Annotated in this window: 46 protein-coding genes and 3 pseudogenes (2 of these 49 only partly in view); 30 read left to right on the top strand and 19 right to left on the bottom strand. The window is 66.1% G+C overall.

Annotated elements, in window-relative coordinates; translation table 11 throughout:
- From ACFQE9_RS04130 to ACFQE9_RS04120, 3 genes and pseudogenes are all read left to right on the top strand, one after another.
- A pseudogene (locus ACFQE9_RS04130) lies at positions 1-87 on the top strand (ISH3 family transposase); it begins 1,025 nt to the left of the window's first position.
- Positions 88-323: 236 nt separating this feature from the next.
- Complete coding sequence (locus ACFQE9_RS04125; protein ID WP_379740751.1) at positions 324-1,940, top strand: ArnT family glycosyltransferase; 1,617 nt, start codon at positions 324-326, stop codon at positions 1,938-1,940.
- A gap of 22 nt (positions 1,941-1,962) precedes the next feature.
- The gene (locus ACFQE9_RS04120) at positions 1,963-2,847 is read left to right on the top strand and encodes a glycosyltransferase family 2 protein (RefSeq protein WP_379740748.1); all 885 of its coding nucleotides are present in this window, start codon (positions 1,963-1,965) and stop codon (positions 2,845-2,847) included.
- Here the strand turns inward: ACFQE9_RS04120 and aglG are convergent.
- The gene (gene aglG, locus ACFQE9_RS04115) at positions 2,837-3,775 is read right to left on the bottom strand and encodes a glucosyl-dolichyl phosphate glucuronosyltransferase (protein WP_379740745.1); all 939 of its coding nucleotides are present in this window, start codon (positions 3,773-3,775) and stop codon (positions 2,837-2,839) included. The two genes, ACFQE9_RS04120 and aglG, sit on opposite strands and share 11 nt — an antisense overlap.
- A 110-nt stretch (positions 3,776-3,885) precedes the next feature.
- Between aglG and ACFQE9_RS04110 the strand changes: the two genes are divergently transcribed.
- The 3 genes from ACFQE9_RS04110 to ACFQE9_RS04100 all read left to right on the top strand — a co-directional run bounded on the left by ACFQE9_RS04110 (position 3,886) and on the right by ACFQE9_RS04100 (position 8,266).
- On the top strand, positions 3,886-7,026 hold the full coding sequence (locus ACFQE9_RS04110) for an oligosaccharyl transferase, archaeosortase A system-associated (protein WP_379740741.1): 3,141 nt from the start codon (positions 3,886-3,888) through the stop codon (positions 7,024-7,026).
- 6 nt (positions 7,027-7,032) lie between these two features.
- On the top strand, positions 7,033-7,977 hold the full coding sequence (locus ACFQE9_RS04105; RefSeq protein ID WP_379740738.1) for a DUF368 domain-containing protein: 945 nt from the start codon (positions 7,033-7,035) through the stop codon (positions 7,975-7,977).
- A 115-nt stretch (positions 7,978-8,092) separates the two neighbouring features.
- Entirely contained in the window at positions 8,093-8,266 is a 174-nt protein-coding gene (locus ACFQE9_RS04100) for an HEWD family protein (RefSeq protein WP_379740735.1), read from the top strand.
- A 21-nt stretch (positions 8,267-8,287) separates the two neighbouring features.
- Here the strand turns inward: ACFQE9_RS04100 and ACFQE9_RS04095 are convergent, their stop codons facing one another.
- Positions 8,288-9,037, bottom strand: coding sequence for a phosphoglycolate phosphatase (locus tag ACFQE9_RS04095; RefSeq protein WP_379740732.1), 750 nt, complete (start codon positions 9,035-9,037; stop codon positions 8,288-8,290).
- A gap of 184 nt (positions 9,038-9,221) precedes the next feature.
- Between ACFQE9_RS04095 and ACFQE9_RS04090 the strand changes: the two are divergent.
- The 3 genes and pseudogenes from ACFQE9_RS04090 to ACFQE9_RS04080 form a co-directional block, all read left to right on the top strand.
- A pseudogene (locus tag ACFQE9_RS04090) lies at positions 9,222-10,055 on the top strand (polymer-forming cytoskeletal protein); the annotation flags it as partial.
- 76 nt (positions 10,056-10,131) lie between these two features.
- Positions 10,132-10,560: a universal stress protein gene (locus ACFQE9_RS04085; protein WP_379740729.1), complete on the top strand. Its 429-nt coding sequence runs from the start codon at positions 10,132-10,134 to the stop codon at positions 10,558-10,560.
- 63 nt (positions 10,561-10,623) lie between these two features.
- Positions 10,624-12,612: a class I adenylate-forming enzyme family protein gene (locus ACFQE9_RS04080; protein WP_379740726.1), complete on the top strand. Its 1,989-nt coding sequence runs from the start codon at positions 10,624-10,626 to the stop codon at positions 12,610-12,612.
- 61 nt (positions 12,613-12,673) lie between these two features.
- Here the strand turns inward: ACFQE9_RS04080 and aroC are convergent, their stop codons facing one another.
- A complete protein-coding gene (gene aroC / locus ACFQE9_RS04075; protein ID WP_379740723.1) occupies positions 12,674-13,858 on the bottom strand; it encodes a chorismate synthase in 1,185 nt (394 codons plus the stop codon).
- Positions 13,859-14,001: 143 nt separating this feature from the next.
- Here aroC and aglF point away from each other — a divergent pair, with 143 nt between their 5' ends.
- From aglF to ACFQE9_RS04050, 5 genes are all read left to right on the top strand, one after another.
- Entirely contained in the window at positions 14,002-14,832 is an 831-nt protein-coding gene (gene aglF, locus ACFQE9_RS04070; protein WP_379740720.1) for a UTP--glucose-1-phosphate uridylyltransferase AglF, read from the top strand.
- Between the two features lie 87 nt (positions 14,833-14,919).
- A complete protein-coding gene (locus ACFQE9_RS04065; protein ID WP_379740717.1) occupies positions 14,920-17,100 on the top strand; it encodes a PAS domain S-box protein in 2,181 nt (726 codons plus the stop codon).
- A gap of 25 nt (positions 17,101-17,125) precedes the next feature.
- The gene (locus tag ACFQE9_RS04060) at positions 17,126-17,605 is read left to right on the top strand and encodes a desampylase (RefSeq protein ID WP_379740714.1); all 480 of its coding nucleotides are present in this window, start codon (positions 17,126-17,128) and stop codon (positions 17,603-17,605) included.
- A gap of 23 nt (positions 17,606-17,628) precedes the next feature.
- Complete coding sequence (locus ACFQE9_RS04055) at positions 17,629-17,952, top strand: rhodanese-like domain-containing protein (protein ID WP_379740711.1); 324 nt, start codon at positions 17,629-17,631, stop codon at positions 17,950-17,952.
- 8 nt (positions 17,953-17,960) lie between these two features.
- On the top strand, positions 17,961-18,710 hold the full coding sequence (locus ACFQE9_RS04050; RefSeq protein WP_379740707.1) for an FkbM family methyltransferase: 750 nt from the start codon (positions 17,961-17,963) through the stop codon (positions 18,708-18,710).
- 72 nt (positions 18,711-18,782) lie between these two features.
- On the opposite strand, the gene ACFQE9_RS04045 is transcribed toward ACFQE9_RS04050, so the two are convergent.
- Genes ACFQE9_RS04045 through fba form a run of 3 tightly spaced genes read right to left on the bottom strand, consistent with a single transcriptional unit; the run spans position 18,783 to position 22,439 of the window.
- Positions 18,783-19,823, bottom strand: coding sequence for a 2-hydroxyacid dehydrogenase (locus ACFQE9_RS04045; RefSeq protein WP_379740704.1), 1,041 nt, complete (start codon positions 19,821-19,823; stop codon positions 18,783-18,785).
- Between the two features lie 6 nt (positions 19,824-19,829).
- On the bottom strand, positions 19,830-21,401 hold the full coding sequence (locus ACFQE9_RS04040; protein ID WP_379740701.1) for an FGGY-family carbohydrate kinase: 1,572 nt from the start codon (positions 21,399-21,401) through the stop codon (positions 19,830-19,832).
- A 39-nt stretch (positions 21,402-21,440) separates the two neighbouring features.
- Complete coding sequence (fba, locus tag ACFQE9_RS04035) at positions 21,441-22,439, bottom strand: class II fructose-bisphosphate aldolase (RefSeq protein WP_379740697.1); 999 nt, start codon at positions 22,437-22,439, stop codon at positions 21,441-21,443.
- Positions 22,440-22,643: 204 nt separating this feature from the next.
- Here fba and ACFQE9_RS04030 point away from each other — a divergent pair, with 204 nt between their 5' ends.
- Positions 22,644-24,008 (top strand): GntP family permease, encoded by a 1,365-nt coding sequence (locus tag ACFQE9_RS04030; protein ID WP_379740685.1) that lies wholly within the window; start codon positions 22,644-22,646, stop codon positions 24,006-24,008.
- Positions 24,009-24,203: 195 nt separating this feature from the next.
- Here ACFQE9_RS04030 and ACFQE9_RS04025 read toward each other — a convergent pair whose 3' ends face one another.
- The 3 genes from ACFQE9_RS04025 to ACFQE9_RS04015 are packed head-to-tail and all read right to left on the bottom strand — an operon-like array spanning position 24,204 to position 27,920.
- Positions 24,204-25,517 (bottom strand): nickel pincer cofactor-dependent isomerase, group 22, encoded by a 1,314-nt coding sequence (locus tag ACFQE9_RS04025; protein WP_379741335.1) that lies wholly within the window; start codon positions 25,515-25,517, stop codon positions 24,204-24,206.
- A gap of 5 nt (positions 25,518-25,522) precedes the next feature.
- A complete protein-coding gene (pdxA, locus tag ACFQE9_RS04020) occupies positions 25,523-26,536 on the bottom strand; it encodes a 4-hydroxythreonine-4-phosphate dehydrogenase PdxA (protein WP_379740682.1) in 1,014 nt (337 codons plus the stop codon).
- On the bottom strand, positions 26,529-27,920 hold the full coding sequence (locus ACFQE9_RS04015; protein WP_379740679.1) for a four-carbon acid sugar kinase family protein: 1,392 nt from the start codon (positions 27,918-27,920) through the stop codon (positions 26,529-26,531). The genes pdxA and ACFQE9_RS04015 overlap by 8 nt, the downstream gene beginning before the upstream one ends.
- A gap of 106 nt (positions 27,921-28,026) precedes the next feature.
- Here ACFQE9_RS04015 and tenA point away from each other — a divergent pair, with 106 nt between their 5' ends.
- Genes tenA through ACFQE9_RS04000 form a run of 3 tightly spaced genes read left to right on the top strand, consistent with a single transcriptional unit; the run spans position 28,027 to position 31,012 of the window.
- Positions 28,027-28,692: a thiaminase II gene (tenA, locus tag ACFQE9_RS04010; protein WP_379740676.1), complete on the top strand. Its 666-nt coding sequence runs from the start codon at positions 28,027-28,029 to the stop codon at positions 28,690-28,692.
- Entirely contained in the window at positions 28,689-29,456 is a 768-nt protein-coding gene (locus ACFQE9_RS04005; protein ID WP_379740673.1) for a TenA family protein, read from the top strand. The genes tenA and ACFQE9_RS04005 overlap by 4 nt, the downstream gene beginning before the upstream one ends.
- Positions 29,456-31,012 (top strand): sodium:solute symporter family transporter, encoded by a 1,557-nt coding sequence (locus ACFQE9_RS04000; protein ID WP_379740670.1) that lies wholly within the window; start codon positions 29,456-29,458, stop codon positions 31,010-31,012. Before ACFQE9_RS04005 ends, ACFQE9_RS04000 begins: the two co-directional genes overlap by 1 nt.
- Positions 31,013-31,109: 97 nt before the next feature.
- On the opposite strand, the gene ACFQE9_RS03995 is transcribed toward ACFQE9_RS04000, so the two are convergent.
- The 4 genes from ACFQE9_RS03995 to ACFQE9_RS03980 form a co-directional block, all read right to left on the bottom strand.
- The gene (locus ACFQE9_RS03995) at positions 31,110-33,338 is read right to left on the bottom strand and encodes an LUD domain-containing protein (protein ID WP_379740667.1); all 2,229 of its coding nucleotides are present in this window, start codon (positions 33,336-33,338) and stop codon (positions 31,110-31,112) included.
- A complete protein-coding gene (locus tag ACFQE9_RS03990) occupies positions 33,331-33,840 on the bottom strand; it encodes an LUD domain-containing protein (RefSeq protein WP_379740664.1) in 510 nt (169 codons plus the stop codon). The genes ACFQE9_RS03995 and ACFQE9_RS03990 overlap by 8 nt, the downstream gene beginning before the upstream one ends.
- Positions 33,841-33,922: 82 nt before the next feature.
- The gene (locus ACFQE9_RS03985; RefSeq protein WP_379740661.1) at positions 33,923-34,351 is read right to left on the bottom strand and encodes a universal stress protein; all 429 of its coding nucleotides are present in this window, start codon (positions 34,349-34,351) and stop codon (positions 33,923-33,925) included.
- A gap of 49 nt (positions 34,352-34,400) precedes the next feature.
- The gene (locus ACFQE9_RS03980; RefSeq protein WP_379740658.1) at positions 34,401-35,432 is read right to left on the bottom strand and encodes an NAD(P)-dependent alcohol dehydrogenase; all 1,032 of its coding nucleotides are present in this window, start codon (positions 35,430-35,432) and stop codon (positions 34,401-34,403) included.
- Between the two features lie 298 nt (positions 35,433-35,730).
- Here ACFQE9_RS03980 and ACFQE9_RS03975 point away from each other — a divergent pair, with 298 nt between their 5' ends.
- The 6 genes from ACFQE9_RS03975 to ACFQE9_RS03950 all read left to right on the top strand — a co-directional run bounded on the left by ACFQE9_RS03975 (position 35,731) and on the right by ACFQE9_RS03950 (position 42,350).
- On the top strand, positions 35,731-37,302 hold the full coding sequence (locus ACFQE9_RS03975; protein ID WP_379740655.1) for an ABC transporter substrate-binding protein: 1,572 nt from the start codon (positions 35,731-35,733) through the stop codon (positions 37,300-37,302).
- A 261-nt stretch (positions 37,303-37,563) separates the two neighbouring features.
- Positions 37,564-38,283 (top strand): carbohydrate ABC transporter permease, encoded by a 720-nt coding sequence (locus ACFQE9_RS03970; protein WP_379740652.1) that lies wholly within the window; start codon positions 37,564-37,566, stop codon positions 38,281-38,283.
- Positions 38,280-39,158, top strand: a complete 879-nt coding sequence (locus ACFQE9_RS03965) for a carbohydrate ABC transporter permease (protein ID WP_379740649.1) — start codon at positions 38,280-38,282, stop codon at positions 39,156-39,158. Before ACFQE9_RS03970 ends, ACFQE9_RS03965 begins: the two co-directional genes overlap by 4 nt.
- A gap of 62 nt (positions 39,159-39,220) precedes the next feature.
- Entirely contained in the window at positions 39,221-40,390 is a 1,170-nt protein-coding gene (locus ACFQE9_RS03960; RefSeq protein ID WP_379741332.1) for an ABC transporter ATP-binding protein, read from the top strand.
- Positions 40,391-40,509: 119 nt separating this feature from the next.
- Complete coding sequence (locus ACFQE9_RS03955) at positions 40,510-41,475, top strand: mannonate dehydratase (protein WP_379740646.1); 966 nt, start codon at positions 40,510-40,512, stop codon at positions 41,473-41,475.
- Positions 41,476-41,573: 98 nt separating this feature from the next.
- On the top strand, positions 41,574-42,350 hold the full coding sequence (locus ACFQE9_RS03950; protein ID WP_379740643.1) for an IclR family transcriptional regulator: 777 nt from the start codon (positions 41,574-41,576) through the stop codon (positions 42,348-42,350).
- Between the two features lie 347 nt (positions 42,351-42,697).
- Here ACFQE9_RS03950 and ACFQE9_RS03945 read toward each other — a convergent pair whose 3' ends face one another.
- Complete coding sequence (locus ACFQE9_RS03945) at positions 42,698-43,669, bottom strand: D-2-hydroxyacid dehydrogenase (protein ID WP_379740640.1); 972 nt, start codon at positions 43,667-43,669, stop codon at positions 42,698-42,700.
- Between the two features lie 263 nt (positions 43,670-43,932).
- On the opposite strand from ACFQE9_RS03945, the gene rdfA reads away from it, so the two are divergent.
- Together rdfA and ACFQE9_RS03935 are read left to right on the top strand one after the other, a co-directional pair.
- The gene (rdfA, locus tag ACFQE9_RS03940) at positions 43,933-44,538 is read left to right on the top strand and encodes a rod-determining factor RdfA (RefSeq protein WP_379740637.1); all 606 of its coding nucleotides are present in this window, start codon (positions 43,933-43,935) and stop codon (positions 44,536-44,538) included.
- A 142-nt stretch (positions 44,539-44,680) separates the two neighbouring features.
- Positions 44,681-46,627, top strand: a complete 1,947-nt coding sequence (locus ACFQE9_RS03935) for an archaea-specific SMC-related protein (protein WP_379740635.1) — start codon at positions 44,681-44,683, stop codon at positions 46,625-46,627.
- Here ACFQE9_RS03935 and ACFQE9_RS03930 read toward each other — a convergent pair.
- The 4 genes from ACFQE9_RS03930 to ACFQE9_RS03915 form a co-directional block, all read right to left on the bottom strand.
- Entirely contained in the window at positions 46,624-47,190 is a 567-nt protein-coding gene (locus ACFQE9_RS03930) for a YqaA family protein (protein ID WP_379741329.1), read from the bottom strand. The genes ACFQE9_RS03935 and ACFQE9_RS03930 overlap by 4 nt on opposite strands.
- A 37-nt stretch (positions 47,191-47,227) precedes the next feature.
- On the bottom strand, positions 47,228-47,650 hold the full coding sequence (locus ACFQE9_RS03925; protein ID WP_379740632.1) for a GtrA family protein: 423 nt from the start codon (positions 47,648-47,650) through the stop codon (positions 47,228-47,230).
- A complete protein-coding gene (locus ACFQE9_RS03920) occupies positions 47,647-49,083 on the bottom strand; it encodes a sulfatase (RefSeq protein ID WP_379740629.1) in 1,437 nt (478 codons plus the stop codon). Before ACFQE9_RS03920 ends, ACFQE9_RS03925 begins: the two co-directional genes overlap by 4 nt.
- Positions 49,084-49,342: 259 nt before the next feature.
- Positions 49,343-49,996, bottom strand: coding sequence for a TetR/AcrR family transcriptional regulator (locus ACFQE9_RS03915; RefSeq protein WP_379740626.1), 654 nt, complete (start codon positions 49,994-49,996; stop codon positions 49,343-49,345).
- 423 nt (positions 49,997-50,419) lie between these two features.
- On the opposite strand from ACFQE9_RS03915, the gene ACFQE9_RS03910 reads away from it, so the two are divergent.
- Positions 50,420-51,760: an FAD-dependent oxidoreductase gene (locus ACFQE9_RS03910; protein ID WP_379740623.1), complete on the top strand. Its 1,341-nt coding sequence runs from the start codon at positions 50,420-50,422 to the stop codon at positions 51,758-51,760.
- On the opposite strand, the gene ACFQE9_RS03905 is transcribed toward ACFQE9_RS03910, so the two are convergent.
- Complete coding sequence (locus tag ACFQE9_RS03905; protein WP_379740620.1) at positions 51,757-52,974, bottom strand: tRNA sulfurtransferase; 1,218 nt, start codon at positions 52,972-52,974, stop codon at positions 51,757-51,759. The genes ACFQE9_RS03910 and ACFQE9_RS03905 overlap by 4 nt on opposite strands.
- Before the next feature lie 144 nt (positions 52,975-53,118).
- Here ACFQE9_RS03905 and ggt point away from each other — a divergent pair, with 144 nt between their 5' ends.
- From ggt to ACFQE9_RS03890, 3 genes and pseudogenes are all read left to right on the top strand, one after another.
- Positions 53,119-54,765: a gamma-glutamyltransferase gene (ggt, locus tag ACFQE9_RS03900; RefSeq protein ID WP_379740617.1), complete on the top strand. Its 1,647-nt coding sequence runs from the start codon at positions 53,119-53,121 to the stop codon at positions 54,763-54,765.
- A gap of 277 nt (positions 54,766-55,042) precedes the next feature.
- Positions 55,043-56,305, top strand: coding sequence for an isocitrate dehydrogenase (NADP(+)) (gene icd, locus ACFQE9_RS03895; protein ID WP_379740614.1), 1,263 nt, complete (start codon positions 55,043-55,045; stop codon positions 56,303-56,305).
- Between the two features lie 226 nt (positions 56,306-56,531).
- Positions 56,532-57,671, top strand: a pseudogene (locus ACFQE9_RS03890) (M24 family metallopeptidase); it runs 41 nt beyond the window's last position.

Raw genomic sequence — 57,671 nt, 5'->3', positions numbered from 1 at the left:
CCTCGTGGTGCGTCGGACTGTCCCCACGACTCAGCCACAGACGACCGGTTTTACCGGTGGTCACCGACCGAGTACGCCGTTTCGTGAGTGGCAACGCTGTCGCTGTCGGCGTCTGACTGCCGTCGACAGCGACGGCTCCGGGTTCGATCAGCTTTGGTTAAGCGCTACCGACAACTCATTACGCCGGAACAGGTGACTCAGATCAGTTTAGTTGACGATGCTTTGTGAGGTACTGAGATTTGAAACTTCAACCGCCTCGTTCCTAATACCGTCCAAGCCCCTTAATAAATGTTTATACAGTGGGGGTTCTGGAAAGTGATTATATGAGCCGGAATCAAATTTGGGAACCAATCTTAGTACGTCTAAAAACTGCTTTTTTACTAGAGGATTTATTTATGATCCCTCTACTTTCCGGTATCTGTCTATGGTACTCTTCGTCCATTAGCACAGGCGCTCTGTGGGGAGACGAAGCTCAATATGCTGTGGCTGGCACATCAATTCTTGCAGGAAATCCCTTCGTGAACATTGTACATATGTTCGCGCCGTTTGGTAAGTACATAATTGGAATTAGTCAGTTGATTTTCGGAACAACATCATTTGGTGCTAGAGCCGGCATTGTTCTAATGTCACTTATATCCCTTTTTATACTTTATTTCGTAGCAAGACAATTGCAAGGACCGAAAGCAGGGATATTATCTGTAATCTCACTTTCCACGATCCCTTTATTCGCAACACATGCAACATCCGCAATGCTCGATCTCCCTCTCGTCACTGGTGTAACCGTAATTAGTGGACTTACGCTATTAGAGGCGAAAGTATCGGGGACAAAGTGGCGCGATGTACTTATTGGTTTTTCAATTATCATAGCATCGGCTTCGAAGTCCTATGGTTTCATATATATTCTTGGTCCTTCTCTATCCTACCTTTTTTTGCGTAAAAATAGCAGGAATATCGGAGATACATTAATTAGAGTTGGAATTTCTATGGCTATTTCATTTATTTTGGTCTATCTTCCATTGATGCTTGCAACTCCACCAGATTACTACAGTGGGGTTGAATTACCTATGGGTCTCGCTTTCATTTTTGACCTACCAATCGTCGGAGGATTGACCTACGCGTTTGGTTCATCGTTTTACTTTAATATCTTTGCAGGCCACGAGGGGAGTACTTCCCCCTCGATAATCACGACTATTATGTGGATTGTTGATGGTGGGCCGTTTGTATTAATTGGAGTGATCGCTTCAATAGGAGCCTATATTCTCCCTGAACGCTGGCGTCTAGATCCGTGGTGGTTACCTGCAATTATGATTCTTCCGCCGATATTTATTTTCACTCTCATACTTCCAAAGGGATTCGCTCGTTTCGCCCTTCCTATATTTCCGATAGCAGTCCTTATCGCGAGTTTGGTCAGCTGTCGTATCTTACAGGACTTGCCGTTTGATCGAGTACCTCAGCTGGTAATTGCAGTAGCGATACTGGTCGCAGCAATATCACCAGCCAGCGCGTTCCTTTTCGTTGATCAAACCCTTTCCGCGGATTCGCAATACGACGATATAGCAGGATTTCTGACCTCAACTGAGGGCGATATAGTAGTGGTAGCGAATGGTCGACACGAACTGATGTGGTATTTACGGGATAGGTACACGGAGAAGTACTACCGCTATCTGAACGCATCAGTAGTTCGGGATTACAATACAGAAAATGGTAGTATCAAATTATTGGGGGTACCCAAGAATGTTGATCTTCTTACTCGGATCAAGACAGAACATATTGACTATGTTGTATTAAGCGAGAACTCCAACGATTACGGGAAAGTCAATAATTCCGCCAGAACAGAATTAGTGTATACGCTATCCGCGTATAGAACAAACGAGAAAGGTACATACCAAATTTCGATCTGGAAAGTGGAGAACCAGAAAAATAAAAAATCTAATGCGTAATGGTGGATTATTGATTCCGAATATGTTTGATGTAATCATCCCTGTGTACAACGATCCTACTGGAATCAAGACAACAGTTAGAAAGTTAATATTTGATATTGATATGGTAGGAACCACGATCTATGTTGTCGACAATGGGTCAACTGACGAAACTCCAGATGTAATTCGAACACTTTCAAGCGAGTTTAATAGCATAAAACATCTTGTCGAAGACAATATCCAAGGCTCCTACGCTGCCCGCAACAAAGGTATTCAACACGCAGAAGGCGACGTTGTGGCCTTCCTTGATGCCGACGAAACCATTGATGACGACTGGCTCGAAACAGCCCTGGAAGTGATGGATGAGCAGGATGTCGACTATCTCGGTTGCAACGTCGAACTGACGCTCTCCGAGGACACTCTTGTTGGCAGGTACAACACACACACTGGCTTCCCAGTGAAACAATATCTTGAAGAGGAACATTACGCCCCAACCTGTGCCCTCCTCGTTCGCCGGGAAGTCTTCGAGGACGTTGGCCTATTCGACGCCAGACTCATTTCCGGCGGCGATCGAGAGTTCGGCGATCGAGTCTACGAGGCAGGCTACGACCAAGGGTACTCCGAGGACGCGACAGTCTACCATCCGGCTCGCACGTCCTTTGAATCACTCGCAAAGAAGAACGTTCGTGTCGGCCGCGGGTTCTGTCAGAAACAACGCTACTACCCTGAGCGATACGGAAGCCCCGGTATCCCGCCGACTCCGAGCGGTTCGGGCGATAACGAGAATGTGGATGATTCCGAATCCCTACGTACACGCATCGCCTTTCTGTTCCTCTCGATCGCGATGCTCGCGTGCCGCGGGATCGGCTACTACTACGAGTTCCTCTTTGGCGAGAAGCGGGACGACATTCCGGCCCCTACGCGTTAGCCTTCTCCACGACTCCCGACGTTGTGATCGCGTATAAATATCCCAACCCGACGGCCCCGGTAAACACGCCGATAGCTACCAGCTGGAGGACGGCTGCCACGGACGGCGATCGAACGAGCCCCTCCAACCGCCGCGGAACGCGATCGGTGAGCAGCCACTGCAGGTAGTCACCCTTGTCGTCGGGGGCATCCGGATACAGCAGGTCCAGCACGCGCTTCGAGTAGCCCTGCCAGAACGATCGCTGCACTAACCACGGGAATTCGCCGCGGTACTCGAACAGGGTGTGTTCGACCACGGCATCCTCGACGAACACCATTCCCTTCCCGAACTCCTCCAGCAGGCGGATCCCCACGGGCGCCTCGTGTGCCTGCAGGTGTTTGTCCCCCTTCCGGCCGGTGTTCGGATCGTACCCGCCGACCGCGAGGAATTTCTCACGTTTGTACGAGATGTTCGATCCGTACGTGTTTCGAACCTCCTCGCCGTCCTCAGCGAATCCGGGTTCGACACAGCCCACCAGCCAGTAGAACTCCTCGGGGAAGAAGTCCGGCTTTTCGCCCATCCAGTTCGGTCGAACGTCGCCGCCGACGGCGATCGCGTCCGTCTCCTCGTAGACCTCGACCAGATTCTCGATCCAGTCCTCTTCCGCCACGCCGTCGTCGTCGATGAACGCGACGATCTCCCCGGACGCGAGTTCGGCGCCCTTCGTCCGGCTGTAGGAGATGCCGCGGTTCTCGTCGTTATTGTGGACGATTACGTTCTCCTCGCCGCCGAAGTCCGCCCGGACGCGGTCGTACACCTCCTCGTTGCCGTCGACGACGAGCACGACCTCGATCGGCTCGTACGTCTGGGAGAGGACGCTCTCTACGGCCTCCGTGAAGACCTCGTAGCGATCCATCGTGTAGGTGCAGACGACGACGGAGACCTTCATTCGGCTCGCAGTTGCGCGGTCGGCCGAATAAGGATTACTAACGCACGTTCGCGGCCCGTCGGATCGAGATATGACAAGGCTTATGCGGATTTTGGAACTCGAATCGTACAATGAGCGACCAGACCGAGCCAGACGACCGCCCGGGCGAGTCCGTCCTCGACCTCCTCGAGCGATGGTACCACGTCCCCGCGATCGTCGCGGTCCTCGCGGTGATGCTGTACTCGCGCCTCCGCGCGTACGACAACTTCATCGTTGACGGGGAGCCCTACTTCCGCGGCAACGACCCCTGGTACCACCTCCGTGAGACGTCCTATCTCCTCGAGAACTGGCCCTCGACGATCCCCTACGAGGTGTGGACCGGCTTCCCGTACGGGAGCCACGTCGGCCACTTCGGCACCCTCTGGGACCACATTCTCGCGGTCCTCGTCGTCCTCTCGACGCCCTTTACGCCGAGCGGCGAGGAGGGGATCATCCGCGCGATGCTCGTGGCCGCCCCGATCGTCGGGACCGCGGTCGCGATCCCGACCTACTTCATCGCGCGTCGGTTCCTCGACCGGCTCTCCGCGGTCGTCGCCGTCGTCGTCCTCGGGCTCATCCCCGGGACCTTCCTCAGCCAGACGATGGTCGGCTTCCCGGACCACCACGCGGGCGAGGTCCTCTTCTCCTCCATCGCCGTTCTCGCCTTCCTCGCGGCCTTCGGCGTCGCCGAGCGCGAAAAGCCCGTCTGGGAGCTCGTCGCGGACTCCGACTGGGAAGCTCTGAAGCGGCCCGCCGGCTACGCGGCCGCGGCCGGGGTCGCGCTCGCGCTCTACATGGCGACCTGGCAGCCCGGCGTGATGATGGTCGGCTTCACCGGGATCTTCCTCGTGATCAAGATCACGAGCGACGTCGTCAACGGCGACAGCCCGGAACCGGTCGCGTTCGCCGGCGCGGTCTCGATGGCCGTCGCCGGGCTGTTGATGGTCATCCCGCTCGACGACCTCTCCTTCGGCGTCACCGCCTACTCGCTCACGCAGGTCCTGCTCCCGCTCGGCACGGCCGCCGGCTGCGTCCTCCTCGCGTTCCTCGCCCGCCAGTGGGAGGCGCGCGGGATCGACGCCCGGGCCTATCCCGCGGCGGTCGGCGGGCTCATCGCCGCCTCCGTCGGCGCCTTCGCGCTCGTGCTGCCGTCCGCGTGGGGAACCATCTCGCACAACCTGCTCCGGACGGTCGGCTTCTCGACGGGCGCCGAGACGCGGACGATCGGCGAGGCCCAGCCGCCGCTCATGCAGCAGGGCTTCGCGGAGTTCGTCCTCGGCCAGTACGGCCTCGCGTTCTTCCTCGCGCTCGTGGCGCTCCTCTACGTGATCGTCCGGCCGCTCGCCCGCAGCGACGAACCCCGCGAGACGGGCTACGTCCTCGCCGGATTCGTCCTGATCGGCTCCGTCTACGCGGTCCCGCAGGCGTACGACGCGATCGGCGGGGCAGTTGGCCTCACCTGGCAGGTCGTCGGCCTCGCGATCGCGACGGCGCTTCTCGTCGGGGCGACCTACCTCCAGCGGTACGACTCCGAGGACCTCTACCTCGTCGTCTGGGGGCTGTTCATCCTCGCGATGGCGTTCACCCAACAGCGGTTCAACTACTACCTCGCGGTCGTCGTCGCCGTCGGCGCCGGCTACACGTTCCAGCTCGCGCTCGACGCGCTCGATCTGCGCGGCAAGTCGCCCGTCGAGGCCGCACGCGGGATCGAGGGCTGGCAGGTCATGGCCCTCGCGGCGGTCGTGTTGGTGCTCGTCGCCCCGCTTTTGTTCATGGTCACCCCCGCGTGGGCCGCGGGCGCGAACAGCCAGCCCGGATCGGTCGTGGAGTGGGACGACAGCCTCCAGTGGATGAACGAGGAGACGCCCCACCCCGGCGAACTGGAAGGACACGACAACGCGATGGACTACAACGGCGCCTACGAGCGCCCCGCCGACGGCGACTTCGAGTACCCCGAGGGCGCCTACGGCGTCCAGTCGTGGTGGGACTACGGCCACTGGATAACCACCAGAGCGGAGCGAATACCGAACGCGAACCCCTTCCAGCAGAACGCCGTCGAGGCCGCGAACGTCCTGTTGGCGCCCAGCGAGGAACGCGCGCAGGCCGTCCTCGCGAACCAGAGCACGGAGGGCGAGAACACCCGGTACGTGATGGTCGACTGGCAGATGGTCCACCCGAACTCGAAGTTCGGCGCGCCGGTCACCTTCTACGACGACGGGAACGTCTCGCGTACGGACTTCCTGAAGCTGGTCTATCAGCCGAACCAGCAGGGCGGGTTCACGCCCGTCACGCAGGTGCGCGAGCAGCGCTACTACGAGAGCCTGATGGTCAGGCTCTACGAGTACCACGGCAGCGCGAAGGATCCGGAGCCGGTCGTCCTCGACTGGGAGGAGACGCCGGTGCAGTCCCAGGACGGCTCACAGACCACCATCCGGACGGTTCCGGAGGGCGACCAGCGGTTCGCCCGCAGCTTCGGGTCGATGGCCGAGGCCGAGGCCTACGTCGAGAACCAGAGCGGGACCGCCCAGATCGGCGGGATCGGATCCATCCCGAGCGAGCGCGTCGAGGCGCTGGAGCACTACCGACTGGTGCACGCGAGCGACGCGAGCGCCGAACAGTACTTCAACGCCGGACTTCGTGACACCCCGGCCGACTGGGTGAAGACCTTCGAGAAGGTCCCCGGCGCGACCATCGAGGGCGAGGGCGCGGAGCCCGGCCAGGAGGTCGAGGCAGCCGTCGAGATGTCCTACCCGGACTCCAACGAGACGTTCACCTACCGGCAGTTCACCACCGCCGACGAGAACGGGGAGTTCTCCTTCCACGTACCCTACTCGACGACCGGCTACGCGGAGTACGGCCCCGAGAACGGGTACACCAACACCAGCGTTCGTGCGACCGGCCCCTACGCGATCGGCACCGCGCCGACCGCCGACAACGGCAGCCTCACCTACAGCACGGGCACCGTGAACGTCACCGAGGGACAGGTGGTCGGCGAGAACGAGTCGGTCTCCACCGTCGAACTCCAGGAGGAATCGCTCCTCGGCGACGACGGGAACGCGACCGACACCAACGAAACCGACGTGACGAACGGGACGGACGACGGGTCGGGTTCGGACGGGACCAACGGAACGGACGACGGATCGGGTTCAGACGGGACCAACGACACGACGAACCGGATCACGATCGCCGGCTCCCCACACCGGTCCGCTGACGCTTCGATCGCGGCGGTCTAACCCTCGATGGTCGACGCGCGCGAGTGGCTCGGCGTCTACCTCCGCGGGGTCGCAATGGGCTGTGCGGACGCGGTCCCCGGCGTCTCCGGCGGCACGATCGCGTTGATCACGGGGATCTACGAGCGGCTCATCGCCGCGATCACCGCCGTCGACCCCGACCGGATCCGACGGGTCCTCGCGGGAGCGAAGCCCGCGAACCTCCCCGACGCGCGGGCGGCGTTCCTCGAGCTTGACGGCCCGTTCCTCTGTGTGTTGGGTGCGGGCATCGCGACCGCGATCGTGACCGTCCTCCGGATCGTCGAGCACCTGCTCGAGGCGGCGCCCGTCGCGACCTTCGGCTTCTTCTTCGGGCTGATCGCCGCCTCGGCGGTCGTGCTCCGGTCGGAGGTCGACCTCTCGACGTCCGGAAGAAAGGCCGCCGCCGTCGTCGGATTTCTCGCGGCCTTTCTCACCTCCGGGTACGCCGAGAGCGTCTTCGGTGGCGGTCTCGGCGTCGTCTTCGTCGCCGGTGCGATCGCCGTGAGCGCGATGGTGCTGCCGGGGATCTCCGGGTCGCTCCTGCTCGTGATCCTCGGCCAGTACGAGCGGATGACCGACGCCCTCTCGGCGTTCATCGACGGGATCGTGTCCGCGGTCGCCGCCGGCGATCCGGACCCCGCGATCGCGGCCGCGCCGCCCGTGGTCGTCTTCCTCGCCGGCGGGGTCGTCGGCCTGTTCACGGTCGCCCACGCGGTGCGACGCGCGCTGGAGCACCGGCGAGCCGCGACGGTCGCCTTCCTCGTGAGCCTGATCGTCGGCGCCCTCCGCGCGCCGGTCGTCGAGGTCGATCGGACGCTCGCGGCGACCGGCGGAAGCTGGAACGCGGCCGCTCCGGAGTTCCTCGGAGTCGCCGTCGTTGGCGCCGTCGTGGTTCTGGTCCTCGATCGCTACTCGGGTGCGATCGAGTACTGAGGCGAACGTCCCTCGAACACCGATGCGAACGTCCCTTCGTATTCCGCTCTCGCGGTCGTCCTTCGACGCCTCGCCGATAGAGGGATTTTTTTGCTTGCGGGTCGCTCACGTACGTATGAACTCGACGCTTCGAACCCCGACCGACCGAGCCTGTGAGAACTGCGGGCGCCGCGAGCGGTGGGACGCCGATCGCGAGAGCTGGCGCGTGGAGGAGCCCGGAAACGTCTACTGCATCCACGAGTGGGACATCAACGGGGAGTTCGTCCCCTTCGATGACGCCGACGTCTGAACCGCACCGTCGCGAGCCGGCTCACTCGTCCGCGACGTCCTCGTCATCCGCATCGTCGGAGCCGTCCCGCTCGTTCACACCGGCCGCGTTATCTCTCCCGTCCCCCACGAGCAGTCGCTCGAGCACGCTCGCCGTCCCGTCCATGTATCCCGCAGAGAGGACGTGATCGGCCGCCTCGCGGGCCGCCGGGTCGGCGTTCGCCACCGCGTAGGACTCGCCGGCGACCCGGAAGGTCGAGGCGTCGTTCTCGCTGTCGCCGATCGCGACGAACCGATCGGGATCGTACCCGCACGTCTCACAGAGGATCTCGAGCGCCGCGCCCTTCGAGACGTCCGGGGATTTGACGTGGTAGGCGTAGCCGGTGTCGACGACCGTCTGTCCGTGGTCGGCGGCGATCTCGCGAAGCAGCTCCTCGTCGGCGTCCGTCGAGACGGCCACCTCGGTCTCGCGCCAGCGGTTGACCGTCGTCCGTCCGCCCCATCCCAGGTCGCCGCCGCGTTCGAGGAACTCCTCTATCACGTCCCAGCAGGCGTCCGGATCGCCGGCGAACTCCGTGTTTCCCTCCGTGTGAACCACGCCCCCGTTCTCCGCGATGACCGTCTCGGACCGCCCCAGAAAGTGCGCGAGCGCGACCGGATAGGGGAAGGCCTTCCCCGTCGCGAGGACGACCGGCGCCTCCCAGTTCGGGAGGATCTCGAAGACCCGACGGTCGACGCGATGTTCGGGGGTCGTCAACGTCCCGTCGATGTCGAGCACCAGCGGTGGAACCATGCAGGGAGGCCGGGAGCCGAAGGCAACCCGCTTACGGTTCGTCGGCGGCGTGTGTCGTCGTCGGTGTGTCGTCGGCCGTTCGTCTCGACGATGGTCCGTCGTCCGTCCGCCGCCCGCCGATCTCCGTCCGCCGTCCGTCGGACGCCCCGTTTCACTTATACCGTTTCGCGGTCTGTGACCGGACGTGCCGCTTCGTGGCGATCCGATCGAGGAACTCTCCGTCCCGTCGGACACGACCGTCGAGGAGCACGACCTCGTGACCGACGGGGACGTCCTCATCGGCGGACAGGCCGACGTCGAGTTCGGCGTTCGGGGACGTAACGTGATCGCCGCGGAACGCGTCAGGGTCGGCGGGGACATCGAGGCGGAAGGCGACTGCCGTCTCGACACGTGGTGTGAGGTCGCCGGCAACGTGCTGGTCGGCGAGGACGCCTATCTCGGCGAACGCGTCCATGTCGGCGGCCGGCTCATGGTCTCCGGCGACCTCGACATCGGCGACGACGTCGACGTCGAGGAGGGATTCGAGGCGAACGGCTGGATCGTGGTCAGGAACCCGGTCCCGACCATCGTCTTCTACTTCGTCGTCCTCTCACAGCTGCTTCGGGCCGGCGAGACCGAGGCGGCCGACGAGCTGGCGAGGGCCCTCTCGGAGGGCGGGGACGCCCGCGATCCGCTCTCGATCCCCGAGGGCGCGGACGTCTCCGACGACGCCTGGCGCGTCTCGACGCCCGCGACGATCGGCGACGACTGCCGGCTCCACGGGAACGTTCGCGCGCGAACGATCGAGGTGGGACGCGACACCGAACTCTTCGGGTCCCTGCGTGCCCGCGGCGACGTATCGGTCGGCGAGGGAACCACGATCCACGGCGACGTGACCACGAGCGACGGGACCGTGACGATCGAGCCCGGCGCCCGCGTGCTCGGCGACGTCTCCGGACGGGACCTCTCCATTTACGAGGGGGCCGACGTCGACGGGCGGCTGCGAGCCCGCGGCGAGATGCGGCTCGTCCGATCGACTCCGGAGTGACCCCCGAAGTGAACTCGCGCTCGCGAGGAGTGGGTTTTAATCGGTCGACTTCGTACCCCCATCCGAGATGTACGATCAGATCCTCGTGCCGACCGACGGAAGCCCGGCGGCCGACGCCGCGATCGAACACGCGATCGACCTCGCGAGCCGTTACGACGCCCGCGTTCACGCGCTTTACGTCGTCGACGGCTCCGCGTACTCCACGCTCGAGGCCGGAGCGGAGATCGTCGTCGAAGCCCTCGAGTCGGAGGGCGAGGAGGCCATAGAACGCGTCTCGAAGGCCGCCGAGGAGGCGGGCGTCGAGGTCGTCTCGAGCGTCGTCAACGGGACCGCCTATCGGACGATCCGGGAGTACGTCGAGGACAACGGGATCGACCTGGTCGTGATGGGAACCCACGGCCGACAGGGACTCGACCGCTACCTGCTCGGCTCCGTCACGGAACGCGTCGTCCGAACCTCGGACGTGCCGGTTCTCACCGTCCGCCACGAGGAGTGACGTCCTCCTCGGCCCCGACGGCGATCACAAGACAGTAGGGACCCCCCTCCAATACCCGGACGCATGCGCGACTGGCTCTCTCACCGCGTCGCCGCGACGCCGAACGCGACGGCGCTCGTGCGCGCGGCCGACGGCGAGTCGTGGACCTACGACGACCTCGATCGGCTGGTGGACGGGACCGCCGGTCGCCTCGCCGCGTTCGGGATCGACTCGAGGACCACCCTCGGCATTCACCTCGCCCCGCAGGTCGGCTACGTCGGATTGATCCACGCCGCGATGCGCCTCGGCGCCACGTTCGTGCCGATCGGCCACGACCTCACCCCGCGCGAGATCGCCGACCGCGCCGAGGCGGCCGACGTGGACGACGTGGTCTGTGGCGCGGAGACGGAGGCGACGGCGGTCGAGGCGCTCTCGGACGCCGACGTCCGCGTCCTCTCGGTCGACGATCCGGACCGCGACGGCGTCCACGCGGTCCACGACGCCGACCCCGGCCCGATCGGGGAGCCGACCTGGACGTTCGCGGACACGCTGTGTCTGCTCTTCACCTCCGGAACCGGCGGTCGACCCAAGCCCGTCGAGGTGACGGCCGGAAACGCGTTCTTCTCGGCGGTCGCCTCCGCGTTTCGCCTCGGCGTGCGACGCGACGATCGCTGGCTCCTCACCCTGCCGTTGCATCACGCCGGCGGCCTCTCGCCGGTCCTTCGAACGGTGCTCTACGGCACGACGATCGTCCTTCGCGAGGGGTTCGATCCGGGCGGCGCGGCCGACGACGTCGACCGGTACGACGTCACCGGCGTCTCGCTCGTCCCGACGATGCTGACCCGGATGCTCGACAGCCGCGGGACGCTTTCGGACTCGATTCGTGCGGTCCTGCTCGGTGGTGCGCCGGCGAGCGAGCAGCTCGTTGAGCGCTGTGAGAACTACTCGATCCCCGTCTATCCCACCTACGGCATGACCGAGACGGCCTCACAGATCACGACCGCCACGCCCGAGGAGGCCTTCGATCATCCGGGTACGGTCGGGAGACCGCTCATGTGGACCGATCTGACCGTCGTGGACGACGACGGCGACCCCGTAGAAACCGGGGAGGTCGGCGAGTTCGTCGTCGCCGGACCGACGGTCACGCTCGGCTATCACGATATGCCGGAGGCGAACGACGCCGCGTTCGGCCCCTTCGGACTCCACACCGGCGACGTGGGCCGCGTCGACGCCGACGGGTACGTCCACGTCCTCAACCGTCGCGACGACCGGATCATCACCGGCGGGGAGAACGTGGAGCCCGGAGAGGTCGCCGCGATCCTTCGATCACACCCCGACGTCGAGGACGTCGCGGTCGTCGGGATCGACGACGAAACCTGGGGAGAACGCGTCGGCGCATTGATCGTGCCCGCGAACGACGGATCCGACGACGCAGAGGGGTCGAATCGGGATGACGGCCACAACGGCCCAGCGGAGCCGGATCGGGACGACGGACGCAACGACGCCGACGAGCCGACCCACGACGGGGACGAGCTGCCGGCGGAAAGCGACACCGGAAACGAAGGTGACGACCGCCCCTCCCTGGACGAATCGAACCCGACCGACGAACCGGTCTCGATGGACGAGCGGGACCTGATCGAGCACGCCAGATCGGAGCTCGCCGCGTTCAAGCTGCCGCGCACGATCGCCTACGCGGCGGATCTCCCCCGGACGGTCTCCGGAACGGTCGATCGATCGGCCGCGAGAGCACGACTCGAGGAGCGCGGCGAACCGGTCGAGGTTCCGGAGATCGACTTCGACGAGGCCGGCTTCGAGCCGGCCGATCCGAAGCCCGCTCGCGACGGCGCGACGGATGCCGAAGCGGGACGAAACGCGGACGGTGACGATGGGGACGACCCCGACGTGGTTGAAGGAGACGTTGCCGTGGCTGAAGACGACGGCGGCGATCCGGACGCCGATCGCGGTGATCCGGATGTCGACGGCGGCGATCCCATCGCTGCCGATGAGGGCGGGAGCCGGTCGGCCGGCGATGCGATCGGGGACTCGGACGCTTCCGACGCTTCCGAGGATTAGCGGTCGAACGAGCGGGCAGCGCGTTCGAACCGAACGATCACGTCGAGCGCACGAACGCCCCCTATTCGTTTTCCGGACTGCTCGGGTGGTAGTCGGTGTCGTACTGGCCGGGTCGGTCGTCGACCCGGTCGGGATTGATCCGACCGCCGAGCAGCATGAAGTCGAGGACGGTGACGTACAGCATCGCCTCGACGACGGGGACGGCCCGCGGCGGCAGGACCGGATCGTGGCGGCCGACGACCTGTATCTCCTTTCGCTCGCCGGTCTCCCAGTCGGCGGTGTGTTGCTTCTTCGGGATCGACGTCGGCGCGTGCCAGGTGACCTCGCCGTAGATCGGCTCGCCGGTCGTGATCCCGCCCTGGAGGCCGCCGTGGTCGTTTCCGACCGGCACCGGATCGCCCGCCTCGCTCACCGTCTCCGGGTGGTCGCCCTCGTCGAACTCCCAGTCCTCGTTGCGGTCCGAGCCGGCCACCTCGACCGCGTCGGTCCCGAGCCCGAACTCGAAGGCGGTGGTCGCCGGGATCGACATCATCGCCTGGCCCAGCCGCGAGGGGACGCCGTCGAACCGCGGCGCGCCGAGTCCCCGGGGAACGCCGCGGGCCTCGAAGTAGATCGACCCGCCGATGGAGTCGCCCCGCTCCTGGTAGTCGGCGATCAGCTCCTGCATGCGCTCGGCCGTCTCGGGGTGGCCACAGCGCACGTCGTTCTCCTCCGCGTGTTCGAGCATCTCCTCGAAGGAGACCTCGGGCGCCTCGATCTCGCCGATCCGGTTGACGTGCGCCTTGATCTCGACGTCGTGGTCGGAGGCGTCGAGAACGGCCTTGGCCACCGCGCCGGCCGCCACCCAGTTCACCGTCTCGCGCGCGGACGAGCGGCCGCCCCCGCCCCAGTTTCGCGTGCCGAACTTCGCGGAGTAGGTGTAATCGCCGTGGGAGGGCCGCGGGGCGGTGACGTACGGCTCGTACTTGCCCGACCGGGCGTCCTTGTTCTCGATCACCATGCCGATCGGCGTCCCCGTGGTGTAGCCGTCCTGGACGCCCGAGTTGATCGTCACCTCGTCGGGCTCGCCCCGCGAGGTCGTGATCATCGACTGGCCCGGCTTGCGCCGGTCGAGATCGCGTTGGATAGACGACTCCTCGAGCTCGACGCCGGCGGGACAGCCGGAGACGGTCACGCCCATCGCCTCGCCGTGGCTCTCGCCGTAGGTCGTCACCTGGAAGAGACGACCGAACCGGTTCCCGTTCATTACCTGCAGGTGTGTCGTCGGAACCAAATAGGTGTTGTATCCTCGCCGGACTCGATCCCGGACGTATGGCCGTGCTCGACGCCGTGGACGGCCGACGGCCCGGAATCCCCGAATATATAACCCGATGGACCGATCCACGGCGTATGAAGGCAGTCGTGCTCGCGGCGGGAAGGGGGACGCGTCTGCGACCCCTGACCGACGACAAACCGAAGGGGATGGTCGAGGTCGCCGACGATCCGATCCTCACCCACTGTTTCGATCAGCTCATCGAGTTGGGCGCGGACGAGCTCGTCGTCGTGGTCGGCTACAAAAAGGAGGTCATCATCGACCACTACGGGGACGTCTACGAGGGCGTTCCGATCACCTACGCCCACCAGCGCGAAGCGAACGGGCTCGCGCACGCTTTACTCACCGTCGAAGAACACGTCGACGACGACTTCATGTTGATCCTCGGCGACAACGTCTTCGACGCGAACCTCCAGGACGTCGTCCGCCGTCAGCGCGAGGATCGCGCCGACGCCGCGTTTCTCGTCGAGGAGGTGCCCTTCGAGGAGGCCTCCCGGTACGGCGTCTGTGACACGAACCAGTACGGCGAGATCACGGACGTGATCGAAAAGCCCGACGACCCGCCCTCTAACCTGGTCATGACCGGGTTCTACACGTTCTCGCCGGCGATCTTCCACGCGTGCCACCTCGTGCAGCCCTCGGACCGCGGCGAGTACGAGCTGTCGGACGCGATCGATCTGCTGATCCAGTCGGGCCGAACGATCGACGCGATCGGCCTCGACGGCTGGCGGATCGACGTCGGCTACCCCGAGGACCGAGACGAGGCCGAACGACGCCTCGAGGGGGACGTCGACGAGACGGAGACGTCGACGACCGACGTCGACGACCACGCCGGGGGAGGACCCGACGACGATGGGGGAGGCGGGTCCGGATCACGGTCGAACCCGGAGGGACCCGCGACGACGTGACCCGGAGTACGACGACTCGGGCCGGCGCGAGCACCTCGAGCGTAACCCGCGGCGATCGGGACCGACCGATTCGACGAGCGTGACCGCATGACTGCCTCGATCACCGTCCTGCACGTCGACGACGATTCCCAGTTCGCGGAGATGGCCACCCGGTTCCTCGAGCGGGAGAACGACCGCTTCGACGTTCTCACGGCGACCGACGCGGACGAGGGCCTCGAGACGCTTCGCGAGCGGACCGTCGACTGCGTCGTCTCCGATCACGACATGCCGGGTCGAAACGGGATCGAGTTTCTCGAGGACCTGCGCGAGGAGTATACGGAGCTGCCGTTCATCCTCTACACCGGCAAGGGGTCGGAGGAGATCGCAAGCAAGGCGGTCTCCGCCGGCGTCACGGACTACCTGCAAAAGGAACCGGGAACCGAACAGTACACGCTTTTGGCAAACCGGATCGAGAACGCCGTCGAGCGGTTTCGATCGCGGCGTGACGCCCGGACGCATCGCCGCCGGCTCGAGACGCTCGTCGATAACCTGCCGGGGATCGTCTATCGGTGCCGCAACGACCCGGGATGGCCGATGGAGTACGTCGCCGGCGACTGCGAGGAGATCACGGGATACACGCCCGAACGGCTCGAGTCGGAGTCGCTCGCCTGGGGCGAGGACGTGATCCACCCCGACGACCGGGAGGCCGTCTGGACGGAGATAGAGGACGCCCTCGCGGCCGACGAGTCCTTCGAGCTCACCTACCGCATCCGTACGGCCGCCGGCGAACGCCGGTGGGTCACGGAGCGGGGTTGTGCGGTCGGGAGCGGCGGTTCCGACGGTTCCGACGCCCCCAGACTCGAAGGAGTCATCACCGACGTGACCGAATCGAGACGGCGCGAACGCCGGTTCGAGGCCATCTTCGACAACACTTACCAGTTCACCGGGCTGTTGGAGCCGGACGGGACGGTGATCGAGGCCAACGAGACGGCCCTCGAGTTCGCGGGCGTCGACCGGGAGAGCGTCGTCGGGGACCCGCTTTGGGAGACGCCGTGGTTCGAGCGCTCCGAGGGCGGACCGGCGATCGCTCGAGAGGCGGTCGAGACGGCCCGCAAGGGGGAGCTGTACCGAAACCGGGCGACGGTTCACGGCGCGGACGGGGACGCGTTGATCGACTTCTCCGTGCGCCCCGTGAGAGACGAGACCGGCGAGGTCACCCTGCTCATTCCGGAGGGACGGGACATCACGGAGTTCGTCGAGCAGAAGCGGCGCTCGAGGCGGAACGAACGCCGGTTCGAGGCCATCTTCGACGACCCGAATCTCCTCGTCGGACTGCTCGATGTCGACGGGACCCTGCGCGAGGTGAACCGGACGGCGCTCCGATACGTCGACGCGGACCGCGAGGCGGTGATCGGCGAGCCCTTCCCGGAGACTCCCTGGTGGGGCGACGATCGCCGCGAGGACGTCGAGCGTTGGATCCAACGCGCGGCGGACGGCGATTATGTGGGGTACACCGTCGAACACGACACGGATGAGGGGGAACCGTCGGTCGTCGAGGGGACCTTCAGGCCGGTAACCGACGAGTCGGACGCGGTGACCGCCATCGTGGTCTCGGGAAGCGACGTCACGGAGCGGGCGCGCCGCGAACGCGAGCTGAAACGACAGAACGAGCGGCTCGACGAGTTCGCGAGCTTCGTCTCACACGACCTGAAGAACCCGATCTCGACGGTCCGCGGGCGGTTGCACCTCGCCTTGGAGACGGACGAGATGGAACACGTCGATCAGGCGGTCGACGCCATAGAGCGCGTGGACGACCTCCGCGTCGACCTCGCGAGTACCCTCCGGACGGGCGAGATCGTGGACGAGCGGACCGCAGTCCGTGTATCCGAGGCGGCCGAGGGGGTTCGGTCCGTGGTCGATCCGCCGAACGCCGTCTCGATCACGGTCGCCGACGACCCGGTCGTCGATGCCGACCCCGACGCGTTCCAGCGGCTCCTCGAGAACCTCGTCGGCAACTCGATCGAACACGGCGGGTCGGACGTGGACGTCCGGATCGGGGCGCTCGAGGAGGGACTCTACTACGAGGACGACGGTCCCGGGATCGACCCGGACCACAGGGAGCGCGTCTTCACGCCCGGCTTCTCGACGAAGGAGAGCGGCGAGGGGATCGGCATGGGCATGGCCAGCGTCCGGCAGATCGTCTTGGCCCACGGCTGGGAGATATCGATCGCCGACGCCGAGGAACTCTCCGGCGTCCGATTCGAGATCCGAACGGGAGGAGGCTCGTGATCGGCCTCCAGCGAGGTGGCACGGCGTGATCGAGTTCACCCGGGAGGCCTACGACGACGTCGTCGATCACGCGATGACGGGAGGGGACGAGGAGGTCTGTGGCGTGCTCGCCGGCACGTTCGAGCGCGGAGCGGACGCCGAAAGCCGCGTGGTTCGCACACGTCCGGCCGACAACGCCGCCGAGACTCCCGCGACCAGGTACCGTATCGATCCCGAGGAGCTGTTCGAGATCGTCGAGGCGATCGAGGCGGCCGGACGCGAGGTGGTCGGGTTCTACCATTCCCATCCGACCGGGCCCACCCGGCCGAGCGGGACGGACGTGGCTCGCGCCACCTGGACGGACCGTTCCTACGTGATCTGTGCGCTCGACGGCCGCCCCTTCGTCGGATCCTGGCGATGGCGCGGGGACGAGGGCCGTTTCGAACCGGAGACGGTCTCGGTTCGACCCCGGGATCGATCGTCGCGGGTGGCGGAGGACGACCGGGACGAAGCCGAAACGTGTTAGGGCGTCACGACCCAGGGGCAATCATGGTTGAGGAGGTCACTCCCGATGAGGTCGAGGGAAAACTCAAGGCGAACGGGGACGTCCAGATCGTCGACATCCGGAGCCCCCGCCAGTACGCCGACGGCCACATTCCAGGCGCGATCAACGTCCCGATGGCCGAACTCCCCCGACGCGTCGAGGAACACGACTGGGGCGAGGAGGTCGTTGTCGCCTGTCCGATCGGCCAGTCGTCGATCCAGGCCGCAAAGCTCATCGAGAGTTACGAGGCGGTCGACGACGACGCGCGGGTCGCGAGCATGGAGGGCGGCTACCGAGCGTGGGACGGCGACCTCGAGACCGAGGAGTAGCGGGGCGGGTGACCCCGATCATCTCGCGCGCCCGGACGGCGATCGTCGACGCCGCCTATCGGAGCTACTACCGGCTCAACGATCTGAACCACGACCGCCGGGTGTGGGCGCCGCCGAAGCGTGCCGCCGGCGCGTGGTTTCGAAGCTACGAGCCGCTGCCGCGCCACTGTCGCGACGAGCTGCTTTCGGCGCTCTGTTCGGAGCTGGCTCCCGGGGAGGTCGTCTACGACGTCGGCGCGAACACCGGGGTCTACACCCTCGCCGCCGCCGCGACCCGTCCGGACGTCCGGGTCGTCGCGTTCGAGCCGGACCCGGCGGTCGTCGAACAGCTCCGGCGGAACGTCGCGTGCAACGACTTCGAGGACCGCGTGTCGGTTCGCGCCGAGGGCGTCGGCGAGGAGACGGGGACGGCGACCTTTCACCGCTCGAGCTACGGCGAGCTCGGCTCGTTTCACGCCGGAAACGCCGCGGCGTGGACGGCCGACGTGCGGGAGACGACGACTGTTCCGGTGGTGCGTCTCGACGACGTCGACGCGCCCCCGCCGGATCACCTCAAGATCGACGTCGAGGGGTTCGGACGTGAGGCGATCGCGGGCGCGGAACGGACGATCGAGGATCACCGCCCGACGGTCTACTTCGAGCCCCACGTCGTCGACGCGGGGGGAACCGACTACCGGGTGGGCTGGCTCCGCGAGCGGTTCGACGCGCTCGGGTACACGGCTGAACGCCTCGCCGAGGGGTGGGTGTTTCGTCCGTGATCGGCGTCTTCGGCGACGATCGGACCGCTCCACCGAACCGAGATCGAAGAGAGGACGACGCCGGCAGCGCGCTCAGACGACTCGGTTCGTCGGCTCCTCGCCCTCGAGGATCGCAAGCAGGTCCTCGGTGACGATCCGCGAGCCGTTGAGCACGGCGTCGCGTGTCGATCCGGCGGTGTGTGGCGAAAGCAGGACGTTCGGGAGCGACAACAGGGGGTGACCCTCCGGAAGCGGCTCCTCCTCGAAGACGTCGAGGGCGGCGGCGCCGATCGATTCCGATCGAAGCGCCTCGACGAGCGCGTCCGTATCCACGAGCCCGCCGCGGGCGGTGTTCACGAGGAGCGCGTCCTCGCCCATCCGATCGAACGCCTCGGCGTCGATCATGTGTTTCGTCTCGTCGGTCAGCCGGACGTGAAGCGTCACGACGTCCGATTCGGCCAGCAGCTCCTCGAGCGACACGGAGCGGGCCCCGTGTTCACGCATCTCGTCGTCGTCGACGTAAGGGTCGTAGGCGATGACCTCGGGGTCGAAGCCGTTCCAGCGGCTCGCCACCTTGCGGCCGATGTTGCCGAACCCGACGATGCCGACGGTGAGGTGTTCGACGTCGCGGGGGAGCCCGGCGGGGTCGAACTCCAGGTTCCACTCGCCGTCGCCGGTCGTCGCGACGAACTCGGGGATCCGACGGTGGGCGGCGAGCCCGAAGGAGACGGCGTAATCGGAGACCGCGTTCGAGTTGCGGCCGGGCGCGTGCAGGACGGTGACGTCGTGGTCCTCGGCCGCCTCCAAGTCCACGTTCTCGACGCCGCCGCGGGCGGCCGCGACGACCTCGAGGTCCTCGCCGGCCTCGAGGACGGCCCGCGAGACGGGCGCCTTGTGGACGACGAGCATCGTCGCGTCGCCCACGTTCTCGACGATGTCGCTCGCGTCGTAGTCGTTCGGCCCGCGCTCCTCCATGTCCATCGTCACGTCGCGGAAGGCCGCGGCGTCGAGGTCGCCGTTCCACTCCATCCGGTCGACCGTCACGCCGTGGTCCTCGAGGGCGCTCGCCGACTCGTACATGTACTCGCTCGGCTGTTGTGGGTCACCACACAGCAGACATCGGGGTTCGCTCATCACGTATCATGCCCGGTCGCCGTCGCTTAGGCGTTTCCATATCGGCCGTATGGCCTCCAGCGCGGACTCGAAGGTGTCGCGTCGGTCGCGGTAGACCGCCGCCGCCTCGGGGTCCGGTTCGTGCGTGCGGTCGATCCGAACCATCCGCTCCGTGGCCGTCCGGTGGTCGGGATGGATCCCGGCGGCGATCCCGGCACAGATGGCCGCGCCCCGGGCGCCCGCCTCGCCGCCGGCCGGAACGATCGCCTCGCGGTCGAGCGCCGCGGCGAAGACGTCGCTCCAGACCTCGCTTCGCGCGCCGCCGCCGGCCAGCCGAACGTCGTCGAGACCGTCCGCGGGCTCCAGCTCGGCGAGCCGTGCCGCCTGGGAGATCGCCACGCCCTCGTAGACCGCCCGGAGCATGTCCGCCTTGGTGTGGTCCGTGGTGAGCCCGTAGAAGCCGCCCCGGTCGGTCGGTGCGTCCGTCGACCCGTCGAGGTACGGGTGGAACAGGACCCCGTCCGCGCCCGGGGGCACGGACTCGACGACTTGATCGTAGACGGCGTACCGGCTCACGCCCTCCTCGTCCGCCCGGTCGTGCCAGTCGCGGCCGACCTCCTCGACGAACCAGTCGAGACAGGCCGCGGCCGAGCGGTTGCCCTTGTACCGGAGCCGCTTGCCGTCGAGGTAGCGTCTGGTGAGCCCTGGGGCCGGCCCGTCCGTGCCCCCTGCCGCGTCCGGATCGTCGGGGGCGTCGGGGGCGCTCCCGCCTTCCGTCTCGCCGTCGAGGACGACGATGCTTTGGCCCCACGTTCCGACGATGAGTACCCCCTGCCCCGCGCCGTAGGCGCCCGTCCCGAGCGCGGTCGCGCCGACGTCGTGGAGCCCGGAGGCCACCGGCGTCCCCTCGGCGAGGCCGGTGGCCTCGGCGGCCGCGGCGGTGACGGTTCCACACGACTCGAAGCTCCGCGTGACCGCCGGGAGCGCGTCGAGACACGAACCGATCCCGGCGGACTCGAGCGCCTCCCGGTCGTACTCGTTCGTTCGCGGGTTCTCGAAGACGCTCGCCTCCATCTCGTCGGTCCGGACGCGGTCGGTCAGGCGGTACTTGATGTAGTCCTTGCAGAACAGCACCCGGTCGATCCGGTCGTAGGCGTCGGGCTCGTGACGCTCGAGCCACGCGAGCAGGCTGATCGGATCGCCGGCGAACGGCGCGTAGCCCAGCCGCTCGCGGATCCGATCCGCGGTGCCGTTCGACTCCCACTCCTCGAGAAGGTCGGTCGCGCGGCTGTCGGTCGATTTGATCCCCGGACGAGCCGGGTCGCCGTCGGCGTCGAGCGTGTAGAGTCCGTGTCCGTGCGCGGAGACGCCGAGTGCGGCGACGTCCTCGGCGGCGACGTCGCCGTCGGCCAGCGTCTCACGGATCGTCGCCGCGGATGCCTCGAAGAGGGCCTCGGGGTCCACCTCGCGGCGGTCCGGATCGGGCCGGTCCTCGGGCGTGTCCCGGCCCGACTGCGCGACGACCTCGCCGTCGGGAGTGAAGATCACGGCCTTGGTGCGGGTCAACCCGGCGTCGAGTCCGAGCAGGTAGTCGCTCATCGTTCGTGAACCCCGATCCGGTCGCGCGCGCCGTCGATCCTACACATATCGGCTCTCCCCGGCGCTGCCCGAGACGGTCGCGAGATCGCCGTAGACCTCGGCGATCCGGTCGCGGATCTCCTCGCCGACGACCTGCGGGTTGAACTCGGCCTTGTTCGGCGACCACTCCGCCCCCGAAAAGAACGTCTCGCGGTCGTCCTCGACCCCCTCCGGCGGGAGGATGGCGTCGGCGTGGTCGTGGTAGAACTCGCAGGCGGTCCTGGCGTACTCGTACTGATAGCGCGTGTTCGTGTTGAGCTTGCAGACGCCGGTCTCCATGAGCGCCGAGACCTGGTCGGCGGAGAGTCCCGAGGAGCCGTGGACCACGAGGGGGATCTCGTGGCCGTTCGCGCGAAGCGCCTCGTCGATCTCGGCGGCCAGATCGACGCGGAGGTCGAGGTCGCGTCCCTTCGAGACCCCGTGTTCGGTGCCGATCGAGACCGCGAGCAGGTCACAGCCGGTCCGCTCGACGAACTCGACGGCTTCCTCGGGGTCGGTGTAGAACGCCTCCGTCGTCGTCTCTCCGCTTTCGGTGCCGGCGATCGTCCCGAGCTCCGCCTCGACGAGGAGGTCCGCGCCACGGTCCTCGATCCGGTCGACGACCGCCGCGGTCCGTTCGACGTTTTCCTCGAAGGGCCGATCGGAGGCGTCGACCATCACGGAGGAGGGGTTCCCGGACTCGATGGCCGCCGACAGCAGCTCGTCGTCGTCGGCCGAGACGTGGTCGACGTTACAGAAGACGCCCACGCCCCCGTCGTCGGCGATCGAGCGGAGCTGGGTCGTGAGGATCTCGAGGCCGGCCGCGACGTCGCCCGCGCCGAGGTACTCGGCGGTGTCGCGTTTGATCTGGGCGACGAGGTCCGACTCCACCGCCTCGGCGCCGCGGACGAGGCCGGCGGCGATGTCGGGGTGGGTCACGTTGCTGGCGACGAACCCGTGGCCGTTCGACCGTGCGTTCGCGTAGACGTCGGCGAGTTCGTTCCCGCGATGGTACGGCATCATCCGGGATCCGGAGGACGTCGGTAAATAGCTTCTGAAAGGGCCGATAGGTCGGGAGTGCGGCGCCCGACGGGTCGGAATCGCGACTCGGTCGATCGAACGATCGAGTCGAATCCCGACCGACCCGCTCGAAGTGTGGATGTTGGTTAATTCTCGGAGCAGATTGGTAATAATTAATACACGCGAGCAAGGAACGGGGATTGCATGGTGTTCTCAAACCCGATCGTACCGTTCGTAATCGGGGTTGCGGCGGTCGTACTGTTGCTCGTGTGGCTCAAACTACCCGCGTTCCTCGGGCTCGTCATCGCGTCGATGGCGATCGGGATCTTCACCGATCAGATACCGATCGGGGACGTACCCTCCGAGATCGCGGGATCCTTCGGCGACGTCATGGTGGCCATCGGGATTCCGATCCTGATGGCGGCCATCATCGGGAAGACCCTGATGGACAGCGGCGCCGCGGAACGCATCGTCCGCGCGTTCCTGTCGATCACGGGCGAGAAGAACTCGGAGTTCGCCCTGCTCGGAAGCAGCTACCTGCTTTCGATCCCGGTGTTCTTCGACAACGTGTTCTACCTGCTCGCCCCGCTCGGCCGATCGATGAAGGCGCGGACGGGCGTGAAGCTCTCGCTGTACATCTCTGTGCTGGCGGCCGGCGCGCTCTCGACGCACATGCTCGTGCCGCCGACGCCGGGTCCGCTCGCGATGGCCGACGAGCTCGGCGTGGATCTCGGCATCGCGATCCTGGTGGGCGCGACGCTCGCGCTCCCCTCCTCGCTGCTTGCGGGCATCGTCTACGGACGGTTCCTCCACAGCCGTGAGGACTTCCCGCTGCGCGAGGCGATGGGCGCCACCGCCGACAGCCTGCGCGACAAGGCCGAGGCGGACCTCTCGGAGCTCCCCGGCCTCGTTGAGTCGCTGCTTCCGATTCTGCTTCCGGTCGTCCTCATCGCCTCGAGCACGATCGCGGGCACGCTCTACGAGGGCGGTTCGATCGTCACGGCGACGACGTTCCTCGGTGACCCGAACTTCGCGTTGACCGCGGCCGCGCTGGTGTCGGCGTACACCTTCTACCGCTTCGAGATGGACGGCGACGTCGATCTGTTCAACTCGGAGCTGACCGAGGCGATCAAATCCGGCGGCAACATCATCGCGATCACCGCGGCCGGTGGCACCTTCGGTGCGATGCTCGCGACGGCCGGCGTCGGCGAGTACATCGCGGGCGGCCTCGAGGAGATCGGCCTCGGCCTGCTGTTCACCGGCTGGCTGATCGCCGCGATCATCCGCGTCGCACAGGGATCCGGAACGGTCGCGATCCTGACCGGCGCCTCGATCATGGCGCCGCTCGCGGGCGGCCTCTCCGTGAATCCGGTCTACCTGATGATGGCGGTCGGCTTCGGCGGCATGATCGCCCCGTGGTTCAACGACAGCGGCTTCTGGATCATCAAGGAGACCGCGGGCATCAACACGATGGAGACGTTCAAAAGCTACGGCGCGGTCGCGACGATCATGTCGATAAGCGGTCTCGCGATGGTCTTCATCATGTCGACCGTCCTGCCGCTCGCCTGATCGAACGACACGCCGATCGCGTCCGGATCGGAATCGGACCGTGTTCGGATCGCGCTCGATTCACGATTCGCTCGCGCTTTGAACCGGCCGTGAATGGCCGCCTCCAACGGTCAACTCCCGCCGCCCACGTTCCTCTCCCCGCATTCGTTCCGCTTCGTGAGGGACACCGCCGATCGAAGGCGACCGAACCCTCACCTAGACGCCGTAGGGGTCCTCGGGAAGCTCGCCGTCCTCGAAGGCGAGCGGCGCCAGTTCGCCGACGGTGACGTTCTCCATCGACTGGAGCTCGGGGACGACGGGCTCGGAGACGACGAGCGTGCCGGGCTCCATCGTGTTCGGGATCCGGGCGATCCGAAGCTCGCTCGGGTCCGGCGTGCCGGTGATCGAGGGCGCGAGCTGGAACGCGCTCGCGTCCTCGGGAACGATGAGCGGGATGTTCGCCCGGGACGTCTCCCCGCTCGTCGCGACGTTGAGGTAGGTGTCCCCGAGATCCAGATCCGCGACGAAGTCCTCGTGGATCAGATCGGCGAGCCCCATTCCGAGACCGTTTCCGTGTGAGGGCCCCGTAAGCGAGCGCACGTAGATGCGGGTGTAATCCGGCGTGTCGGGCTCCGCCTCGCCGCGGAACCGCAGCCGGCCGATGACGTTGGTGTCGAGGCCGGTCCCGCTCACCTCCTTTCCGCTCTCGTCGACGACGAGGAGGTCGAGATCGTCGACCGGCAGCGTCGGCAGCTCCTCGTAGGCCCGCTCGAGCAGCTCCGGCTCGCGATCGAGGATCGACTCGGCGGGAACGCCCTCGACGTGGGCGGCCCGGTCGCGGGCGTTCTCGATCAGCGCGACCCCGCCGAGGATCGGCAGCTCCTCGATGAGGATCCGCGCGCGCTCGCGGATCTCCTCGCCCATGTCGCCGGCGAGCGCCGCGTTGTGCATCATCTCCGCGCCGCGGTGTTTGCCCATGCCGATCACGGACATCTTACACAGCCCGGACTCGATCCCCGCGGAGAAGTCCGTGTGCGGCTTCACCCGGTTCGCGATCAGGATCGCGTCGGCGGCGACGGCGTTGGCGTCGGCGTAGACCGGACTGCCGTCCCGCTCGCCCACCCGCTCTACGTCCATCGTCGCGCGTATCTCACAGCCGAGCGACTCCTCGGACATGTCGAGGTCGGCGAGCACCTCGCGCTGCCCCTCGGCGGTCGCGCCGCCGTGGCTCCCCATCGAGGGGAAGACGAACGGCTCGTAGCCGCGCGCCTGCAGCTCGTCGATGACGCCGCGGATCATCTCCGGGAAGTCGTGGATGCCGCGGCTCCCGGCGGTCACGGCGATCTCCGCGCCGGCCGCCAGATCGTCGAGGGCCGGCAGGTCGTCGACCGCCTCCCGGCCGGCGGCGTCGACGTCCTCGATCGTCTCCACCTCCCAGTCGACCTCGACGGGAGCGAATCGCGGGAACTCCTCGATCGTCGCGTCGTTGGCCGAGGCGAGCCGCTCCGCGTCCGGAACCTCGAGGGGAATCTCGCTCATCGTTTCGACCTTCCCGAACTCGCCATGTCGACCGCGACGTCGACCGCGTCGATCAGGCTCCGCTCGGAGGCGATCCCCTCGCCGGCGATGTCGAAGGCCGTGCCGTGGTCGACGCTCGTCCGGATGATCGGCAGGCCGATCGTCACGTTGACCCCGGAGACGGCGTCGCCCCCGGCGAACCCGAGCATCTTGATCGGGATGTGTCCCTCGTCGTGATACATCGAGACCACGCAGTCGAACTCCCCGCGGGCGGCCCTGACGTAGATCGTATCGGGGGATTCGGGCCCCTCGACGTCGATCCCCTCGGATCGGGCCTGCTGGACCGCGGGTTCGATCTCCTCGCCGTCCTCGTTCCCGAGGAGTCCGCCGTCGCTCGCGTGGGGGTTCAACCCCGCAACGGCGATCGACGGCGACTCGATGCCGAGATCCGAGAGCGCCTCGTCGGTGAGCCGGATGACGGACAGGACGTTCTCCTCGGTGACGAGGTCGCAGGCCTCACGCAGCGGGACGTGCGTCGAGACGTGGGTGACGCGCAGCTCGTCCTCGACGAGCATCATCGAGTAGTTCTCGGTGTTCGTGTGGTCGGCGAGCATCCCGGTGTGGCCCGCGTAGTCGCTCCCGGCGAGCTTCGTCGCCTGTTTGTTGATCGGCGCGGTCGTGATCGCGTCGATGGATCCGGCCTTCGCGAGCTCGATCGCGCGCTCGATGTACTCGAGGCTCGCGACGCCGTGCTCCTCTTTGACCTCGCCGCGGACGATCTCCGCGACGTTGTCCAGATCGAGGACGGGAATCCGGTCGTCCGCGAAGCTCGCGTCCGCGACGTCGTCGACGCGTTCGACCGAGAGATCGAGATCACAGACCTCGATGGCCGCCTCGATCACGTCAGCGTCGCCGATGACGATCGGTCGCGATCGCTCGAGAAGCCCTCCGTAGGCCTTCGCTATCACTTCCGGGCCGATTCCGCCCGGATCGCCCATCGTGATCCCGACGATCGGGTGTCGTTCACTCATCGCTGGAGTCTAACGCGTTCAGACAGTTAACTATCGTTGCTTCGCCGCCGAATCCGCCCGCCTTGGTCACCACGGGCGTTCCGGCCGCGACTCCGTCGGAGAGGCGACCGATCGGGATCCCGGCCTCGACGGCCCGTCCCGTGAGCCGGATCGTCGTCGCGTCGAGCGCCCGGAGAACCGCGACGGCTATGTCGCCGCCGGTGAGGAACACCCCGGAGGGGGGCTCCTCGGCCGTAATCCGCCTCGCGGTCTCGCCGAGTTCCGCCGCGACTCGACGCCTCACCTCGCTCCCGTCGAGCCCGCGTTCCGCGCCGGCCGCGACGGTCCGATCGACCGCGTCCCGATCGACCGCGGCGGTGACCACCGCGCTCTCGCCGGCGCGAAGCCGAGCGAGCGCCCCGGAAACGGTCCCGTCGTTTCCCTCTCCGGTCACGGTCGCGACGGGATCGAGTTCGAAGACCGCGTCCGACGGGACCTTCGACAGCTGCGTGAGCGTCGCGGAGTTGATGCTCCCGATCACTCCGAGCGGGGCGCCCGCATCCTTGGAGGCCCGCGCGTTCGCCGCATCCTCGTCCGTCGGCTCCTCGCCCGACCTCCGTGCGTCCGTCGGCTCCGTATCTACCGTGTCCGAGGCCGGACCCGATTCCGGGACCCTCACGTGGTCGGCCAGCCCGTTGCTCCCCACGTAGAGCGTATCGAGATCGGCCGCCGCCTCCGCGATGGTGGCGAGATCCCCGTCCGTGCGCGCGTCGGCGACGACGATCGGCGCGCGGTCGACGGCTCCGTGCGCGCGGTCGGCGTCCCCGGGTCCGGTTTCGGACGATTCGTTCGCCCCCTCGACCGCTTCTCGAAGCGCGGATCGAACCGCGTCGACGCCCTCCTCGACGACCGCCAGCTCGACCGTCACCACCCGCCGATCGAGGCTGGAAAGGAGGACGGGGATCGACGAGTCGGTCGGGCCGCCCTCGTCGGCGCCGTATTCGGTATCGGCCACCGGCGTTCCGTCAACCAGGTGGACCCCGTCCTCGGTGGTCCGGCCGCCGCCCGGAAACGCCGGCGCGACGACGGCGAGGTCGCTGCCCGCTTCCGTGAGGGCGGCGTCGATCTCCGCGGCGACGTTGCCCCGAAGCGTCGAGTCGATCTTCTTGAAGACGACCTCCGCGGGAACGCGCCGGACGGCCTCCTTTACCGCCTCGACGGCCGTCTCCCGGTCGACGTATCGGCTGTCCGTGTTGGTCCCGACGACCGACGCGTCCGACTCCAGCGACCCCTCGACGTCCCCCGGCAACGCGAGGACCGCCGTTCGATGGCCACGGGCCGCGAACCCGTGGGCGGTGTCCATCGCGCCCGTGAGGTCGTCCGCCACGATCGCGGCGTTATACATGCCCCCCGATAGCGGCGACGGCCCCAAAACTGCCCCGGATCGGAACGAGTGGAATCATCGGATGGTATTACCAACTTATATAACGGCGGAACGCCGACCCTCGCCCATGGGCTTTACGACCGACCTGGAGCCGATCGCCGACCCGATCTGGGAGGCGATCCTCGATCATCCGATGGTCGAGGCGCTGGGCGCGGGAACGCTCGAGGAGGAGCCGTTCCGGTACTGGGTGCGACAGGATTATTACTATCTGATCGAGTACGCGCGCGTGTTCTCCCACGGCGCCGCGAAGGCGCCCGACCTGGATCGAATGGGCACCTTCGCCGAGCTGCTCGAGTCGACGATCAACACCGAGATGGACCTCCATCGCGCCTACGCCGCCGAGTTCGACCTCTCGCCGGCGGATCTGGAGGCGACCGACCCCTCGCCGACGACCCGCGGATACACGGACTTCCTCGTCCGGGTTGCGGCCACGGGGACGTTCGGGGATCTGGTCGCCGCCCTCCTCCCGTGCATGTGGGGGTTCAACGAGACCGGAACCCGTCTCGCCGAGGACGGGATGCCCGCGGACGACCGCTACGCCGAGTGGATCCGGACGTACGCCGGCGAGGAGTTCACCGAACTGACCGACTGGTGTCTCGAGTTGATGGACGAGGTGGCGGCCGACGCGAGCGAGTCCGACCGGGACCGCTATCGCGAGCTGTTTCACACCTCCGCGCGCTACGAGTACCGGTTCTGGGACGCCGCCTGGCGGCGCGAGGGGTGGTCGCTTTGAGCCCCTCCGACGGCTCCTTCGAGGCGTACGCCGCCGATCGGTCCGACGCGAGGGTCACGGAGTGGCTCCGGGACCGCGCCGAGCCCGGCTGGAGCGCGGCGGTCGACAACCGGTTCGTCCGGGAGCTCGGCGCCGGTGAGCTCGACGACGAGGTCTTTCGACGCTACCTGGTGCAGGACTACGCCTTCCTCGACACGCTCGTCGGCACCTTCGGACACGCGGTCGCGACGGCGCCGACGATGGCGGCTCGATCGCGGCTCGTGGGGTTCCTCGGCGTGCTCACCGACGAGGAGAACGACTACTTCGAGCGCTCCTTCGAGGCGCTTTCGGTCCCCGAATCGGACGTCCGCGATCCGACGCACGCGCCGACGACGCTGGCTCTCGAGGACCTCCTCGAGCGCGCCGGTCGGGAGGGCGGGTACGCGGAGACGCTCGCCGTGTTGGTTCCCGCGGAGTGGATCTACCTCGAGTGGGCGCGGTCGGTCGCGGACGGGGAGTCGGGATCGACGCCCGACCGATTCTACCTCGCGGAGTGGGTCGACCTCCACGCGAACCCCGAGTTCGAGTCGTTCGTCGAGTGGCTCCGTTCCGAACTCGATCGCCACGGCGCCGCGGTCTCGCCCCGTCGTCGCCGCCGCCTCGATCGCCTGTTCTCCAGGACCGTCGAACTCGAGGCCGCGTTCTTCGAGGCGGCGTTCGAGGCGCCGGACGGACGTCGAACGGCGCCGGGCGGCCCCCTCGCCGATTCGGGAGGTGAGAACTGATGGTGACGACCGCGACCGCGCTCGGTCTCACGGTCGCGACGCTCGTCGTCTTCACGCTGCTCGGAATACGGGCCTCCAGGGGGCACGTCGACTCAGTCGAGGACCTCATCTCGGCCCGTGATTCGGCCGGCGAGGGGCGGACGACCGCGACCCTCGTCGCCTCGGTGATGGGCGTGTGGATCCTGCTTTCGGCGCCGGAGGCCGGGGCCGCCTTCGGGATCGCCGCCGTGATCGGCTACGGCGTGGGCGAGGCGCTGCCGATGGCGGTCTACGCCACGATCGGTCCGCGGATCCGGGAGGCGATCCCGGAGGGCCACTCGCTCACCGAGTACGCCTACGTCCGCTACGGGGAGGCGATGTACGCGTTCGTCCTGGTCGTCAGCGTCGCCTACATGTTCGTCTTCGTGGCCGCCGAGCTGACCGGCATCTCGCTCGCGCTCTCGTTCGTCGCCGGCGTGCCCCAGTGGCAGACGGCAGTCCTCGTCGGCGGGTTCGTATTGATCTACACCGGCTACGGCGGGCTGCGCGCGAGCATCTTCACGGACACGATCCAGGCGGTCGTCGTCCTCCCGCTTCTCGCGATCACCGTCGTCGGGTCGGTCCTCGCGCTCGGCGGTCCCGCCGCGGTCCACGAGGGGATCGCCGCCGCGGACCCCGCCCTGCTGGATCCGACCGCCCCGGCCGGACTCCGGTTCGGAATCGCGATCGCGCTCGCCGTCCTCGGTGCCGAGCTGCTCAACCAGACGTGGTGGCAGCGCATCTACGCCGCCGAGGACTCGGCGACCGTCACCCGGAGCTTCCGGAACGCGACGCTCGTGAACGGTCTCATCGTCGCCGTCGCCGCCCTGCTCGGCGTGGTGGCGGTCGGCAACGTCGCCGTGGAGAACCCCGCGATCGCCTTCTTCACCCTGCTCGAGAGCGCCGTCCCCGAGCCGGTCCTGCTGGCGGTCGTGCTGCTCGCGTTGCTGCTCGTGATGAGCTCCATCGACAGCCTGTTCAACGCGCTGGCGAGCGTGGTCACGGCCGACCTGCCGCGGCTGCTCGATGACCCCGACGATCGGACCCTCCGTCTCGGCGCACGGGGGCTCACGGTCGCCGTCGCGGCCGCGGCCGTCCTCGTGAGCCTCGAGGCGCGAAGCGTCCTCGAACTCTTCCTGTTCGCGGACCTCCTCGGTGCCGCGGTCGCGATCCCGCTCGTCGCCGGGCTCTACTCGCGATCGCTCGGCGGGCGGGGCGCGCTGGCGAGCGCCGTCGCCGGACTCGCGGTCGGCGCCGCCTACTTCCCGTTCCCGCTCGGGATCGGGGAGACGTTGCGAGCCGTGCCGATCCTCGACGCGCTGCTTCCGGCACCCGACGGGCTGTACCTGACCGCCTTCGCCGGCGCGTTCGCCGTCTCCGGACTCGCGACGCTCGCGTTCGCCCGGCTGTCGGCGGGATCGTTCGAGTTCGACCGGCTCGCTCGGGAGATCGGCCGGCTCGACGCGAAGGGGGATGACGAGCGAGCCGGCGAAGGCGTTTCGGCGGCCGGAACCGGCGACGTCGGCGAGGATCGGTGAGGACGGAGAAGTGGTGAGGACGGAGAAGTGGTGAAGAAGGAGACGCGGTAAGAACCGGTGGGGATCGTCGTCGATCCCCCGAGGCCGGCGATCGTCGCTACTCGGTGCGTGTCGGATCCAGCAGCTCGACCGGGTGCCGGTTCCCGCGCGAGAGCAGCGAGTCGAGCTGTTCCATACAGGAGGTCCCGCTCGCGACCACGGTGCGATCGCGGGTCTCGTCCGTGGAGAACTGCTCGGCGAGCGTCTCGCCGACGTCCATGCTCAACTCGTAGTACTCGTCCTTGTAGCCGAAGCTTCCGGCCATTCCACAACACTCGACGTCCGAGGTGACGACGTCGTAGCCGAGCCGATCGAGGACCGTCTCGGTGTAGGTCTCGAGCCCGAGGGTCCGCTGCTGGCAGTGGCTGTGGTAGGCCACCTCCTCGCCGTCGCCGCTCGAGAGGCTCTCCGGCTCGGCGCCGTTCTCGAGGAGGCCGTAGACGTACTCCAGGATCTCGTAGCTCCCCTCCGAGAGGGCCCGTTGGTCGGCCTCCGGAACGAGCCGCTCGTACTCGCGGCGGAACATCGCGATGTCGCTCGGCTCGACGACGACCACGTCGTAGTCGTCCTCGACGTAGGGCAAAAGCGTCTCCGTGACGTCCTCGGCCTTTCCGGTCGCGGTCGCGATCATGCCCTGTGAAAGCGGCGCGCGGCCGGAGCCGCCGACGTCCGGGATCTCGACCGAACAGCCGAGCGCCTCGAGGACGCGAACCGCGGCCTTCCCGCGTTCGGTCTGGACGTGGTTCGTGTAGACGTCCGGGTACAACACGACCCGGCGCGTGGGGTTCTCGACGGGGGACTCGCGGGCGCTCGCCCACTTTCGAAGCGTGGTTCGCTCGAAGGAGGGAAGCTCGCGGCGGCGATCGACGCCGATCACCGACTCCATGATCGAGCGGGCGGGACTGGAGCCGGCGATCGCGTTCGAGATCGGCGCGGTGGCGCTGCCGAGCTTCGCGGCCGTCTCGAAGTTGCCGAAGAAGCGCTTGCGAAGCGGCGTGCCGCTCTCCTCCTCGTCGGGGATCAACCCGTCGACGAGGAGGTCGTCGAAGCCGGGATCCTTGCCGCGGTTGATCCGGTCGCGGACCACCGTGTTGATCCACGGGATGTCGATCTTCACGGGGCAGGCGTTCACACAGCGCGAACACCCGGTACAGAGGTCGTTGAACTCCTCGGCGACGTCGAGCCCCTCGACGCCGGCCTCCCAGCCCGTCGCGATCCCGCCGGTGTAGGTCTCCCCCCCGAAGGCGTGGCCGCCGACCGACTGGAAGTTCGCACAGGAGTTCGCACACGCGCCACACCGGATGCAGTAGAGCGTCTCGCGAAGCTCGTCGTCCGCGCGCATCTCCGTGCGGCCGTTGTCGATGAGCACGAGGTGGAACTCCCGGTCGGCGTCGTCGCCGCCGAACCCTTCCACGTCGTGGTTCTCGAAGTCGATGGTCGGCGTATCGACCGGGGGCGACAGGATGGAGAGGTACTGGGGGATCTCCTGGCCGGTCGCCGACCGCGAGATGAGCTCGGCGAAGGGGTGCAGCTCGCGAATGCTCGGGATGATCTTCTCGATGCCGGCGACCGCGACGTGGGTGTCCGGGATGGCGGCGCACTTGCGGGCGTTCCCCTCGTTCGTCACGAGCGCGATCGTTCCGCTTTCGGCCATCACGTAGTTCGCGCCCGTGATCCCGACGTCTGCCGCGTCGATGCGCTCGCCGAGGTACTCGCGTGCGAAGGCGGTGAGCTTCTCGGGCGTATCGAGCGACTCCTCGACGTCGAACTCGTGGTTGAACAGCTCGGTGATGTCCTCACGGGAGCGGTGCAGCGAGGGACCGACGATGTGTGAGGGCGCCTCCTCCGCCACCTGGATGACGAACTCGCCGAGATCCGTCTCCCAGGTCTCGACGTCGGCCTCCTCGAGCGCCTCGTTCATGTCGATCTCCTCGGTCGTCATCGACTTCGACTTCACGACCGACTCCGCGTCCTTCTCGTCCATCACCTCGGAGATGTACGCGTTGGCGTCCTCGGCGTCGTCGGCGACGTAGACGGTGCCGCCGTTGGCCTCGACTGCCTCCTTCGTCTCCTCGATGAGCTCCGGGAGGCGTTCGATGGCGTCCTCCTTGATCTCGCGGGCCTGCCTGCGGTACTGTTCGTGGACGTCGGGACCCATCTCGTCTATCGCGGCGTACCGCTGGGCGTTGAGGTGTTTCGTGTTCTCCTTTATCCCGTCGCCCTCGCTTTCCATCAGGCTCCGGATCCTGTCCGCGTCGAGGTGCGGCTTCTCTGATGCGTTACTCATCGTCCTGGATGATGATGACGTGTACTCGTTCGGGTCCGTGGACGCCCTGGACGAGCGCCCCCATGTCGCCGGTCGCGCTCGGGCCGGTCGCGAGGATGAACGAGCGGTTGCCGTCCTCGAACTCCTCGTCGAGCCACTCGAACCCGGACTTCAGGTCGGTTCTGATGTCGGATTCGAACACGACGGCGACGTGTGTCGACGGGTACAGCGAGACGAACTCGTCGCCGCCCGGCAGCGACTCGATCGCGACGGTTCCAAGCGAGGCGATGCCGAGCCGCGAGCCGGAGACGCCGGTCTCGGCCTCCCGGAGCTGGTCCGGCGAGGGATCGAGCGTGACGTTGGCTCCTTCGAGCGAGACGGACTCGAAGGGAAGCTCGGCGCCGACCGCCGGCTGATCGATCGCGGACTCGAGCGCGTCCGGGAACTCCTCCGGCGTCGTCACGGTCGAAACCGTGTCCGGAAGCTCCGAAAGCGATCGTTGGAACTGCTGTACGGCACTCATACGTCGGTGGTGGGTTCTCTCGTAAATAAAGCTTCAGTATGCGGATCGACGCCGCCGCACCGTCCCGTTTCGCTGGGCCCGATCAGTCGCTCGCGGTGATCGTGACGACCGGCCGTTCGGTGTTCAACAGGACGGACTGCGTGACGCTCCCGAAGAGCGCCTTGCCGACCGGCGATCGACTCCGTCCCCCGATCACGAGGTATCTCGCGTCGACCTCGTCGGCGTACTCGACGATCTTCTTGCCCGGCGTTCCGATCCGCGAGACGACCTTCGTCTCGGCGTCGAGCTCCTCCAGGAAGTCCTCGACGGCCTCCGCCGCGGCGGCCTCGGCGACGTCCCCAGAGCCCTCCTGTCGTGACTCCGACTGGCGCTCGACGGTCCTCGTGTACTCGGACTCGTCGGTGACGTGGATCAGGTGGACCTCGTCGTCGAAGGCCGCCGCCAACGCGTCGGCCTCGAGTGCGATCTCGCGCGACTGTTCGGACTCGCTCACCGCTGCGAGGATGACCATGTGGATCGGGGCTCACCCATGGTACATAAACGTTTCCGGGGCGGCGGGGTCACTCCTCGCCGACGGACACCATTCCTTTGAGGATCGCGGGATCGCTGGCGCGTTCGAGCGCCTCCCCGATCTCCGAGAGCGGATCGGCGAAGTCGACGAGCGCGCCGACGTCGATCCGACCGTCCTCGAGCAGCGCGATCGCGTCGTCGTATTGGTTCGCGAACCGGTAGCTCCCGCGGACGTCGATCTGTCCGCGAACGAGATCGTACGTCGAGACCGGTACCTCGGCGTCGGGGGCGAGCCCGACGAGGACGACGATCCCGTCGCGTGCGACCGAATCGAGCGCGGTCTCGACCGCCGGCCGTGCGCCGGAGGCCTCGATGACGACGTCCGCGCCGCCGTCGAGATGATCGCGGACGCGCTCTGCGACGTCGCCCGCACGACCGTCGATCGCGTGGTCGGCGCCGAACGAACGCGCACGCTCGAGCTTCGAATCCACGATGTCGGTGACCGCGATCTCGCTGGCGCCCGCCGCGCGCGCACACGCCATCGCCAGGGTTCCGATGGGGCCGGCACCGACGACGAGTACCGAGTCGCCGACGTCGACCTCGCCGCGGTCGACCGCCTGGAGCCCGACGCTGATCGGCTCACAGAGCGCCCCGTCGCGGGTGGAGACCGAGTCGGGAAGCGGGTGGACGAAGTCGGCCGGCCAGGCGACGTACTCCCGGAAGGCGCCGTCGGTTCCGGGCGTCGCCATGAACGAGACGTCGGGACAGAGGTTGTAGCGGCCGGTTCGACAGTACTCACAGCGTCGACACGGGACGCCGGGTTCGACCGCCACTCGGTCGCCGGACGAGAAGCCCTCCACGTCGGATCCGACCTCCGCGATCCGGCCGGCGCTCTCGTGGCCGAGGACGAGCGGCTCCTCGACGATCCGATCGCCCATCCGTCCGTGTTCGTACCAGTGGAGGTCCGAGCCACAGATCCCGACGTCGGTGATCTCGACGAGCACCTCGTCGGAGGCCGGCTCCGGCCGGTCCACGTCGCGGAGTCGAACGTCACCGGCGTCGACGAGTTCGGCGGCGCGCATCAGCTGTCGCCTCCTGCACGTCCGAGTCGGACCGACGCTTTTGAAGCAGGATCTCCATCGATCCGAGAACGTTCCGTGGCCCTTGGTTGTTGCCCGAGCATTACTTTGGCACACGAAAACAGGTCGCATTATCCTTTCGACTACGCTGATTAGCGACGATAGGTTTCAGCAATTCGATCCGCGAGGCCACCTAGGCGATAGGCGTGAGGGATCAAACCCTTCCCGGGTCCTGATTATCATGAATTAATAATACCATGGTATAGTAACCTATTTATAATTCCAATTTGAAAGTGCTATTATGCCACACGATGGCAGAATCGATCGCAGAGACGTACTGAAAGCAACCATTGCGGCCGGTTCGATCGGACTTGCCGGCTGTAGTGGTAATGGCGGTGGCAACGGCGGCGGTAATGGCGGTGGCAACGGCGGCGGTAATGGCGGTGGCAACGGCGGCTCCGGCGGCTTCATGGAGCAGGCCCGAAGCATCGGCTTCTCCGAAAACTGGGAGGCACGCCGTACGACGACGCTTGACGAGTGGCCACTCGAGCAGAGACAGGCCATCCCCGACGAAGGCAATCGTGCTGACTCCAGCGCCTGGGCGGAATCCCAAGCGGTTCAATCCGCTCCCTGGCAGCCCCCCGAGGGGTGGGACGACACGGCGGCGGGCGATATCGACGAGATCCAGATACTCAACTTCGGATCACTCGAGTTTGACCCGGCGACGGTCGCCGCGCACGGGATGTTCGAGGATCGAACCGGTATCACGATCAATCCTCTCGAGATCACGGTCGATCAGGCGATTCCGAGGGAGACCGCGTTCCTTCAGGCCGGCGAGTCCGAGCCGGAGGCGTTCCAGGTCGTCGTGGCCGACTCGCTGTCGTCGTTCGCGCAGGCGGGTCATCTTCAAGCGATCGACCCGCTGTTCGGTGACGACTCGATGTGGGATCCCCTTCAGCCCGCCGCACAGACGCTCCAGTACGAAGGCAGCCTCTACGGCGGTCCCGTCTACCTCGAAGGCGACCTCGTGCACGTCAACGTCGGCATGCTCGAGGATCAGGGCATCGATCAGTCAGTCATCGATAGCATCGTGAACGGTGAATGGTCCTGGGACGAACTCGAGACGTGTATGCAGGCGTTCGAGGGGACGGGCGCCTACGCTTGGGCCTACCGCGGCGCCTCGCGTACCTACACGTTGCGGGACTTCAACAAACACTACTACCAGGCTGGCGGCGAGTTCCTCAACGACGACGGCACGGTTACGGTCAACGACGAGCCGGGTTATCACGCCCTGGGCAAGATGGTCGAGTGGCTCGACAACGGGTGGGTTCCGGAGTCCGTGGTCAACTTCGGCCAGGGCGATCTCGCAGACGGGTTCACCTCCGGACAGTTCGCGATGGTGCCCGTCTACGGCGACCTGACTCCCGGTGCCGAAGCGGAGTTCGGCGACGACTACACGCCGACGCTGACTCCCGAGGGTGGCTCGGACGCGCCGAACCCGACCCGTGCGGGTCTCGCCTCGCCGAACGGGCTCGGCATCAACATCAATGCGTCCGATGCTGCCAAACTGGCGGCGATGGTGTACCTCGACGCTCGGATCTCACAGCCGGCCGCGTGGTGGGAGTTCGTCGACGAAGGCAACCAGTCGTGGCACACCGCGGTCTACGAGGAGGCCGCCCAGACTGACGCCGCGCTGTATCCGGAGATCCGCGGACGACAGGCCGAGCTCAACAAGACGGAGGTCTTCCCGCAGCAGCGCTCCATCAAACAGAACATCAGCCAGGAGTGCCAGCAGGCGATCTCCGGGTCCAAGACCCCCGAGGAAGCGCTCGATTCCGCACAGAGCTACATCGACACGGTCCTCGGTCAGTAAACCACCCCGATTGGAATTTTATTTGATATGCCCCTCGAATCAGAGGCTGGATTAAAAGCACCCGAAACGACATACGAGAACCTTCACCATCGGGTATCCCAGTTCGCCAATGACCACATTCTGTTGGTGTTGATGGGACCCGCGATTTTGACCATCTTTGCTATCTTCGTCTATCCGGTCTTCTATCTCTTCCAACAATCTCTATATCTGACACTTCCCGGAGCGGTTGAACGATTCGTTGGCGCACAGAACTTCGTCACCATGTTCCAGAACGCGGAGTTCTGGGACTACTTCCTGAACACGCTCATCTACTCCTTCGGTTCCCTCGCGATCAGTCTGGGATCCGGTCTGATAATCGCGTTGGCGATCAACCACGTGGCCCACTCGCGGCTCCGTGACGCCTACGCAACCGTGTTGATGTTCTCGTGGGCGATCCCGCTCGCCGTCGTCGCCCTCATCTGGCGGTGGATGTTTACCGGCAACGAACTCGGGTTCTTCAACATGATTCTCATGGACCTCGGTCTCATCGAGTTCCCCATCGCGTGGTTATCGACGCCGACGTTCGCGATGCTTGCCGTCACCCTGACCGACGCGTGGGCACGAATGCCCTTCGCGATGCTCGTGTTGCTCGCGGGATTGCAGTCGATCCCCGAGCACATGTACGACGCCGCCAAGGTCGACGGTGCGACGACGTTTCAGACGTTCCGTGCGATCACCGTACAGTATCTGCGACCGTACATCGCCATCGTCGCGCTCATCAACTGGATGTTCGCGTTCCGCGCGTTCGCCGTCGTGTTCCCCATGACCAGAGGTGGTCCCGGCGTGTCGACTACGGTCTTCAGCATCCACATCTACCGTGAAGGGATGATCAACTTCAACTACGGCTACGCCTCGGCGGTGGCCGTGTTCATCATCGCGATCACGCTCGTGGTCGCGACCTTCTACGTGACCAAGGTCATGGGAGACATGGAGGGACAATGAGCTCCACTGACGAAACTTACGAACGGATCAGCTACGACAAACGACAGGGGTTCTGGGACGTCCTGGAGAGCCCCAAGGTCATCCACCTCGTTTTGGCCCTGGCGGTCATCACCGTCATCGTGCCGATCTTCTGGGAGGTTCTCACCTCCCTCAAGACCAACGAGGCGGTGTACAACCTCAACTACATTCCACGGGAGCCGACGCTCTCATCGTACTACCAGGTGCTCATCGGCGAGAGTTACTGGCGGGCGGTCGTGAACAGTTTGATCATCTCCTCGACGACGACCGTCGTCGTCATTACCCTCGCGGTGCCCGCTGGGTATGCCTTCAGCAGGTATCGGTTCCGGGGTGACAACATCCTGTTCATCGGCGTGTTGTTCTCTCGTCTGTTTCCGCCCATCGGCCTGATCGTTCCGTACTACCAGATCATGGCGTGGCTCGGCCTATTGAACAGCCTCCCGGGAATCATCATCGCGCAGATCTACCTTTGGCTCCCGTTGATGATCTACATCATGCGGAACTTCTTCATGTCCATCCCACAGGATCTCGACGAATCGGCACGCGTCGACGGCTGTACGCAGCTTCAGGCGTTCCGAAAGATCGCGCTGCCGCTTGCGTTGCCGGGCGTCGCCGCGTGTTCGATCCTGACGTTCCTGTACTCATGGCGGGAGTTCCTCTTCTCGTTGATCATCACGACGGACCTGAGCTCGATGCCGATCTCGGTGGCCGTCTACCAGTTCGTCGGTGACGTGTCCGTGCAGTGGGCGTCCCTGGCCGCGGCGAGCGTCATCGCGATCATCCCGACCATCCTCGTGGTGATCTTCTTCCAGCGATACATCGTCAGCGGTCTGACGGCCGGAGCACTGAAAGAATGAGCGACCAAACCGAATCTACGAAAATGAGCGAATCCGAATCAACGCCGGCAGCGAAACCGGATATGAGCGATGGCACCGCCGACGCAAACGAGGACATCAACGTCCAGATCGAGGGCGTAACAAAGGTCTTCCGAAGCGATGAGGAGGGCGAGATCGTTGCAGTAAACGACCTCAACATCGACATTCGGCGCGGTGAATTCCTCGTCTTTGTCGGTCCCTCCGGATGTGGAAAGACCACCTCCTTGCGAATGGTAGCGGGTCTCGAGACCCCGACGGAGGGCCGGATCATGATCGAGGACGAGGACGTCACCGGCTATGATCCGCGGGAACGGGGCATCGCGATGGTGTTCCAGAACTACGCGCTGTACCCGCACATGACCGTCAAGGAGAACATGTCCTTCCCGCTTCGAATCCGGAACTACCCGGACGATGAGATCGACGAACGCGTCGACGAAGCGGCGGAACTTCTGGAGATCGACGATCTCCTCGACAGAAAACCGTCACAACTCTCCGGGGGACAACAGCAACGTGTCGCGCTCGGACGAGCGATCGTTCGAGAACCCTCCGTGTTCTTGATGGACGAGCCGTTATCCAATCTGGACGCAAAGCTTCGCGTTCAGATGCGCACGGAGCTGAACGAGATCCACAAGCGGGTCGGTAAAACGACGATCTACGTCACACACGACCAGGCGGAAGCCATGACGCTTGGCGACCGCGTCGTCGTGTTGAACGAAGGAGAACTCCAGCAGATCGGTCCGCCGCAGTACCTCTATGACAACCCCGTAAACCGGTTCGTCGCCGGGTTCATCGGAGAGCCGCCGATGAACTTCCTGCAGGTCACTATCGAGGAGACCGACGGAGGATACAAGGCGGTCGGGGACTTCTTCGAGTTCGAACTTCCCGACAGCGTCGGTTCGGACCTCGACGAATGGGACGGCTCTCTCGATAACGTCTCGTTGGGCGTTCGTCCTGAAGATCTGAGTGATTTATCGGTTCTTGATGAGGACGAGTATACCGAAAACAGTACGCTTGAGGCGACCGTGAAGGTCGTCGAGCCGATGGGCTCCGACAAGTTCCTCACGTTGACCCCGCCAACGGACTCCGAAACGGAGTTCAGCGCCCGGGTGTCCCCCGAGAGTACGGTCAGTCCGGACTCGTCGATTTCTCTTTCAGCAAACCTAGAGAAGATCCATCTGTTCGACGAGAGTACGGGCGCTAATATCACCTACTGAGCGCCCCCATCTACCACCGGATCTGTTCTCGATCCGTTCACCCGGCTTTCGTCGACATCTGGACGTCTCGACTGGGGTGATACGCAAGGTATTTATCGGGCCTTGCGATGAGTGCAGGCATGGTCGATCCAGCACTCATCCTACCGCCGACCCCGGACGAACGATGGCAGCTCGCTAAACAGATGGGCGTAACCAAGGCCGTGATCCACCCGTTGGAGATCGGAGACGACAGGACCGACTGGAGCTACGACGACCTCCTGCTCCTCACCAACTGGTTCGAGGAGGCCGGGATCGAAGTCTCGGTGATCGAGGGGAGCGTTCCCATCACCCAGCGCGTACGCCTGGGACGTGAGGGACGCGACGAGGACATCGAGGAGTTCAAGCAGTTCCTCCGCGACTGCGGCCGCGTCGGGATCCCCGTCGTCTGTTACGACTGGATGGCCGGCATCCGGTGGGCCCGGACCGAGGCGCACGTCGAGTCCCGCGGCGGCTCCTACGTGACCGCCTACACGAACGATCGCATGCATGCGGACGAACAGGACGCGCCCTTCGACGTCTCGCGTGAGGAGCTGTGGGAGGCCATCGAGTACTTCCTCAACGAGGTCGTCCCCGTCGCGGAGGAGGCCGGAGTCAAACTCGGGCTCCACCCCGACGATCCGCCGCGTGAATCCGTCCGCGGGATCCCCCGCATCATCAACAGCCCGGAGGCGTACCAGCGCGTGCTCGACTGCTACGAGAGCGAGCACAACGGCGTCACGTTCTGTCAGGGCAACTTCGCCGCGATGGGCGTCGACGTCCCCGAGACGATCCGCCGGTTCGGCGACCGGATCAACTTCATCCACTTCCGTGACGTCGAGGGCGACGCCGACGACTTCGTCGAGACGTGGCACGACGAGGGACCGACCGACATGCTCGCGGCGATGCGCGCCTACGAGGAGGCCGTCGACGACGACGTCGTCATGCGACCGGACCACGTACCGACGATGGCCGGCGAGGACAACTCCAACCCCGGCTACCACACGAAGGGACGGCTGTTCGCGATCGGCTACATGCGCGGGCTCCGCGAGCAGGCGCTCCAGGAGTAGGCCGCGACGTCGTTCGACGACGGCCACGCGATCGGCCGTCCAATCGACGTGGACACGTCGCAACCGATATCGGTCTCCGGTCGAACGGTGAAGCAAGGATGGCGAACGAGGATCGGGACGACGGCCGGAACCGGATCGACGCGGTCACGAAGAGCTTCACGGTGATCCGCGGACTCCTCGAGTTGGAGGCGTGTGGGGTCCGCGAGCTGGCCGCCCATCTGGAGGTTCCGAAAAGTACCGTCCACGTTCACCTGTCCACGCTCGAGGACCTCGGCTACGTTCGAAACGACGGGGGGACGTATCGCCTCTCGTATCGGTTTCTCGAGATCGGCGGGCAGGTCCGCCATCGCGACGACATCTATCAGGTCGCCAGGGACGAGGTGGCCGAACTCGCCCGCGAGACCGGTCACGTCGCGACGGTCGGGGTCGAGGAGGACGGCTATCGCGTCATGCTGTTCCGAACCGAACCCGCCGGCAGCATCTTCAACAACGCGCCGACCGGCGAGTACACGCGAATGCACTGGACCGCGGTCGGCAAGGCGCTCTTGGCCACCCTGTCCACCGAGAAGGTGGAGTCGATCGTGGACCGCCGCGGTCTCCCCCGCGCGACCGACCGAACCATCACCGACCGGGAGACGCTCCACGAGGAGCTCGAGACGATCCGGGAACGCGGCTACTCGATCGAGGACGAGGAGCGAGCCCTCGGGGTGAAATCGGTCGCGGTCCCGATCGAAGGCGACGGCGGGATCGACGACGCCGCGGTCTCGATCGCCGGACCGAAACACGAACTCGGTCCCGAACGGGTTCGCGAGGAGATCCTGCCGGCGCTTCGAAACGTCGCGAACGTCCTCGAGTTGCGCGCGCGACATTACTAGACCCGGTTCAGAGCTAGACCCGGTTCAGAGTCGGCTCAGAGCCAGCTTCGGGAATCGATCGGGAGGCCGGCTTCGGAGGGCGGTCCGAAAGCCGGGCCCGAGGTGGTCGGAGCGACCAACGCCCCGCTGGACGATGGCTATCGTCCATTCTGGTTGGACGATCGTCGCTCACACGACGGAAACGCCACGTGGAACCGGATCGAACGAATCGATATGGGGAGATAATTACACGTGTACTCCTGTAATCATCGATCGATTACTCCGGATCAGTCTCCCATTCAGTTGTCAAAAACGCCCTCTGTCCAATGTCGTTGGACCTCTATGTGTTCCCCCTCCTCGTGGGAACGTCACTCGGGACGGCGAACGACGTTTCGGAACTCGTCGTAGTCGTCGCCGCGGTCGAGGTGTTCGACGTTCTCGGCGACGATGTCGGCCAGTCGCGACCAGTGTTTCGGGCTGTGGCCCGCGTTGTGTGGCGTGATCGTCACGTCCTCGAAGTTCCAAAGCGGGTGGTCGCGAGGCAGCGGTTCCGGATCGGTGACGTCGAGACCGGCCCCGCCGATCTCGCTGGATCGAAGCGCATCGACCAGCGCGTCCGTGTCCACGATCGGTCCCCGGCCGATGTTGACGAGGTAGGCGCTCGGCGGCAGCGTCTCGAAGGCGTCGGCGTCGATCAGCCCGCGCGTCGCCTCGGTGAGGGGCGAGGCGATGATCAGGTAGTCCGTCCGCGCGTAGGCGCGCTGGAGAGCCTCCTCCTCGAAGCCGATCACCTCGTCGGTGGGGCCGCCCTTCTCCGGCGAGTACCGGACGCCGATCGTCTCGACGTCGAACGCCGAGACCCGTTCGGCGATCGCGGTGCCGATCGCGCCCAACCCGACGATCGTGACGGTACTCCCCTTCAGCTCGCCCGTCTGGAAGTGCTCCCAATGGCTTCGCGCCTGCCGCTCGCGGCCGATTCGGAGGTTGCGCGTGTAATCGAGGACGTACGCCATCACCTGTTCCGCGATGTTCGGCGCGTGGATCCCGGACGCGTTCGTCACGGCGACGCCGGCTTCGGCCAGCCGGTCGAGCGGAAGGTGGTCGTACCCCGCCGCGACTCCCGCGAAGAGTTCGAGCTGTTCGGCGTTTTCCAGCAGTTCGTCCGGAAGCTGTACCGAGGAGATCACCCGTGCCTCCCCCGCCAGTTCGCGCTCCTCGCGGGGAGTTCGCGCCAGCTCGATCGTGTGGTTCGGCAGCCGTTCGCGGAGTTCGGCCACGTAGTCGCTCGCCGGCAGTCCGTGCGTCCCGCTTCGAAGGACGAGTACGTCGATGTCGGTCATTTCGTGTCTGTTGCTCCAGTAGACGGGTCCCACCACGGGTACAAAAGCGTTGTTGCCCTGCCGCAGTCCGGCGATCCGACGGTCCGACTCCGAACGCGCATCGACGTTGCGGATCACCGACCCCTCCGAGAAAAAGTCGTTCGAACGTGTTCGATCCGTGCCTCCTCGCCGTTCGTATCGGGAACCGTATGCGCGTTATCTACACGTTCGATCGATCGGATTTACACCGATATCCTTGTAACGCGCCGGAAGCAACTGGGGATATGACCACCGCCTCGCGGCCCAACACCAAGGTCGCACGCGTGATCGAGAAGTACGACCTCGGCGGACTCGGCGAGGACCTCGAGGAGGCGTGGACGGGCGTCGCCGGCGAGCGAACGAGCCTCCGCGATCTGGCCGACGAGTTCAACCGATCGGTGCTCGAGGCGGCGCTCCGTGCGGCCGGGGAGACGGTGGCCGAGGCGGACGTCGAAAGCGCCTATTCGACCCTCACCGACGACGACGTCTCCCGTGCGGACGAGATGCGCAAACGCCGGGAGCTCGAGAGGGCCGGAGTCGACGTCGACGACGTGCTCGGCGACTTCGTCACCCACCAGGCGATCCACACCTATCTCACGGACTACCGGGGGGCCGAACTCCCCGACCGCTCCGAGGGGCTCGTCGACCGGAAGATCGAGACGCTCGAGCGCCTGCAGGGGCGGACGTCCGCCGTGACCGAGTCGACGATCGAGACGCTCGTCTCCGGCGGACACATCACCGACCGGGACTATCAGGTGTTCCTCGACGTTCGCGTCGTCTGCGGCGATTGTGGTACCGATCACGTCGTGAGCGATCTCCTGCGCGACGGGGGATGTGACTGTGAGGTGTAATCGCGGGTGTATCTGCGAGGGATAGCTGCGAGGTGTGACCCGCCGAGCGGCCCCACACCGCTTCGGCCGCCCGGGTGATCCACCCCGCCTCGACCGCGTGAAGAGACCAAAAGTTATCAATACGGGGGTCATTACGCCACCAATGACCGACCAGGAACAGTTTGCGGATCGCGTGTCAGTACACGCGAGCAACGTCGGGGGGATCGACGAGGACGAACTGACGTTGGCTCCGGGGGTTACGGTCCTCGAGGGGCGCAACGCGACCAACCGAACGTCCTTCCTCCAGGCGATAATGGCCGGACTCGGAAGCGAGCGATCGTCGCTAAAGGGCGACGCCGACGAGGGGCGAGTCGAGCTCACGATCGGCGAGGAGACCTACACGCGAACGCTCACTCGCGAGGGCTCGGAGACCATCTACGGGGGCGACCCGTTCCTTGAGGACCCCCAAATCGCCGATCTCTTCGCGTTCCTCCTCGAGAACAACGAGGCACGCCGCGCCGTCGAACGCGGGGACGACCTCCGTGAGATCATCATGCGTCCCGTCGACACGGCGGACATCGAGGCGGAGATCACGGACCTCGAGCGGGAGAAACAACGAATAGATGGCCAGATCGAGGAGTACGAACAGCTCGAGGGCGAGCTTCCCTCCCTCGAGACCGACCGCACGGAGCTGGAGGAGGAGCTGGAGGCGGCACGCGCCGAACGCGAGCGCGTCGCCGAGGAGATCGAGGCCGCCGACGTCAGCCTCCAGGAGAGCCGCTCGCAGAAACGCGAGATCGAGGAGGCCTTCGATCGGCTTCGCGAGGCCCGTTCGGAGCTCGAGGACCTCGAGTTCGAACTCGAGGCCGAACGAACGACTCTCGAGGATCTACGGCAGGAGCGCGAGGAACTCCGCGAACAGATCGAGGAGAGCGAACAGTACGACGACGACCCCGAACGACTGGCGGGTCGCATCGAGGAGCTTCGCGAGCGCCAGCGCGCGCTCAACGAGACGTTGAGCCAGCTCGGAAGCGTCATCAGCTTCAACGAGGAGATGCTCGAGGGCAACGGACTCGAGCTCTCCGACGCTGACCTCGCCGGCGACGGCGGGACGGAACGGGTGACCGAACGGCTGATCGACGCCGGCACCGAGACCGTCTGCTGGACGTGCGGCTCGACCGTCGACGCCGACCGGATCGAGGAGACGGTCGATCGGCTTCGCGAGCTTCGCACCGAGAAGCTGAGCGAACGCAGCGACCTCCAGGAGCGGATCAACGATCTCACCTCGCGACGCTCGGAGATCGAACGCGCCGAACGCGAACGCGAACGGACTCGGCGACGCCTCGAGGATCTCGAGGAGGAGATCGAGTCGACCCGGGAGCGGATCGCCGAACTCGAGGAGTCGATCGCGGACCAGGAGGCGACGGTGGCGGATCTGGAGTCGGAGACGGAGAACGTCGGCGGCGAGTACGACGACGTGTTGGAACTCCACCGGGAGGCGAACGAACTGGATCTCCGGATCGAGCGCCTGGAGTCGGATCTCGAGGGGGTCAAAGAGGGAATCGAGGAACGCGAGGAGGCTGCGGCACAACACGAGGAGCTGCTCGACCGCCGCGAGGAGATCACGGAGGAGTTGGCCGAGCTGCGGACCCGGGTCGACCGGATCGAACGCGAGTCCGTCGAGTCGTTCAACGAGCACATGGCGTCGGTTCTCGAGGCGCTCGAGTACGGCAACATCGATCGGGTGTGGATCGAACGGAAGACCCGGGAGGTGCGCGAGGGACGCAGAAAGGTCGAAAAGAGCGCGTTCGATCTACAGATCGTTCGGGTCGCCGAGGACGGCAGCTCCTATCGCGACAGCATCGATCACCTCTCGGAGAGCGAGCGCGAAGTGATCGGGCTCGTATTCGCGCTGGCGGGGTACCTCGTTCACGAGGTCTACGAGCAGCTGCCGTTCATGCTCCTCGACTCGCTCGAGGCGATCGACTCCGACCGGATCGCGCGGGTGGTCGAGTACTTCGAGGAGTTCGCCGACTACCTGGTCGTGGCGTTGTTGCCGGAGGACGCCGAGGCGGTCTCGGAACGTGCGGCACAGACCCGGCGGTTCTAGAGGACGGCGGTGACGCCGCCGAACAGGCCGATCGTGACGAGCAGGCGACCGAGGCTTCCCAGGAACGTTGCCGCCGCGAACTTCGGGTAGTCCTCCTCGAGGACGGCAAAGGCGTAAATCGAGATCGTATCGGGGAAGAAGGGAACCGACAGGGCGATCGCGAGCCCGCCGTACCCGTACTGTCTGGCGAGCTGTACCGACCGCTTTTCGGACCACTCGAGGATCGAAAAGCGCGAGCGCCGAAGCCACCGGACGATCGGTCCCGACTGTTTGACCTCCTGGCCGATGTGGAACGCGAAGACGCTGCCGGCCGCCTTGCCGAGCGCGCTCACGAGCATGATGCTGGCGAGGTGTGCCCACGTGGGCAAGCCGAGATCGAGCGGCGCGACCAACACGATCTCGCTCGGTCCCGGCAGCGCGAAGGCGATCAAAAACGAGTAGACGAAGATGATCCCCATGCCCGGCCAGCCCGTCGCCGACTCGACGAACGCCTCGAGGCCGCCCGCGAGGGCGACGCCGACGCCGTCCGCGGAGAGAAGCGGTCCTGCGGCGGGCGGGAGCATCTCGAGCGCGTGGATCGATTCGATCGTCACGTCCGGATCACCCCCACGTCCATCGTGCATCGAGCACGTATCTGTAGATCCCGCTTATCACGATCGCGACCGCGTTGGCCGCGAGGTACGGAACGCTTCGCCACTCGACGAGCGCGAAGAGCACGCCCAGCTGGATGGGGATCGCGCTCCCCCGGACGAGGTTCGTCTTCAGGAGGCCATAGAGGTACGCCATCGTGCCCGTGTTCTGTATCGCCTGGAACGTCCAGGCGTTGTTGAGCACGTACTGGAAGACGATCGTGGTCTCGATCGCGATCGTCGCCCCGATGAGGTAGTTCAGGGACACGGAATCGACGAGAAACCACAGGAGGGCCATCTGAACGCCCGCCGCGATGGTTCCCACGATCACGAACCGCCGCAGTTGCAGGGCGAAGGGACCCTCGTGGAGGTTTCGGAGGAACGCTCGTATCATCGGTACCCGAGCGCCTCCAGGCGCGTTTCCAGGTCGTCGTCGACGGCGGCCTGGTCGCCGCGTTTCCCGTCGGCCGGTTCGCGGATCGCCGTCGCGTGTGCCTCGATGAGTGGATCGAGGCGATCCATGACCTCGCGGGCATCCGCGTCCGGATCCGTCGAGAGATCGCTCTGCTGGGTCGGATCGCTTGGGCGGTGATACAGCTCCGCGCTTCCGTCCTCGAGGTTCCTGATGTAGGTCCAGGGTCCCTCACGGGCGCTCACGAGGAGGTCTCCGTCGGCCGGTTCTCGCGGGATCGGCTGTGTCGTCACCTCCTCGCCGCGAACGGTCACGGAGACCACGGGGTCCGCCGACGGGGGCGTGCCCCGGCGAGCGCTCTCGAGGAGGCTCTCTCCCGTCCACGCCTCCGCGGCGCTCGCGCCGAGTAAGTCCGTCACCGTCGGGGGGATCGCATCGAGCCCGACGCCGCCCTCGACGCGCCGGGAGTCGGATCCCGGGACGTCGACGATGAGCGGAACGTGTATCAGCTCGTCGTAGAGCTTCGGATAGTGGGCGAGGTGGCCGTGCTCCTGGAACTCCTCGCCGTGGTCGCCCGCGAGGACGACCGCGGTCTCGTCCGCGACCCCGTTCGCCGCGAGCGCGTCGAGTACCCGGCCGACGCTGGCGTCGACCTGGCGGACCGCCGCCTGATAGAGGGTTCGAAGCTCCTCGAGGGTCCGCTCGTCGACGTCCCATCCGAGTCCGGTTCGCGTGTGCGCGTGGATCATCCGATGGGTGCCGAGCAGTCCGTCCGAGACTTCCCGGATGTACCGCGGCGCCGGGACGTATGGGGTGTGGGTGTCCATGTAGTGGATCCACAGGAAGAAGGGATCGTCGACGTCGTCGATGAAGGAGGTGGCGGCGTGTTCGACGTCGAACATCCGCGAGGTGTCGAGGAACGGCCGGTCGTCGGCGGTGCCGTTGAGCCAGGCGTGGATCCGCCGGATCGGCGAACTCGCGAGCTGGAGCCACGCCTCCACGGTCGGGTGTTTGGCGAGATAGCGGCTGTAGATGCTCGATCCGACGTTCGTGATGAACGGCTCGAACTCGTCGAAGCCGTCGTCGTATCCCCAAAACTCGGTGAGGAATCCGTTCGCGGCGTTGAATCCCCCGGTCGAAAACCCCTCCTCGGAGAGCACCTCCGGAAGCGTCTCGACCTCGTCGACGCCGATGCGACCCGAATCGGCGAAGACGGGACGCGACGCGAGGATCGACGGGAACGAGAACGGCGTCCAGTTGCCGTTCGCGAACGCCCGCTCGAAGACCGCGCCGCGGTCGGCGAGCGTGTCCATGACCGGCGTGTGTCGCGTCCCGTCGTAGGGACCGATCGCGTCGGCTCGAAGCGAGTCGACGGTGACGAGGACGACGTTCGAGACCGGTCGGTCAGCGTCCATGGTGGGGTGTGTAGACCTCCGTCGGACCCTCCGGGGCGCGGTCGCTCCGATCCCGGCGTTTTCGTCCAGATTCGAGGCGACGATCGGCCGACGGAACCCTGGCGGATCCACTACGTCTCGCCCGGGTCGCCGCCGATCCGACCGGAGGAACCATGATCATCATACGGGATCGGTCAGACGTCGCTTTATACTTTCGGAACGGGACGGTCGACCCTCCGCGTTTTCCCTCGGGGACGACCGGGCGTCGGCGCTTTCCGGCTCACGACTCTCCATCGTTCGGCTCGTCCGGCTCGTCCAGCCCATCCGATTCGCCCGGCTCGTCCCGGAGAAGCATCGCTCTCACGTACTCGTCCGCAGTACGTCTGGCGGTCTCGAGGACCCGAGCGTCCTCGAAGGTGACCGCCCGGGTTCTGGCGCCGTCGACGATCGTCGCGAGCCCCCGGGCGACGTGTTCCGCGTCGGCGTCGCAGAAGACGCCCTCCTCACGTCCCTGGTCGATCACGGTCTCGAGCATGTACCGGACGTACTCGTCGTTCCGCTCGAACCGCTCGCGAAACGTCTCGTTGTACGGCGCCTGTCCACGCATCTCCAACATCGCGACGAGGAGATCGTAGTGGTCCTCCGGAACGACGAGGAGCTGGTCGAGGAGGTGATCCAGCCGCGTCCGCGGGTCCGTCGTCTCGACCTCGTGGACCGCGGCCTTGAGGTGATCGAGGATGAACTCCAGGAACGCCACGAGCAGGTCGTCCTTGGTGTCGTAGTGGTAGTGAATGGCGGCGGTGGATTTGCCGTACTCCTCCGCGATCCGCTTCATCGTGAGGTCCGCGTATCCGTACTCACACAGCGCTCGATAGGTGGCACGCATGATCTCCTCTTCGGGATTCGGATGTGAGCGTTCCGATCGGTCGGCCATCGTCTAACTGTCCGCCGTCGTTCTGATAACTGTTTTGACTGAATATCGGGGTAGTGAGATCTGATTATCGAACGATCAGGCGCCAAACCCGATTCAACTCCGATATATGGGTTCATACCGCCGGATGGAGTATATATACAATGTTAACTGACCGATCAGTAATTGTTCACTTCGAATCATATCGCCCACGTCCTTCCGGGTTCGGTGAGCGTGTCGCGGACGCACCGATCGTGTTCGCCAGAGTGATTCGACGATCAACGAATGACAAATTCGACGTGAGGTCGAATCCGGTATCGCCGATAACGACGGTCGAACGACGGTCTGCGGTGATTTAGGGGGGTAGGTTCGGAAGTGATCGTCTCCACATGGAAAGTAAATTAACCGGTGACCGTCGACAAACGTCTAACGCCCACACGTACAACCATGACTGATGAATACGACGTGGCCATCATCGGCGGCGGCATCAGCGGGGCATCGCTTCTGTACACCATCTCGAAGTTCACGGACGTCGAGGACGTCGCGCTGATCGAAAAGGAGGACGAGCTCGCGGCGATCAACTCCCACCACACGAACAACTCCCAGACGCTACACTTCGGCGACATCGAGACGAACTACACCCTCGAGAAGGCCGAGGAGGTAAAGGAGGGCGCGGAGCTTCTCGCGGGCTACCTCGAGAACCGCGATTCCGACCGCGAGATGCACAGCAAGCGCAGCAAGATGGTGCTCGCGGTCGGCGACGAGGAGGTCGAGAAGCTCGAGTCTCGGTACCACGGGGAGGGGTTCGGAGACCTCTACCCGAAGCTTCGCGAGATCGGCCGCGAGGAGATCGCCGACCTCGAGCCGAAGGTCGTCGAGGGTCGCGATCCGAACACGGAGCTTCGCGCGCTCCAGACGCCGGACGGCTACGTCGTCGACTACGGCATGGTCTCGAAGTCCTTCGTCGACGAGGCCAACGAGGAGGAGGGCGTCGACGTCTACACGGGCACGGAGGTCACGAACGTCGAGGACTTCGGCGAGGACTTCCGAATCGCGACGACGAGCGGGCGGTTCAGCGCCGACGCGGTCGTCGTCGCCGCCGGCTCGCACAGCCTCCAGATCGCAAAGGAGATGGGCTACGGGGAGAACATGTCGCTTCTGCCGGTCGCCGGGAGCTTCTTCCTCGCCGACGACCTGTTGAACGGCAAGGTCTACACGCTCCAGATGAAGAAGCTGCCGTTCGCCGCGGTCCACGGCGACGCCGACGTCCACGACGGGAGCATCACCCGGTTCGGTCCGACGGCGAAGGTCGTCCCCGAACTCGAGCGGGGACGGCTCTCGACGGTGACCGACTTCACCGACGTGTTCGGCTTCACGCCGGACTCGTTGCTCAGCTACGCCAACATCCTCTCCGATCGAATCCTGTTCCCCTACGTCGTCCGGAACCTCGTCTACGACCTCCCCGAGGTCGGAAAGCGCGCGTTCCTCCCGAACGTCCGGAAGGTGGTTCCCACCGTCGATCTCTCCGACATCGACCGAGCGAAGGGCTACGGGGGCGTCAGACCCCAGATCGTCGACACGGACGCGAAGGATCTCGACATGGGCGAGGCGAAGATCACCGGCGACGGCATCCTCTTCAACATCACGCCCTCGCCGGGCGCCTCGACGTGTCTGAAGAACGCCATGACTGACGTCCAGCGCGTGATCGACTTCCTCGACGACGACCACGAGTTCGACGAGGAGGCCTTCCGCGCGGAGACGATCGACCAGTTCCCGCGCGGAAGCTAACGTCGAAGCGCCACGTATTCGCGGTCGTCGGCCGCCGCACGGGCCCGCTCTCGAAGCCACTCCGGCTCGATGTCGGCCATCTGTTCGAGTCCCGCCCGCGTCTCCGGCTGGTCGGGCGCGAAGCGTTCACAGCCCGCCGGAATCTCGGCGGCCTCGTAGGTCCCGATCCGTCTGGCGTGGTCGGTGATCGTCGACTTGTCCCGCGTGAGAAGCGGCCGGTGGACGGGAAAGTCCGTCACCGAATCGAGCACCGAGAGGTTCTGGGTCGTCTGGCTCGACTTCTGTCCGATCGCCTCGCCGGTCACCACCCCGGTTGCGCCGATGTCCGCCGCGACGTCGGCGGCCACGCGGTACATGAACCGGCGAAAGACGAGCATTCGACCGCTCTCGAGGGTGTCCGCGAGCTCCCGACAGACGTCGCCGGCGTCGACGACGAGGATCGAATCCAGGTGGTTCGGCGCGTAGGCGGCGAGCGTGCGGGCTGAGGCCTCGGATCTGGCTCTGTGGTCCGGTCCGCCGAAGTCGCCGAGATCGAGGTAGATCGGCGTGATCGGCGCCCCGCGGGACATCACCTCGAAGGCGGCGACCGGCGAGTCGATCCCTCCCGAGAGCAGGGCCACGAGGGGACGCTGGCTGCCGAGCGGGAGCCCGCCCGGTCCCGGGTGCTTCTCGACGAAGACGAACGCCTCGTCGTCGTGGACCTTCGCGCGGAACGTCACGTCCGGGTCCTCGAGGTCCACCTCGGGATCGCGATCGGAGACCGCCTCGAAGACCGCGCTTCCGCCCTCGCGTTCGGCGTCCTCGCTCGTGAAGGGGTGGTCCCCGACCCGATCCACGCGGACGGCGAAGGACCCGCCCGAAAAGCGGTCGGCGGCGACGTCGCCGAGCGCGTCGGCGACCGCGTCCATCGTGGGGTCGACCGTGACTGCGGGACTGGCCGAGACCACGCCGAACGCGTCGGTCGCGGCGTCGGTCGCGGCGGCCGCTTCGAGGGGACCGTCGACCTCGACGATCGGCCGATTTCGCCGGTGGCGGACGCGAGCGTCGATCCCGCGGTCGGCGAGGAGGGCCTTCAGGTTTCGGCCGAGCTGGGACTGCATCTCGTACCGGACGCGTTCGCTCTTCGTGCCGATCTCGCCGACGCGAACGAGCACGGCGTCGGCGCCCGGCGGGACGTCGGCGGCGTCCATCGTGGCTCCCGGTCCGTGATCCATCGTCGACGGTTCGTCGAGCGGCGATAAATGGTCGACGATCGTGGGGCGACTGGCGGACGTGGTGGCCGACACGCGAACGTGGAGGACCGACGGGCACCCTCGCGGATCTGTGGGATTCTTGGTTCCGGCCCCCGATCGCCGGGTATGGAACCCGACCTCGATCGTTTCACTTCGCGCCGATCGACGGTGTACGGATCGCGGGGCGTCGTCGCCACGAGCCAGCCGCTGGCCGCACAGGCCGGCATCGAGACGCTCCGGGACGGGGGCAACGCCTTCGACGCGGCCGTCTCGACCGCGGCGGCGTTGAACGTCGTCGAGCCGACCTCCACGGGGCTCGGCGGGGACGTGTTCGCGCTCTACCGGACCGCGGACGGCGAGGTCGGCGCGATGCGGGCGTGCGGCGGGGCGCCCGAGGGTGCGACGATCGACGCCGTCCGGTCGGCGGTGGCCGCCGATCGGGAGGCCGAAGGCGGCGAGTCGGACGGAGCGGTCGATCCCGACGACGTCGAGATGCCCCACCGGGGGCCGTACGCGATCACCGTCCCGGGCACCGCCCGCGGCTGGGAGGCGACCGCCGAGAAGCTCGGGCGCAAGTCCCTCGCGGAGCTGCTTCAGCCCGCGATCCGCTACGCGACCGAGGGGTACCCGGTCTCGGAGGTCGTCGCCGAGCAGTGGCGACACGGCGAGGAGGTGTTCGAGACCGACCACGCCCGCGAGGCCTTCCTGTTCGACGGAGCCGCGCCGGAGACGGGCCAGGTGGTCACGCTGCCGCGGCTCGGCGAGTCGCTTCGACGGATCGCAAAGGAGGGCGCGGACGTCGTCTACGACGGCGAGATCGCCGAGGCGATCGCGACCGAGGTGCAGGCCCGCGGCGGGTTCCTCTCCGTCTCGGACCTGCGATCGTTCGAGGTCGAGTGGCCGGACCCGGTCTCTACGACCTACAACGGCGCCGAGGTGTACGAGCTGCCGCCGAACAACCAGGGGCTCATCGCGCTCGAGGCGTTGAACGTCGCGGAGGAGTTGGGGGCGGGCGAGCACCCACACGGCTCCGTCGAACGCGTCCACCGGCTCGCGGAGGCGATGAAGCTCGCGTTCCACGACGGCCACCGCTACATCACCGACCCCGACTACGAGGACCACCCGCCGATCGGCTCGAAGTCCTGGGCCCGAAGGCGTGCTCGCGAGGTCGGCGAGGGGGCGAACCACGACGTGGGGTTCGGCGTGCCGAACGCGAACGCCGAGGACGCCGACACCGTCCTCCTGACCGTCGCCGACGGGGAGGGCAACCTCGTCTCCTACATCAACTCGCGGTTCGCCGGGTTCGGCTCCGGAGTGGTCGCCGGCGACACCGGAATCGCGCTCCAGAACCGGGGATCCTCGTTCTCGCTCGATCCGGACCACCCGAACGCGCTCGAGCCCGGAAAGCGCCCCTTCCACACCCTGGTTCCGGCGGTGGCACGGTTCGACGCAGACGACTGGGCCGCCTTCGGCGTGATGGGGGGGTACATGCAGCCGCAGGGCCACCTCCAGGTGATCGCGAACGTCGTCGACTACGACATGCCGATCCAGCGCGCGCTCGACGAGCCGCGGTGGCGCTACCGCGAGTCCGGCGAGCTGGCGGTCGAACCCCACTTCCCGGACGACCTGTCCGCCAAGCTCTCCCGACGGGGTCACCGCGTCCGGACCATGGAGGCCGGACACTTCGGCGGCGCACAGATCGTTCGCGAGGCGGACGGGGTGCTGTCGGCGGCGACCGAGCCGCGAAAGGACGGCAACGCACAGGGGTACTGAGCGGAACGTAGGGACGGTACGGCCCTCGCGACCGACCCGTCGGGACCGGAACCGATCATCGCGACACTGTGGCGGCGTCCACCGGAGGACGCGCATGGACGTCGTCGTCACCGGCGGTCGCGGGGAGCCGGACGCCGGATCGTCGATCGGCTCGCGGAGGACCACGGAACCCCCGGTCCGATCGCGGATCGTCCGTATCCGGGCGTATTCGGTCGATCTCGGGCTCGCGAGGAAAGCGGTAGGCACTTTAGGGTGGTCGAGGAAAACCTCACCGTTTATGAGCTACGACAAGGTCGAAGTTCCCGAGGACGGCGAAGCGATCACGCTCGCCGACGAGGAGACGGGCGAGATCGACGTCCCCTCGAACCCCATCGTCCCGATCATTCACGGCGACGGGATCGGCACCGACGTCGGTCCGGCCGCACAGAAGGTGCTCGACGCGGCCGCCGAGGCGACCGGCCGGTCGATCGCCTGGATGCGCGTCTACGCCGGCGCCGCCGCACGCGAGAAGTACGACGAGAACCTCCCGCAGGACACCGTCGACGCGATCCGAACCCATCGGGTCGCGATCAAGGGCCCGCTCACGACGCCCGTCGGAGCCGGGTTCCGATCGCTCAACGTTGCCCTTCGACAGACCCTCGATCTCTACGCGAACGTCCGTCCGACCTACCACATCGACGGCGTTCCCTCGCCGGTGAAGAACCCCGAGGAGATGGACATGATCACCTTCCGGGAGAACACCGAGGACGTCTACGCCGGCATCGAGTGGGAGGCCGGCACCGACGACGTCGAGGCGGTACGCGAGTTCCTCGAGGACGACATGGACGTCTCCGACGTCATCCACGACGGTCCCGTCGGGATCGGCGTCAAACCCATCTCGGAGTTCGGCTCGAAGCGGCTCGTCCGCGAGGCGATCGACTACGCGGTCGCGAACGATCGCGACTCGGTCACCCTCGTCCACAAGGGCAACATCATGAAGTTCACCGAGGGCGCCTTCCGCGACTGGGGCTACGAGGTGGCCGAGGAGGAGTACGGCGAGGACGTCATCACCGAGGACGAGCTGTGGGACGAATACGACGGCGACCAGCCCGAGGGAACGGTCGTCGTTAACGATCGCATCGCCGACAACATGCTCCAGCAGCTCCTCACGCGGACGGACGAGTACTCCGTCATCGCGACGATGAACCTCAACGGCGACTACATGTCCGACGCCGCCGGCGCCCAGATCGGCGGCCTCGGGATCGCGCCCGGCGTCAACTACGGCCACGGCCGCGCGCTGGCCGAGCCGGTTCACGGCTCCGCGCCCAAGTACGCCGGCGAGGACAAGGTCAACCCGACCGCGATGATCCTTTCCGGCCGCGAGATGCTCGATTACCTCGGCTGGAGCGACGCCGCCGACCTCGTTCGCGACGCCGTCGAGGAGACCATCTCCTCGGGCAAGGTCACCTACGACCTCCACCGACAGATCGAGGGCGGCGAGAAGCTCGCGACGAGCGAGTTCGCCGAGGCCGTCGTCGAGAACATCGACGAACTGTCGTAGATCGGTCCTCGAGCGCCCGGAATTCCCCGATTTTCCGGGGACACCGGGAAGCTCGTGGAGCCGGGCTTTTCCCGATATTGCGGCGCCGATATTCCCCGGTATCGCGGGGACGGGCTCCTCGAGATCGGCTCACCGGGGCGCCCGACGATATACACAGTAATCGTTCCCAGTATACACGAAATACTTTTAGAGCGTCCGTTCGTTCCTCGATGCGAGACCCGTTATCATGTCGCGAAACCTCTTTCCGGATTCCGAGTACGAACGACGCCTGGAGCGGACGAAACGGCGGTTGGCCGAGGAGGGGCTGGACGCGATCGTCGTCGCCGACCCGGCGAACATGAACTACCTCACGGGCTACGACGGCTGGTCGTTTTACGTCCACCAGGCGGTCGTCGTCACCCGCGAGCGCGACGAGCCGGTGTGGGTCGGCCGGGACATGGACCGAAACGGCGCGCGCGCGCGACGACCTGGCTCGGCGAGGACAGCATTCGCGCCTACAGCGACGACCACGTCCACTCGCCACACGACCTCCACCCGATGGACTACCTGGCCGGCGTTCTGGAGGATCTCGGCGTCGCCGACGGTCGGATCGGCCTGGAGATGGACGCCTCCTACTTCACCGCCAAGTCCTACACGCGCCTGGACGCGAACCTCCCCGAGGCGGACTTCGAGGACGCGACGCTGCTCGTCGGGTGGATCCGGATCCGCAAGTCCGAGCGAGAGATCGAGTACATGCGCGAGGCCGCACGCATCTCCGAGGAGGCCATGCTCGCGGGGATCGACGCGATCGACGCGGGCGTCCCCGAGTACGAGGCCGCCGCCGCGATCTACGACCGGCTGATCCGGGGCACCGACGAGTACGGCGGCGACTACCCGGCCATCGTCCCCCTGATGCCCTCGGGCGACCACACCGGGACGCCGCATCTCACCTGGACCGACCGGCCCTTCCAGCAGGGAGAACTCGTACTCATCGAGCTATCGGGATGTCGCCACCGCTACCACTCGCCGCTGGCCCGAACGGCCTTCATCGGCGATCCGCCGACGGAGATCCAACGGACCGCGGATGTCGTTGTCGAGGGGATCGAGGCCGCGCTCGACGCCGCCGAACCGGGGGTCACCTGCGAGACCGTCGAGACGGCCTGGCGTGAGACGATCGCCGAGTACGGGCTCGAGAAGGAGGACCGGATCGGCTACTCGATGGGGCTCGGCTACCCGCCGGACTGGGGCGAACACACCGCGAGCATCCGTCCCGGCGACGAGACGGTGCTCGAGGAGGACATGACCTTCCACATGATACCCGGCATCTGGGAGGACGAGTTCGGCGTCGAACTCAGCGAGACGTTCCGCGTGACCGCGACCGGCGCGG

This window comes from Halopenitus salinus (assembly GCF_042662125.1).
Taxonomy (GTDB): domain Archaea; phylum Halobacteriota; class Halobacteria; order Halobacteriales; family Haloferacaceae; genus Halopenitus; species Halopenitus salinus.
This window is presented reverse-complemented; position numbering and strand designations above follow the sequence as displayed.

What these genes read in the sequence shown, in the direction of transcription:
- ACFQE9_RS04125 (WP_379740751.1), top strand. Translation starts at nt 324, where the DNA reads ATGAGCCGGAATCAAATTTGGGAACCAATCTTAGTACGTCTAAAAACT.
- ACFQE9_RS04120 (WP_379740748.1), top strand. Translation starts at nt 1,963, where the DNA reads ATGTTTGATGTAATCATCCCTGTGTACAACGATCCTACTGGAATCAAG.
- aglG (WP_379740745.1), bottom strand. Translation starts at nt 3,775, where the DNA reads ATGAAGGTCTCCGTCGTCGTCTGCACCTACACGATGGATCGCTACGAG.
- ACFQE9_RS04110 (WP_379740741.1), top strand. Translation starts at nt 3,886, where the DNA reads ATGAGCGACCAGACCGAGCCAGACGACCGCCCGGGCGAGTCCGTCCTC.
- ACFQE9_RS04105 (WP_379740738.1), top strand. Translation starts at nt 7,033, where the DNA reads ATGGTCGACGCGCGCGAGTGGCTCGGCGTCTACCTCCGCGGGGTCGCA.
- ACFQE9_RS04100 (WP_379740735.1), top strand. Translation starts at nt 8,093, where the DNA reads ATGAACTCGACGCTTCGAACCCCGACCGACCGAGCCTGTGAGAACTGC.
- ACFQE9_RS04095 (WP_379740732.1), bottom strand. Translation starts at nt 9,037, where the DNA reads ATGGTTCCACCGCTGGTGCTCGACATCGACGGGACGTTGACGACCCCC.
- ACFQE9_RS04085 (WP_379740729.1), top strand. Translation starts at nt 10,132, where the DNA reads ATGTACGATCAGATCCTCGTGCCGACCGACGGAAGCCCGGCGGCCGAC.
- ACFQE9_RS04080 (WP_379740726.1), top strand. Translation starts at nt 10,624, where the DNA reads ATGCGCGACTGGCTCTCTCACCGCGTCGCCGCGACGCCGAACGCGACG.
- aroC (WP_379740723.1), bottom strand. Translation starts at nt 13,858, where the DNA reads ATGAACGGGAACCGGTTCGGTCGTCTCTTCCAGGTGACGACCTACGGC.
- aglF (WP_379740720.1), top strand. Translation starts at nt 14,002, where the DNA reads ATGAAGGCAGTCGTGCTCGCGGCGGGAAGGGGGACGCGTCTGCGACCC.
- ACFQE9_RS04065 (WP_379740717.1), top strand. Translation starts at nt 14,920, where the DNA reads ATGACTGCCTCGATCACCGTCCTGCACGTCGACGACGATTCCCAGTTC.
- ACFQE9_RS04055 (WP_379740711.1), top strand. Translation starts at nt 17,629, where the DNA reads ATGGTTGAGGAGGTCACTCCCGATGAGGTCGAGGGAAAACTCAAGGCG.
- ACFQE9_RS04045 (WP_379740704.1), bottom strand. Translation starts at nt 19,823, where the DNA reads ATGAGCGAACCCCGATGTCTGCTGTGTGGTGACCCACAACAGCCGAGC.
- ACFQE9_RS04040 (WP_379740701.1), bottom strand. Translation starts at nt 21,401, where the DNA reads ATGAGCGACTACCTGCTCGGACTCGACGCCGGGTTGACCCGCACCAAG.
- fba (WP_379740697.1), bottom strand. Translation starts at nt 22,439, where the DNA reads ATGCCGTACCATCGCGGGAACGAACTCGCCGACGTCTACGCGAACGCA.
- ACFQE9_RS04030 (WP_379740685.1), top strand. Translation starts at nt 22,644, where the DNA reads ATGGTGTTCTCAAACCCGATCGTACCGTTCGTAATCGGGGTTGCGGCG.
- pdxA (WP_379740682.1), bottom strand. Translation starts at nt 26,536, where the DNA reads ATGAGTGAACGACACCCGATCGTCGGGATCACGATGGGCGATCCGGGC.
- ACFQE9_RS04015 (WP_379740679.1), bottom strand. Translation starts at nt 27,920, where the DNA reads ATGTATAACGCCGCGATCGTGGCGGACGACCTCACGGGCGCGATGGAC.
- tenA (WP_379740676.1), top strand. Translation starts at nt 28,027, where the DNA reads ATGGGCTTTACGACCGACCTGGAGCCGATCGCCGACCCGATCTGGGAG.
- ACFQE9_RS04000 (WP_379740670.1), top strand. Translation starts at nt 29,456, where the DNA reads ATGGTGACGACCGCGACCGCGCTCGGTCTCACGGTCGCGACGCTCGTC.
- ACFQE9_RS03995 (WP_379740667.1), bottom strand. Translation starts at nt 33,338, where the DNA reads ATGAGTAACGCATCAGAGAAGCCGCACCTCGACGCGGACAGGATCCGG.
- ACFQE9_RS03990 (WP_379740664.1), bottom strand. Translation starts at nt 33,840, where the DNA reads ATGAGTGCCGTACAGCAGTTCCAACGATCGCTTTCGGAGCTTCCGGAC.
- ACFQE9_RS03985 (WP_379740661.1), bottom strand. Translation starts at nt 34,351, where the DNA reads ATGGTCATCCTCGCAGCGGTGAGCGAGTCCGAACAGTCGCGCGAGATC.
- ACFQE9_RS03980 (WP_379740658.1), bottom strand. Translation starts at nt 35,432, where the DNA reads ATGCGCGCCGCCGAACTCGTCGACGCCGGTGACGTTCGACTCCGCGAC.
- ACFQE9_RS03975 (WP_379740655.1), top strand. Translation starts at nt 35,731, where the DNA reads ATGCCACACGATGGCAGAATCGATCGCAGAGACGTACTGAAAGCAACC.
- ACFQE9_RS03970 (WP_379740652.1), top strand. Translation starts at nt 37,564, where the DNA reads ATGTTCCAGAACGCGGAGTTCTGGGACTACTTCCTGAACACGCTCATC.
- ACFQE9_RS03965 (WP_379740649.1), top strand. Translation starts at nt 38,280, where the DNA reads ATGAGCTCCACTGACGAAACTTACGAACGGATCAGCTACGACAAACGA.
- ACFQE9_RS03960 (WP_379741332.1), top strand. Translation starts at nt 39,221, where the DNA reads ATGAGCGATGGCACCGCCGACGCAAACGAGGACATCAACGTCCAGATC.
- ACFQE9_RS03955 (WP_379740646.1), top strand. Translation starts at nt 40,510, where the DNA reads ATGGTCGATCCAGCACTCATCCTACCGCCGACCCCGGACGAACGATGG.
- ACFQE9_RS03950 (WP_379740643.1), top strand. Translation starts at nt 41,574, where the DNA reads ATGGCGAACGAGGATCGGGACGACGGCCGGAACCGGATCGACGCGGTC.
- ACFQE9_RS03945 (WP_379740640.1), bottom strand. Translation starts at nt 43,669, where the DNA reads ATGACCGACATCGACGTACTCGTCCTTCGAAGCGGGACGCACGGACTG.
- rdfA (WP_379740637.1), top strand. Translation starts at nt 43,933, where the DNA reads ATGACCACCGCCTCGCGGCCCAACACCAAGGTCGCACGCGTGATCGAG.
- ACFQE9_RS03935 (WP_379740635.1), top strand. Translation starts at nt 44,681, where the DNA reads ATGACCGACCAGGAACAGTTTGCGGATCGCGTGTCAGTACACGCGAGC.
- ACFQE9_RS03930 (WP_379741329.1), bottom strand. Translation starts at nt 47,190, where the DNA reads ATGCTCCCGCCCGCCGCAGGACCGCTTCTCTCCGCGGACGGCGTCGGC.
- ACFQE9_RS03925 (WP_379740632.1), bottom strand. Translation starts at nt 47,650, where the DNA reads ATGATACGAGCGTTCCTCCGAAACCTCCACGAGGGTCCCTTCGCCCTG.
- ACFQE9_RS03920 (WP_379740629.1), bottom strand. Translation starts at nt 49,083, where the DNA reads ATGGACGCTGACCGACCGGTCTCGAACGTCGTCCTCGTCACCGTCGAC.
- ACFQE9_RS03915 (WP_379740626.1), bottom strand. Translation starts at nt 49,996, where the DNA reads ATGGCCGACCGATCGGAACGCTCACATCCGAATCCCGAAGAGGAGATC.
- ACFQE9_RS03910 (WP_379740623.1), top strand. Translation starts at nt 50,420, where the DNA reads ATGACTGATGAATACGACGTGGCCATCATCGGCGGCGGCATCAGCGGG.
- ACFQE9_RS03905 (WP_379740620.1), bottom strand. Translation starts at nt 52,974, where the DNA reads ATGGATCACGGACCGGGAGCCACGATGGACGCCGCCGACGTCCCGCCG.
- ggt (WP_379740617.1), top strand. Translation starts at nt 53,119, where the DNA reads ATGGAACCCGACCTCGATCGTTTCACTTCGCGCCGATCGACGGTGTAC.
- icd (WP_379740614.1), top strand. Translation starts at nt 55,043, where the DNA reads ATGAGCTACGACAAGGTCGAAGTTCCCGAGGACGGCGAAGCGATCACG.